The organism is Leptospira soteropolitanensis, assembly GCF_026151655.1.
Taxonomy (GTDB): domain Bacteria; phylum Spirochaetota; class Leptospiria; order Leptospirales; family Leptospiraceae; genus Leptospira_A; species Leptospira_A soteropolitanensis.
In genome coordinates, this window is sequence record NZ_JAMQPN010000006.1 from 1 (window position 1) to 57671 (window position 57671).

At 37.5% G+C, this 57671-nt stretch carries 54 protein-coding genes and 3 tRNA genes (1 of these 57 running past the window's edge); 33 read left to right on the top strand and 24 right to left on the bottom strand.

Features of this window, described 5'->3' with window-relative positions:
* A partial coding sequence (locus ND811_RS12985) for a transposase (RefSeq protein ID WP_265365532.1) occupies window positions 1-208 on the bottom strand: 208 nt, incomplete at its 3' end.
* A 135-nt stretch (window positions 209-343) separates the two neighbouring features.
* Between ND811_RS12985 and ND811_RS12990 the strand changes: the two genes are divergently transcribed.
* The 3 genes from ND811_RS12990 to ND811_RS13000 all read left to right on the top strand — a co-directional run bounded on the left by ND811_RS12990 (window position 344) and on the right by ND811_RS13000 (window position 2999).
* Window positions 344-670: a DMT family transporter gene (locus tag ND811_RS12990; protein WP_265352661.1), complete on the top strand. Its 327-nt coding sequence runs from the start codon at window positions 344-346 to the stop codon at window positions 668-670.
* A 9-nt stretch (window positions 671-679) separates the two neighbouring features.
* Entirely contained in the window at window positions 680-1210 is a 531-nt protein-coding gene (locus ND811_RS12995) for a MepB family protein (RefSeq protein ID WP_265352660.1), read from the top strand.
* Window positions 1211-2168: 958 nt separating this feature from the next.
* On the top strand, window positions 2169-2999 hold the full coding sequence (locus ND811_RS13000; protein ID WP_265352659.1) for an acyl-CoA thioesterase: 831 nt from the start codon (window positions 2169-2171) through the stop codon (window positions 2997-2999).
* Here ND811_RS13000 and ND811_RS13005 read toward each other — a convergent pair.
* Window positions 2989-3720 (bottom strand): pseudouridine synthase, encoded by a 732-nt coding sequence (locus ND811_RS13005; protein WP_265352658.1) that lies wholly within the window; start codon window positions 3718-3720, stop codon window positions 2989-2991. The genes ND811_RS13000 and ND811_RS13005 overlap by 11 nt on opposite strands.
* A 142-nt stretch (window positions 3721-3862) precedes the next feature.
* On the opposite strand from ND811_RS13005, the gene ND811_RS13010 reads away from it, so the two are divergent.
* The 9 genes from ND811_RS13010 to ND811_RS13050 all read left to right on the top strand — a co-directional run bounded on the left by ND811_RS13010 (window position 3863) and on the right by ND811_RS13050 (window position 13864).
* The gene (locus tag ND811_RS13010) at window positions 3863-5641 is read left to right on the top strand and encodes an ABC transporter ATP-binding protein (RefSeq protein ID WP_265352657.1); all 1779 of its coding nucleotides are present in this window, start codon (window positions 3863-3865) and stop codon (window positions 5639-5641) included.
* Between the two features lie 59 nt (window positions 5642-5700).
* A complete protein-coding gene (locus tag ND811_RS13015) occupies window positions 5701-6825 on the top strand; it encodes a methyl-accepting chemotaxis protein (RefSeq protein ID WP_322113477.1) in 1125 nt (374 codons plus the stop codon).
* Window positions 6826-6840: 15 nt separating this feature from the next.
* Complete coding sequence (locus ND811_RS13020) at window positions 6841-7086, top strand: hypothetical protein (protein WP_265352656.1); 246 nt, start codon at window positions 6841-6843, stop codon at window positions 7084-7086.
* Window positions 7087-7111: 25 nt separating this feature from the next.
* Complete coding sequence (locus ND811_RS13025) at window positions 7112-7789, top strand: hypothetical protein (RefSeq protein ID WP_265352655.1); 678 nt, start codon at window positions 7112-7114, stop codon at window positions 7787-7789.
* 106 nt (window positions 7790-7895) lie between these two features.
* On the top strand, window positions 7896-9416 hold the full coding sequence (locus ND811_RS13030; protein WP_265352654.1) for an SDR family oxidoreductase: 1521 nt from the start codon (window positions 7896-7898) through the stop codon (window positions 9414-9416).
* Window positions 9417-10747: 1331 nt separating this feature from the next.
* Window positions 10748-12355: an ArnT family glycosyltransferase gene (locus tag ND811_RS13035; protein WP_265352653.1), complete on the top strand. Its 1608-nt coding sequence runs from the start codon at window positions 10748-10750 to the stop codon at window positions 12353-12355.
* The gene (locus ND811_RS13040; RefSeq protein ID WP_265352652.1) at window positions 12352-12666 is read left to right on the top strand and encodes a hypothetical protein; all 315 of its coding nucleotides are present in this window, start codon (window positions 12352-12354) and stop codon (window positions 12664-12666) included. The genes ND811_RS13035 and ND811_RS13040 overlap by 4 nt, the downstream gene beginning before the upstream one ends.
* Window positions 12667-12692: 26 nt before the next feature.
* Window positions 12693-13451, top strand: coding sequence for a polyprenol monophosphomannose synthase (locus ND811_RS13045; protein ID WP_265352651.1), 759 nt, complete (start codon window positions 12693-12695; stop codon window positions 13449-13451).
* A gap of 119 nt (window positions 13452-13570) precedes the next feature.
* A complete protein-coding gene (locus tag ND811_RS13050) occupies window positions 13571-13864 on the top strand; it encodes an STAS domain-containing protein (RefSeq protein WP_265352650.1) in 294 nt (97 codons plus the stop codon).
* Here the strand turns inward: ND811_RS13050 and ND811_RS13055 are convergent.
* Window positions 13853-15484 (bottom strand): alpha-glucosidase, encoded by a 1632-nt coding sequence (locus ND811_RS13055; RefSeq protein WP_322113476.1) that lies wholly within the window; start codon window positions 15482-15484, stop codon window positions 13853-13855. The genes ND811_RS13050 and ND811_RS13055 overlap by 12 nt on opposite strands.
* An 81-nt stretch (window positions 15485-15565) precedes the next feature.
* Between ND811_RS13055 and speD the strand changes: the two genes are divergently transcribed.
* Window positions 15566-16327: an adenosylmethionine decarboxylase gene (gene speD / locus ND811_RS13060; RefSeq protein WP_100720442.1), complete on the top strand. Its 762-nt coding sequence runs from the start codon at window positions 15566-15568 to the stop codon at window positions 16325-16327.
* A 6-nt stretch (window positions 16328-16333) separates the two neighbouring features.
* Here the strand turns inward: speD and ND811_RS13065 are convergent, their stop codons facing one another.
* Both ND811_RS13065 and ND811_RS13070 read right to left on the bottom strand, forming a co-directional pair.
* Entirely contained in the window at window positions 16334-16819 is a 486-nt protein-coding gene (locus tag ND811_RS13065; RefSeq protein WP_265352648.1) for a hypothetical protein, read from the bottom strand.
* Window positions 16820-16883: 64 nt separating this feature from the next.
* Complete coding sequence (locus ND811_RS13070; RefSeq protein ID WP_265352647.1) at window positions 16884-18413, bottom strand: methyl-accepting chemotaxis protein; 1530 nt, start codon at window positions 18411-18413, stop codon at window positions 16884-16886.
* A 259-nt stretch (window positions 18414-18672) separates the two neighbouring features.
* Between ND811_RS13070 and ND811_RS13075 the strand changes: the two genes are divergently transcribed.
* The 3 genes from ND811_RS13075 to ileS are packed head-to-tail and all read left to right on the top strand — an operon-like array spanning window position 18673 to window position 24288.
* Entirely contained in the window at window positions 18673-20847 is a 2175-nt protein-coding gene (locus ND811_RS13075; RefSeq protein WP_265352646.1) for a hypothetical protein, read from the top strand.
* Between the two features lie 13 nt (window positions 20848-20860).
* Window positions 20861-21490: a leucine-rich repeat domain-containing protein gene (locus ND811_RS13080; RefSeq protein ID WP_265352645.1), complete on the top strand. Its 630-nt coding sequence runs from the start codon at window positions 20861-20863 to the stop codon at window positions 21488-21490.
* 56 nt (window positions 21491-21546) lie between these two features.
* Window positions 21547-24288: an isoleucine--tRNA ligase gene (gene ileS, locus ND811_RS13085; protein WP_265352644.1), complete on the top strand. Its 2742-nt coding sequence runs from the start codon at window positions 21547-21549 to the stop codon at window positions 24286-24288.
* Between the two features lie 164 nt (window positions 24289-24452).
* Here the strand turns inward: ileS and murJ are convergent, their stop codons facing one another.
* From murJ to lipB, 4 genes are read right to left on the bottom strand one after another with little or no spacing between them, the layout of a single operon-like run.
* Window positions 24453-26078, bottom strand: a complete 1626-nt coding sequence (gene murJ / locus ND811_RS13090) for a murein biosynthesis integral membrane protein MurJ (RefSeq protein WP_265352643.1) — start codon at window positions 26076-26078, stop codon at window positions 24453-24455.
* 11 nt (window positions 26079-26089) lie between these two features.
* Entirely contained in the window at window positions 26090-26953 is an 864-nt protein-coding gene (locus tag ND811_RS13095) for an STAS domain-containing protein (protein WP_265352642.1), read from the bottom strand.
* Window positions 26954-26956: 3 nt separating this feature from the next.
* On the bottom strand, window positions 26957-27952 hold the full coding sequence (locus ND811_RS13100; RefSeq protein ID WP_265352641.1) for an LIC_12071 family protein: 996 nt from the start codon (window positions 27950-27952) through the stop codon (window positions 26957-26959).
* Window positions 27953-28012: 60 nt separating this feature from the next.
* Window positions 28013-28672: a lipoyl(octanoyl) transferase LipB gene (lipB, locus tag ND811_RS13105; protein WP_265352640.1), complete on the bottom strand. Its 660-nt coding sequence runs from the start codon at window positions 28670-28672 to the stop codon at window positions 28013-28015.
* On the opposite strand from lipB, the gene ND811_RS13110 reads away from it, so the two are divergent.
* The 3 genes from ND811_RS13110 to ND811_RS13120 all read left to right on the top strand — a co-directional run bounded on the left by ND811_RS13110 (window position 28655) and on the right by ND811_RS13120 (window position 30458).
* A complete protein-coding gene (locus ND811_RS13110) occupies window positions 28655-29188 on the top strand; it encodes a type II toxin-antitoxin system antitoxin SocA domain-containing protein (protein ID WP_265352639.1) in 534 nt (177 codons plus the stop codon). The genes lipB and ND811_RS13110 overlap by 18 nt on opposite strands.
* The gene (panD, locus tag ND811_RS13115; protein WP_135574270.1) at window positions 29185-29541 is read left to right on the top strand and encodes an aspartate 1-decarboxylase; all 357 of its coding nucleotides are present in this window, start codon (window positions 29185-29187) and stop codon (window positions 29539-29541) included. Before ND811_RS13110 ends, panD begins: the two co-directional genes overlap by 4 nt.
* 65 nt (window positions 29542-29606) lie before the next feature.
* The gene (locus tag ND811_RS13120; RefSeq protein WP_265352638.1) at window positions 29607-30458 is read left to right on the top strand and encodes a hypothetical protein; all 852 of its coding nucleotides are present in this window, start codon (window positions 29607-29609) and stop codon (window positions 30456-30458) included.
* A 72-nt stretch (window positions 30459-30530) separates the two neighbouring features.
* On the opposite strand, the gene ND811_RS13125 is transcribed toward ND811_RS13120, so the two are convergent.
* On the bottom strand, window positions 30531-30743 hold the full coding sequence (locus tag ND811_RS13125) for a hypothetical protein (protein ID WP_135574274.1): 213 nt from the start codon (window positions 30741-30743) through the stop codon (window positions 30531-30533).
* A gap of 86 nt (window positions 30744-30829) precedes the next feature.
* Between ND811_RS13125 and ND811_RS13130 the strand changes: the two genes are divergently transcribed.
* From ND811_RS13130 to ND811_RS13145, 4 genes are all read left to right on the top strand, one after another.
* Window positions 30830-31639, top strand: a complete 810-nt coding sequence (locus ND811_RS13130; RefSeq protein ID WP_265352637.1) for a hypothetical protein — start codon at window positions 30830-30832, stop codon at window positions 31637-31639.
* A gap of 73 nt (window positions 31640-31712) precedes the next feature.
* Window positions 31713-32024, top strand: a complete 312-nt coding sequence (trxA, locus tag ND811_RS13135; protein WP_265352636.1) for a thioredoxin — start codon at window positions 31713-31715, stop codon at window positions 32022-32024.
* A gap of 18 nt (window positions 32025-32042) precedes the next feature.
* Entirely contained in the window at window positions 32043-34196 is a 2154-nt protein-coding gene (locus tag ND811_RS13140; protein ID WP_265352635.1) for a cAMP/cGMP-dependent 3',5'-cyclic-AMP/GMP phosphodiesterase, read from the top strand.
* Window positions 34197-34247: 51 nt separating this feature from the next.
* Window positions 34248-35378: an acyl-CoA dehydrogenase family protein gene (locus ND811_RS13145; RefSeq protein ID WP_004787102.1), complete on the top strand. Its 1131-nt coding sequence runs from the start codon at window positions 34248-34250 to the stop codon at window positions 35376-35378.
* A 235-nt stretch (window positions 35379-35613) separates the two neighbouring features.
* Here ND811_RS13145 and thiC read toward each other — a convergent pair whose 3' ends face one another.
* From thiC to ND811_RS13160, 3 genes are all read right to left on the bottom strand, one after another.
* Window positions 35614-37128 (bottom strand): phosphomethylpyrimidine synthase ThiC, encoded by a 1515-nt coding sequence (thiC, locus tag ND811_RS13150; protein ID WP_265352634.1) that lies wholly within the window; start codon window positions 37126-37128, stop codon window positions 35614-35616.
* 277 nt (window positions 37129-37405) lie between these two features.
* A complete protein-coding gene (locus tag ND811_RS13155; protein ID WP_265352633.1) occupies window positions 37406-38923 on the bottom strand; it encodes a hypothetical protein in 1518 nt (505 codons plus the stop codon).
* A 162-nt stretch (window positions 38924-39085) separates the two neighbouring features.
* Complete coding sequence (locus tag ND811_RS13160; protein WP_265352632.1) at window positions 39086-39457, bottom strand: PilZ domain-containing protein; 372 nt, start codon at window positions 39455-39457, stop codon at window positions 39086-39088.
* A gap of 109 nt (window positions 39458-39566) precedes the next feature.
* Here ND811_RS13160 and ND811_RS13165 point away from each other — a divergent pair, with 109 nt between their 5' ends.
* Together ND811_RS13165 and ND811_RS13170 are read left to right on the top strand one after the other, a co-directional pair.
* Window positions 39567-40724 (top strand): Lsa36 family surface (lipo)protein, encoded by a 1158-nt coding sequence (locus tag ND811_RS13165; RefSeq protein WP_265352631.1) that lies wholly within the window; start codon window positions 39567-39569, stop codon window positions 40722-40724.
* 125 nt (window positions 40725-40849) lie between these two features.
* Entirely contained in the window at window positions 40850-41473 is a 624-nt protein-coding gene (locus ND811_RS13170) for an ACT domain-containing protein (protein ID WP_135746154.1), read from the top strand.
* Here ND811_RS13170 and ND811_RS13175 read toward each other — a convergent pair.
* The 5 genes from ND811_RS13175 to ND811_RS13195 form a co-directional block, all read right to left on the bottom strand.
* Window positions 41470-42750 (bottom strand): MFS transporter, encoded by a 1281-nt coding sequence (locus ND811_RS13175; RefSeq protein ID WP_265352630.1) that lies wholly within the window; start codon window positions 42748-42750, stop codon window positions 41470-41472. The two genes, ND811_RS13170 and ND811_RS13175, sit on opposite strands and share 4 nt — an antisense overlap.
* Window positions 42751-42835: 85 nt before the next feature.
* The gene (locus tag ND811_RS13180; RefSeq protein WP_265352629.1) at window positions 42836-43201 is read right to left on the bottom strand and encodes a phasin-related domain-containing protein; all 366 of its coding nucleotides are present in this window, start codon (window positions 43199-43201) and stop codon (window positions 42836-42838) included.
* A 130-nt stretch (window positions 43202-43331) separates the two neighbouring features.
* Window positions 43332-43907: a bifunctional nuclease family protein gene (locus ND811_RS13185; protein ID WP_004786440.1), complete on the bottom strand. Its 576-nt coding sequence runs from the start codon at window positions 43905-43907 to the stop codon at window positions 43332-43334.
* A gap of 26 nt (window positions 43908-43933) precedes the next feature.
* Window positions 43934-44007 (bottom strand) — tRNA-Ile (locus ND811_RS13190).
* Between the two features lie 61 nt (window positions 44008-44068).
* Window positions 44069-44551, bottom strand: a complete 483-nt coding sequence (locus ND811_RS13195) for a hypothetical protein (protein WP_322113715.1) — start codon at window positions 44549-44551, stop codon at window positions 44069-44071.
* A 4-nt stretch (window positions 44552-44555) separates the two neighbouring features.
* Here ND811_RS13195 and hemW point away from each other — a divergent pair, with 4 nt between their 5' ends.
* The 4 genes from hemW (at window position 44556) to ND811_RS13215 (ending at window position 46470) form a co-directional block, all read left to right on the top strand.
* The gene (gene hemW, locus ND811_RS13200) at window positions 44556-45728 is read left to right on the top strand and encodes a radical SAM family heme chaperone HemW (protein WP_265368946.1); all 1173 of its coding nucleotides are present in this window, start codon (window positions 44556-44558) and stop codon (window positions 45726-45728) included.
* Window positions 45729-45808: 80 nt separating this feature from the next.
* Window positions 45809-45882: transfer RNA gene (locus ND811_RS13205), tRNA-Ile, on the top strand.
* A gap of 9 nt (window positions 45883-45891) precedes the next feature.
* Window positions 45892-45964: transfer RNA gene (locus tag ND811_RS13210), tRNA-Ala, on the top strand.
* A gap of 74 nt (window positions 45965-46038) precedes the next feature.
* A complete protein-coding gene (locus tag ND811_RS13215; RefSeq protein ID WP_004786810.1) occupies window positions 46039-46470 on the top strand; it encodes a CBS domain-containing protein in 432 nt (143 codons plus the stop codon).
* Here the strand turns inward: ND811_RS13215 and ND811_RS13220 are convergent.
* Both ND811_RS13220 and ND811_RS13225 read right to left on the bottom strand, forming a co-directional pair.
* A complete protein-coding gene (locus tag ND811_RS13220; RefSeq protein WP_265352626.1) occupies window positions 46467-47225 on the bottom strand; it encodes a ribonuclease H-like domain-containing protein in 759 nt (252 codons plus the stop codon). The two genes, ND811_RS13215 and ND811_RS13220, sit on opposite strands and share 4 nt — an antisense overlap.
* Window positions 47207-48295, bottom strand: a complete 1089-nt coding sequence (locus tag ND811_RS13225) for a pyridoxal phosphate-dependent aminotransferase (protein WP_265352625.1) — start codon at window positions 48293-48295, stop codon at window positions 47207-47209. Before ND811_RS13225 ends, ND811_RS13220 begins: the two co-directional genes overlap by 19 nt.
* Window positions 48296-48341: 46 nt before the next feature.
* Between ND811_RS13225 and ND811_RS13230 the strand changes: the two genes are divergently transcribed.
* From ND811_RS13230 to ND811_RS13245, 4 genes are read left to right on the top strand one after another with little or no spacing between them, the layout of a single operon-like run.
* The gene (locus ND811_RS13230) at window positions 48342-50096 is read left to right on the top strand and encodes a phospho-sugar mutase (protein ID WP_265352624.1); all 1755 of its coding nucleotides are present in this window, start codon (window positions 48342-48344) and stop codon (window positions 50094-50096) included.
* Window positions 50093-51310 carry an aspartate aminotransferase family protein gene (locus ND811_RS13235; RefSeq protein ID WP_265352623.1) on the top strand — a complete coding sequence of 406 codons (1218 nt, stop codon included), beginning with the start codon at window positions 50093-50095 and terminating at the stop codon, window positions 51308-51310. Before ND811_RS13230 ends, ND811_RS13235 begins: the two co-directional genes overlap by 4 nt.
* On the top strand, window positions 51307-52386 hold the full coding sequence (gene leuB, locus ND811_RS13240) for a 3-isopropylmalate dehydrogenase (RefSeq protein ID WP_265352622.1): 1080 nt from the start codon (window positions 51307-51309) through the stop codon (window positions 52384-52386). The genes ND811_RS13235 and leuB overlap by 4 nt, the downstream gene beginning before the upstream one ends.
* Before the next feature lie 17 nt (window positions 52387-52403).
* Window positions 52404-52814, top strand: coding sequence for a response regulator (locus tag ND811_RS13245; RefSeq protein ID WP_004785265.1), 411 nt, complete (start codon window positions 52404-52406; stop codon window positions 52812-52814).
* Here ND811_RS13245 and ND811_RS13250 read toward each other — a convergent pair.
* The 4 genes in view from ND811_RS13250 to ND811_RS13265 are tightly spaced (at most 9 nt apart) and all read right to left on the bottom strand, a layout consistent with a single transcriptional unit that may run on beyond the window.
* A complete protein-coding gene (locus tag ND811_RS13250; protein WP_265352621.1) occupies window positions 52795-53541 on the bottom strand; it encodes a purine nucleoside phosphorylase YfiH/LACC1 family protein in 747 nt (248 codons plus the stop codon). The two genes, ND811_RS13245 and ND811_RS13250, sit on opposite strands and share 20 nt — an antisense overlap.
* Window positions 53542-53549: 8 nt before the next feature.
* The gene (locus ND811_RS13255) at window positions 53550-55100 is read right to left on the bottom strand and encodes a hypothetical protein (protein ID WP_265352620.1); all 1551 of its coding nucleotides are present in this window, start codon (window positions 55098-55100) and stop codon (window positions 53550-53552) included.
* A gap of 3 nt (window positions 55101-55103) precedes the next feature.
* Complete coding sequence (locus ND811_RS13260) at window positions 55104-56186, bottom strand: hypothetical protein (protein ID WP_265352619.1); 1083 nt, start codon at window positions 56184-56186, stop codon at window positions 55104-55106.
* Window positions 56187-56195: 9 nt separating this feature from the next.
* Window positions 56196-57671, bottom strand: the 3' portion of a protein-coding gene (locus ND811_RS13265) for an extracellular solute-binding protein (protein WP_265352618.1). The gene runs 372 nt beyond the window's last position; 1476 of the gene's 1848 nt are visible here — the last part of the coding sequence; its start codon lies off the right edge, out of view; its stop codon occupies window positions 56196-56198.

Below are 57671 nucleotides of genomic sequence, written 5' to 3' on the forward strand. Positions count from 1 at the left end.
TTCGTAGCTCTTCACTTTCTTTAATTTGTTTGTCCGTTGGCGGACTCGTCTGATCTGTTTTTTTCATGAATTCAGCCTTCCATTGTCGTAAGACATGATAGCTGATTCCCAGTGATTCTGAAACTTCTTTTATTGTGAATGTTCCTGACAATGCTCGCTTTACCGCTTGCTCTTTAAACTCTGGAGAGTATTTTCCTCGTTTCCTCATCTTACACCTCTTGCTTTTTTCTTGCAAAAAAGTGTCCGAATTTATGTCAGCAGGCTAATTTTTTTACAAAACTGTCCGAATAATCAAATTTACAAGTCCCGCAGTAATCGAAAAATAACTACTAACGGAGATTGTATGAACTGGTTTTTACTTTTTGTTGCGGGATTATTTGAAGTTTCCTTTGCATTTTGTCTCGGAAAAGCAAAAGAAACTACAGGAAATGAAACCTATTTTTGGTATTTGGGATTTTTGATTTCACTCTCCATAAGCATGATTTTACTGATAAAAGTGACTCAAGCTTTGCCTATTGGCACTACTTATGCGATATGGACTGGAATCGGTGCTGCCGGAACAGTAATCATGGGAATCATCTTTTTCAAAGAACCAATAGAATTCTTGCGACTTTTTTTCTTATCCACATTAATTTTGTCTGTTGTCGGTCTCAAATTCGTATCACATTAAAACTCAGTAATGAAATCATCCTCCGCCGCGATCACCAAATTACCTAAATTTCTTAGCCGTCTGCAAATTTCACTATTTGATCCTTACCAATTATTCATTAAAGAAGTTCATCTAGAAACTGAGAGTAAAGATTATAATGCATGTTACTTTAAATTAAAAAACAAAAATGTTGTATTTAGAACTGCCAAGACCACTCCCAAAAAAATCGGACAATTCGTAACCTTGTGGAAACGCAATAAAAATGGGCCAATTGAACCATTCCGTTTCCAAGAATCTGCTGATCTTTATATTATAGAAACAATCAATCGAAATCAAATTGGTTATTTTCTTTTTGCAAAAGAAATACTAAATGAAAAGGGAATTCTTTTCGGTAAACATAAAGGTAAAAGAGGATTTAGAGTGTATCCTTCCTGGGACAAACCCAAAAATAAACAAGGCAATACTACCCAGATTTGGCAAATACCCTATTTTCACGAAATAATCGAAAATAGGCAAGAGCTGAATACACTAAAAAAACAATTAGAGATTTTTATAAAATAACTTACTGAATCGATTGTCCGCTAAATCAAATTTCTTAGGACTCTGACCTGTATACCTTTTAAATTCATTTTTAAAATGAAACTGATCATAATATAAATCTAACAATCCTTGTTTTTGAAATGGAGAACATATATTTTGGCCCATGTTTTATAAATATTCTGATTCAAATGCTGACTAATATTTGACTGAATTTGTTCTACAATATAATTAGTGATCCGGTTATCTCTATTCAATAAATTCTTTAACAAAATTAAAAACTTTTGAATCAACTCGGAGATTTAATATGGATCTTTATTGTAACAAATTGTTTCTTCTAAATTTTCTACTTCCTTACCAAAAATATGAGAAAAAAATATTGTCTTATTTGTAGCTTCATACATGGGAAAAGGAAAAATTTAATATCCACAAACCGTTGTTAACTGAAAAAAAATATATTACCCCGAAAATTAGAAGTGTGGATAGATACACGTCGATCCCAAATTCCTGAGACTAAAATCTTTGATTCTAAACACTCTTGGCTTAGAGTGAATTCTTCTGTTTTTAGCTGTTCCAAAACGGGAACAATTATTTTTTTGTTACCATTTGGTACAACAATTCAATTTTCTTGTAAATTAAAAGAAAACACAAATATTTCAATTCATAGGAAGTTAAAAAAATGAAACATAAATGGAGACTAGATTTGTTGAGCTTCCAAGCGAATTACCTAATCATACAATCGAAAAATTTTACCACTGTATGAGTTTCTCTTTGGATGACAATTATAGCTGCATTGAGTTTCCGTTACATTTTTCCTGTTCCCGCAGTTACTTGTTTACTTTCAGCTATACTTTTGACTGTAGAGTGGTATAAAGTTCACTTTCATTCTTAACCCCGGTTACTAATTAAATTAATCAATTGAATGGTAAATCCTGTTAGGAATTATTGTTTACCATTCAATTGATATCGAAAGAAAGGTGGAATGAGTCAAATTTTCCGTAAAACCCTAACTACTCGGCACTTTGATTTGGACTGGAACCGTCATGTAACAAGTAGAACATATGAACGGTTTGCTTATGATGCGCGCTGTGAAGTTTTAAGAGAATTTGGTTATCCCATAGAACTAATGTTAAACAACAATATTAGTTATATTCCTGGTTCAACCAATGTTCGTTTCCTAAGTCAACAATTTGTAAATTCAGACCTGACAGTGGAGACTCAGGTCTATCGTCTGGAAGATGGAATCCTTCTTTGGAAACAAACTATCTTTGGATCCGATGAAAAAAAAGCATGTGAAATAGAAACAAGATCTAGATTGGTTCAGGATGGAAAAAATATCCGAATCGCGAACATTTCAGAGATCAATATCAACACTTACCAGTTTACAATCCATCCAATGCCAACATTACAAAACACTGTCGAACATGATTATTATATACCTTTCAGTGATATGAATTGTTTTTGGAATCTACCTTCAGACTCTATTTGGAAAATTTTCGAAGAAGGTCGTTTCCTATTTTTTAAAGAAATCGTTGATCTCAATCTAATCAAAGAAACCGATTCCACCACTTTTTTTATGGGGGGTGAAATTTTAATCTATAAACAACCTGATCCCGGCTCACATGTGAAAATATTAAGTTGGATCGAAAGTTTTGAAAAAATACGATTCTATTTTAGACAAGACATTATTGATCTAAATGGAAATCTATTAGCAAGTATGAAGGACGAACAACTGTTTGTTTCCCTATCTAATTCTAGACCAAGAAGAGCACCTGCTGCATTTTTCGATAAAATAGAAAGATTTATTGAATGAGAGGTATTTTTTGTTTGAGAAGGGCTTCTTCTTCTGCGGTCAATTCTCGATAGCCTCCAAGAGCAAGGTTCGGATCCAACTCTAAATTCCCCATTTTCATTCGCTTTAGATAGATAACTTCTTTTCCTAAACTTTGGAACATTCGGCGAATTTGTCGGTATTTGCCTTCCTTTAACCAAACGGTAACTCGTTGTGGTTCGGAAGGATCTGGGACCGCTAACCTAGCAGGTAAAGTTTTATATCCATCATCTAAAACAATTCCACTTTCAAAAGCTTGAATATCTTCGAGAGTTACGGGTTCAGAAATTTCTGCATAATATTCTTTTTCGACAAAGTGTTTGGGAGATGTATAATAATGAGCAAGTGTTCCGTCTGTTGTAAACAGTAATAGACCTTCTGTTTCTTTATCCAGTCGACCCACTGGAAATAAATTCATATTCCTATGTCTTTCACTCAAATAATCCATTACCGTTTTTTCCCGAATATCTTCCGTTGCAGTGATACAATCAGGAGCTTTGTTCATCATAAAATAGTAGAATTCTTTTCGCACAAGAACTTCTTCATAGTAAACTATTTCATCAGAGAGAGAGACTTTGAAACCAGGATCTTTAATCACCGAACCATTTACTTTAACAAGACCCTGGTGGATTTCCTTTTTAACATCGGACCGAGAACCCAATCCATAATTTCCTAAAACCTTATCTAACCGTTCTTTTGTCATATTTTGTTTTCAACTTCTAAATCATAAATAGTTATGGCAACCAGGAATTCACCAAGATTGTTTGCAATCGCATTAAAAAAATGTATCAAAAACAAAAGGCAAAAACAATCTAACGAGTATGTCCTCAACCTTTTTCAGGATTTTGAAAACTTCTCGCATTGCCTTTGACTTAGCTTACAAAAGTTCTCCCGTATTAACCGCGCTCATTTGTATCTTGACTTTAGCCAATGGATTATTTCCTTCCACTTTGGTTTGGATTGGTAAACTAATTATTGATTCCATTTTACAAAACCAAAAAACATCAAGTAGTTGGATTGATTTACTACAATCAGAAGCAGTTTGGTTAGTTTATGCAGAAGGTTTATTTACAATCCTTTATTTTGGTACTCAGAAATTATATAACATTGCTTATACACTACTAAGAATTCGTTTAGGCCAAGAAGTAAATGAAAGAATACTATCAAAAGCGATTCGTTTGGAACTAACCCAATTCGAAGATTCCGAGACATACGATAAAATGACTCAAGCAAGAACCGAAGCTTCTTCCAAACCTCTTTCGATGGTCACAAGATTTTTTACCATTGCACAATCATCAATCACCATAATTAGTTTTTTTGGACTATTAATTAAACTGTCACCATTGGCTTCTTTGATTTTAGTGATTGCCGCGATTCCCTCTTTCATTGCTGAAACTAAATTTTCCAATCATAGTTTTCGACTATTTCGTTGGAAAGCAAAAGAAACAAGAGAACAAGTTTATCTAGAAACTCTTATGGCAAGAGAAGACAATGCAAAAGAAATTTTACTCTTCGACCTAGGAAAAGAATTTTTAAATCGATATAAAGAAAATTTTCAAAAAATCTATTCGGAAGACAAAAAGCTAACAATCCGCAAAGGTATGTTTAGTTTTCTTCTTGGACTACTCAGTCAATTCGCTTTTTACGGTTCATATGTTTGGATCGTATGCCTTGCCTTAGTGCATAAAATTTCATTAGGTGAGATGACAATGTATCTTGTCATATTCAGACAAGGACAAAATACATTTTCAAATGCACTGTCTGCTTTCGGTGGAATTTACGAAGATCATTTGTATATAGAAAACCTAATGGAGTTTCTTGATCTACCAATCTTAAATCGATATGGAAATAAAAAAGGAAATCATCATAAAACAGGAATAGTTTTTGATTCTGTTTCCTTTTTATATCCTGGAGCTAAAGAACCTTCACTTTCGAATGTTAGCTTTGAATTAAAAGCAGAGGAAAAACTTGCTATTGTTGGAGAAAATGGATCAGGAAAAACAACTCTTATCAAACTTTTAACTCGGTTATATTCACCTACATCGGGTAATATCTATTTAGATGGGATTAATTTAGAAGATTGGGATGAAGAAAGTTTACGCAGAAGATTCGGAGTCATTTTTCAAAACTTTGTTCAATACCAGTTCAAGGTCGGAGAAAATATTGGAATGGGAGATGTCCAAAAAATCCAATCAGAAACCGAATGGATTTCCGCTGCTAAACTAGGTATGGCTCATGATTTTGTGACCCGTTTAGAAAAAGGTTATTCTACGAGACTTGGCAAGTGGTTCCAAGATGGTCGTGAACTTTCAGGGGGTCAATGGCAAAAGGTGGCGCTTTCCCGAGCTTTCATGCGTACAAATGCAGACATTCTTATCTTAGATGAACCCACATCTGCAATCGATGCAGAAGCTGAAATGAAAGTTTTTGAACACTTTAGGGAACATACACAAGGTAAAACAGTAATACTCATCTCGCATCGATTTTCCACCGTTAGAATGGCAGATCAAATTTTAGTGCTTGAACAAGGCAAAAAAACCGAATGGGGAAGCCACGAAGAACTGCTCTTAAATAAAGGGAAATACGAAAAACTCTTTCGATTACAGCAAGCTGGATATCAATAGGACATTAGAAAAATCCGATATTATAATGAAAGTTCAAAACGAACCTTATAGGATAGAACATGGATGACAATTATTCTAATTTAGGAATGCGAAAACTTAAAGTTCTTATCGACTCTTTTGGAGAACGATCCAAAGAGATAGGTTTCGTTGCTGCTTCAATCCAACAAGTAGCCAAACAGACAAATTTACTGGCATTAAATGCATCTATAGAAGCAGCCAGAGCCGGCGAACATGGAAGAGGATTTGAAATTGTAGCAAATGAAGTAACAAAATTATCTTATCAAACCTCCGAAGCTACGAAAAAAATCTCCGAAATTTTATCTCGTATCAATTTAGAAAATTCTTCCGCAAATGCTGATGTTTTTGAAATGGAAAAACAATCAGTGGTAGACTTTGCAGAACTCTGGACAAACAATATTGCAAAAGAACTCGAATCAAAATTTTATATTATGGCCACTTCTTTATATGGTTTGAAATTTTTGATCCAAAGTTTAGTTCATGCTAACATAGGAATGAAGCGAGAACATTTACTTCTAATTTTACAAGAATACTTAATCCAGAATGAACAACAACTAGCCTATGCAATCTGTTGCGAACCAAATGTAATTGATTTACTGGATTCAGATTATGCAAACAAAGAGGGGCATGATTCAAACGGAAGGTTTGTTCCGTATTGCCATAGACATTCCGGGAGAATATCGATAGAACCTTTACAAGGTTATGATACTCCTGGGGAAAACGAATGGTATACATTACCTCGTGACTTAGGTGAGGACGTTATGATGGAACCTTATGATTATCCAATTGAAGGGAAAACGGTAAAAATGACAAGCTTCATGACTAATTTGTTTTTACATTCTAAATTTGCCGGTATCCTTGGGGCCGATTTTTCTTTGGAACAATTACTAGCAGAACTCTCTCCGAAAAAGATCTTCGGAATCGGCCAAACCTCTCTCCTTACTTACAATGGAAATTTTGCATCTCATCCGGAACGGGAAACCTTAGGGACATTTGCGGAGGTGCTCACGGAGGAGGCAAAAAAGGCAATCCAACGGGGTGAAAGTTATACTTTTATTGATCATTTGAACATGGCAAGAATCCTAAAGCCTGTCCGAATTGGACAAAGCAAACGACCTTGGAGCATTATGGTCGAATTTAATTTAATTTCTGCGCTTAAAAAATAACCAGTCTAATCTGCGATGGAAAGCAAAATCGCGGATAACTTAGAATCTCAAATTGTAGATCTTTACAAAGATAAGGAAGAACTAGAAACCCAATTAGGCACTTCTGATACGGACATGATTATTACGGAGTTTTATCAATTAGAATCTGAATTAAATCGTCTTTATCAATTCAAAGAGAAATACAAACGAATCGAAGTAAAACAGATTATCATCGAATCAGTTCAGTCTGCCTATATACAAAACCATCGACTTTCCATATAGAACTGGAAAATACGGATCTAAAAAAATGGAATTAAAAATCATCAAAGACAAATTACAGAATATATCCTTTGAAAGATCAGTAAAAGAGAATATTGAAGATTGGGGAAAGAACTTTGGAAGATCAAAAGACGATGAGAAAAAAAACCAATTATGGTTTGATACTCTTATTCGCAGTTTTTTAAAAATTCTTGAAGATATTGAAGATGAAGAAGAACTTAGAGTGATTTTATTTTCAAAGTATATTGAATTAAAATGTTTTTGGAAGCAACTCAATACACAAATACAATATCAAAACTTTAAAACAGGATCAGCTGATCCGCAATCAATGATTCAGGCATCATTGATTACCTACATTTTAATTGCGATCGAACCAATCATTCACGAAAAAGACTTAGAGGAAATTCAACAATTTTTAACAAAACCAATCCGTGAAATTTTAATTGAAGAACCTAACGAAATATCGACATCTAACGAATCCGAATTTATTACCGAACAACTAAATCTACAAATTTCTTCTTTATATTATGACAAAGAAAAATTGTTTCAGACATTAGGTACTTGCGAACCTAAGGAAATAATCTCAATGATTATTAACATGAGAGAACAGGTCACTGATCTAAAGTCAGAGATGCAAGATAGCTGTTTACTTGATGGATCGATTCAATTTACAGGAAAAAGAAAAGTAAGGGTAATTAAAGCTTAAAAATTAGTCAAGAAATACAAAGTCATTTGACTTTGCCAGAAATCCCCCCCTACTATACCTGACCAAAGATACTTGCTCATCTATATCCAGTCAAAATTCTGGTTTTATGGACATAGATTCTTTGTTACAAGATTTAAAAAATCTTTTGGACTCACCCAAGGAACTTGTAACCATCTCGGAAGAAAAACGTTTAGAACTTATGATCCTTTGTGGGAGGATATCTCGCCCCGATCGTAACGAAGTTAGAAAGAGAAACCGAACTGTTCGTGTTGAAAAAAAACAAACTATCAAAGTTCAGGAAAAACAAAAAACAGCACTAACAGGAATTAGGCGAGCAAGAGAAACAGCAGTTTTCCAAGCACCACTACAAATTTCAAATACAGCAGGATGGTCTTGGGACAAAGCAGAAGAATTATCAAACCCTAAACCTTGTTATATTTGTAAAACTCCATTTACCAAATTACATTTTTTTTATGATTCCATGTGTCCGAACTGTGCTGAGCTCAATTACTCCAAGAGGTTTCAAACAGCAGACCTTCGCGGAACAGTCGCAGTCATTACCGGATCCAGATTAAAAATTGGATACCAAGCAACCTTACTTTTGTTACGTTCTGGAGCAAGAGTCATTGCAACTACAAGGTTTCCAAATGATTCGGCCATTCGTTTTTCTAAAGAAACTGATTTTCATTTATGGAAAGACCGGTTACAAATTTTTGGGTTGGATTTAAGACATACTCCAAGTGTAGAAATTTTTTGTAAATTTTTAGAAAACCATTTAGAACGTTTAGATATCCTCATCAATAATGCAGCGCAAACGGTAAGACGACCTCCAGGTTTCTATGGCCACCTTCTTGAAACGGAAAAACTGAGTCTTTCTGAATTACCAACAGACGTGCAAAAATTACTAAGTTTTTACCAACATTGCAAACAAGAATTAGATTCTTACAGGTCAGATTCAGAAATGAAAGACACAGCCACAGCCCTCGCAGTGAGTTGGAATCATAAAACTCCAGGTGTTGGTATTCGTTCTTCTGCGGCGTTATCGCAAATTCCTTATTCACATGATAATTCCCACGAACTGGAAGCAGTATTTCCTGAAGGGGAATTGGATGCCGATTTACAACAAGTTGATCTTCGTAAAACAAATAGTTGGCGACTAAAGCTTGGTGAAATCAATACATCTGAAATGTTAGAAGTCCAATTGGTAAATGCGGTGGCACCGTTCGTTCTTTGTAACCGACTTGTAGGAATTATGCGCAGAGACAATACGGGAAAAAAACATATCATCAATGTTTCTGCAATGGAAGGAAAATTCCATAGGTTTAAAAAAGAAGACCGACACCCACATACAAATATGGCCAAAGCTGCTCTCAATATGATGACTCATACCTCTGCAGAAGATTTTGCAAAAGATGGAATTTTTATGAATGCGGTGGACACAGGTTGGGTAACAGATGAAGACCCTATCGAACTTGCAAAAAGAAAACAGGATCTTCATGATTTCCAACCACCTCTAGACATAGTGGATGGTGCCGCAAGAGTCGTTGATCCCCTGTTTGATGGTGTCAATACAGGAAAACATTGGATCGGAAAATTTCTAAAAGATTACTTCCCTATTGACTGGTAGGAACTTGTAACGTCAGGATTTGTTCCTTCGGTGCAAACCTCTTTAGAAACTGAGTAAACGATAACAAGTTCCCTTTTTCAAATCGAAACTTACTTCAAAAAACAAAAGTCCTCTGAATGAAACTAATCCATCTCGAACCATCATGCCAAGAGTTAAGTGGAAACAAGGTTTTGATTAGAATGAAAAAATACGAAATCTATCCAGTCCAATGAAAAATCGAACAATGAATTAAACAACATTCCCACAATGTGTATATTTCACTATACGTTAATCCAGAAAGTTACAAGCCAAATTACAACAAACGTAACATTTAGGTATCAATAATTTGGGCGAGTCCCAAACAGAACACACAAAAAAAGTATAACCCTTGTTCTATGATTATACTTTTTTAATTGTCGGGACTGGGCTACTCCGGGGTGCGCGTTCGCTCCCGTCTGCCTTTGGCAGACCAAGCCCTACATATCCCGCTCGCTAAGTATTGATTGTGTTGTTTATCTCTTTTTTGTGGAGTCTTCTCTACAGTTCTATTAACATTGCAATTTATAAAACAGAACTAAATCAAAACGAGAAAAGTATATTTAATATACTTCACAGGCATTCAATTCTCCGGAGTATAACTCATTCTCCCCAATTATTCGTTTCTTCAAATCACAAGACAAACTAATCTGATCCTTTACTTTAAATAATAAATCCGAAAAATCTGCTGCTACAATGTTAGTAACAACCAAGTTTGACATACAATTACGGAATATACTTTTATCGTAATAGATACTCCTTTTACATACGTTATTTGAATGTAAAGAAACTGGCGTATAACTTGCAAAATTCGGAAAATTTTCAAGTTGTTTTACAAAAAAACTATCGTAAAATCCGCATCAGCATCTTCCAACGAAAATAACCGATGATCGTTTGTTCCACTTGTTTGCGTACAATTGATAAAAATAAAACTAAATATAATGAAAAAGAAATTCGACAAACTAATTCGAAAAAAAATATAACATCACTCCCGTTTGGTGATTACTAAATTTCAAGAGATACCTAACTCTTACCTTAAATTTAAACTTAAGATATATAAATCGACAGCCTCGGAAAAACAAATCCCCCTAACCACCCATAAAAGAACACTGTTCTCTTATAAAGACCCGAACCAAATTCACTTTCTATCTCGAACTTTCTCTTATATTTCATTGAATAAGCGTCCGTTATACAAATAGCACGCCCAAAACCTAAGTAAAAACCTTTGTTCATTTTATCATTCCATTCGTTATTTAAAACTAAATTACGTTGACTGACTGGTCAGTATCTTCGTTTATGGATAAAAGGTTTCGAAAATGTACTTTGCATTTATCCTATTTATTTCTGCTTTATTTGCGATGACCCTAGGTATTCCAGATGCCCCTTTTCCACAAGGGGACGAAATTATGCATATTCGTTCCATTCGAGAAAGTTTAGAAGCAGGTAGTTATACCCTCCCTGTTTTATCAGGACTCCCTAATCCTTATAAACCCCCACTTCTTTTTTGGTTGGGTATGTTTTTTGATAAATTATTCGGGATAAGTTATTTTTCAGAAAGATTGGTGTCTTTTTTATTTGGGATAGGAACGCTTACGCTTTTTTACAAATTTTATTTAACTCTTAGTAAATCAGAAAAAGAAACGAAACTCGCAACCCTAACCTTTGCATTTTCCTATCTCTCCTTAAAATTTTTCGGGCTCCTAATGATGGAAGGAGCAATGGTATTTTTTACCTTATTATATGTTTACTTATTCTACAGGTCAAATACCGAAAATAATATAACTTATGTTGCATGGGGAAGTTTTTTGATTGGATTCGGATACTTACTGAAAGGCCCAATCTTACATATCTACATTCTGTTATTTTTAATTAGTTTCCTTTATCTAAAAATGGTCCGTGTAAGAAAAGGACATTTCCAAATTTTACTCAAACCACTTTCCAAAGAAAAACAAACATTACTTTTGTTTTCGCTTTCACTCTTCGTTCCATTCTTCTGGATATCTTATTTGTATTTGTTCACAAATTCTGGAAAAGAATTGTTACGATTCTTTTTTATCACAGAAAATATGGGAAAATTTTATGCCGCAAACCAATCAGGACTTAGAATTTGGGGAGGTTGGCTTCTTTATACAATCCCATTCACCATCCCATTATTGCATACCGTTTGGTATGCCATAAAAAAATCTGCAAATAGTAAAAACAGAGCTTTGACTATGGTTTTGTTGGTATTTTTACTAGCAGTGACTATCTTTCATTTAATGCCCAATAGAAAGGATCCATATTATGTAACTCCTTTTATCAGTTTTCTTTTTTTACTACCTGCTTTAACAAAAGAAACTTGGGAGAGAATCATTCTTTCCAAGTTCAACAAATACTCAATTCCTTTGATTTATTTTCTATTTGCCGCTATCGCAGTCGTTCTTCGACTTTCTTTGTTATTTGCAATTTCTCTAACAGGAATTGTTTTATCACTTAGCGCGATATGGGCCTTTCAAAACAAAAATACTAGATTTTATGGAATCTTTATCCCTCAACTTCTCTTAGTTCCCATTATGATGATCTTTTTGATTAGACCATTGGCTGATCCAGATATCGCAGAACAATTGATCAATGTAAAAGAAAAGGAGATCTGTGTTGTGGCCGAGAATCCTTGGACAGCAATGGATGTTCAAAATAAACTAATCAAAGCGAATGTAAAGTTTGCACTCCCACTGACTTATAGGGAAACCTGCCCTGATGCAGAAATCATTGTTACATTCACCGAAACAACTTTATCTGAGAATTGGAAAAAAGAGTCCTCTTGGTTTCAATGGAGACAACATTTAAACTTAGATACAAAAGAGACCCAAAAAGCCTTACTGAAAATGGACAAACGTTTTTTCCAATCGGAAGTCAGCGTTTGGAAAAAGGTAGAAACTCTATGAAAAAGTACGGATTTCTTTTTCTTTTATTAGCGATGGTTTCTCTTTGGGATATTTCCAAAGACAATGCTCCGAGATTTGGACAAAAAGCAAAACTAGACCAGTCTTCGGAATGCAAATCCCTTTGTCAAAAAGCAAGTCTTTGTTTAAAAGAAGACCAAAAACAATTACAAGATCCTAAAATGTATCAATTCGCCTGTGAAATTCTTTGCACTAAACAATTCCAGTTGTTTGGTGAGTGTTCCAAAGCCATCGCAGCATCTTGTGAAAGTGGTGAGTTATGTATTAAAAATCAAACAAAGGGGCTTTTTTAAAAACAAAAGAAGTTAAATGACCAGTCATGCAAAATAAAACAAGTATAATACTTCCAACTTATAACGAAGCCGGTAATATCAAAAACTGTGCTGAAACCATTTCTAAAATTTTAGAAAAAGAATCTTTAGAGTTTGAAATCGTCATTGTAGATGATAACTCCCCTGACGGAACTTTTGAAGTTGCAAAAGTCCTTGCGGAATACGATAAACGAATCAAACCTTTTGTTCGTACGACTGAAAGAGGGCTGAGTTCTGCCGTCACTTACGGATATGAAAAAGCCGAAGGTGACAATTTGGTGGTTGTAGATGCTGACTTTCAACACGACTACACCAAAATTCCCGATGTGATTCGCTTACTGAACGAAAACGATATTGTTGTGGCGTCGCGTCGCAGTGCCGATGGTGGTTATGGAAATTTTCCCATTCTTAGAAAGTTAGCAAGCCAGTTTGCAACAAAGATTTCTGAATGGTTGTTTCCAGTTCCAATTTCGGATCCTATGAGTGGATTCTTTGGAATTCGTAAATCCATTTATCTAGAAACCAAAGAAAAACTCCGCCCCAGAGGTTATAAAATTCTATTTGAAATTTTGGGTTCAGTTCGTACGGAAAAAATTGCCGAAGTCGGTTATACCTTTGGTCTCCGCACATGGGGGCAATCAAAACTGGATTCTGGAGTGATCTTTTATTTCCTTTGGGACCTAATTTCGATTAAATGGAATCAGTGGAGGTCTTCTCACTCTTTTCAATTCCGTTTCAAAAGAAGAAATTCACATATTCATCCTTAGTCAAACTTTAGGAAGAATTTGAAAAAATTTGAGATATAAAAAATATTTCGAATCGTTTTTCTTTTCAAAGCTCTCAGGTATTTTTTTCTTTTACCGTCCATTGTTGTGAGAGGGAAATCATGATCACAAAAACGGTAGAGGAAAGTTGTTATCGAATTGAGTCTAATCGACTGGACGTTTACTCGGCAGCAAGTTTAGAAGAAGATATGACAAATATCTTTGAAAAAGGGGTTACCTCTCTCTACTTAGATTTTTCTCAGGTAGAGGAGGTATCTTCAGCTGTGCTCGGACTTCTCCTATATAAAAAGATGATTTATAGTAAAAAAGGTGTACGGCTAATGCTTATCAATGTAAACCCGCAGGTTCAAAAGATTTTAAGAATTCTAAATCTTAAATCTCATTTACTTCTTTGATTTATGTTCGAATACTAAACCTGAATGACCAGGTAAATGATAAACATCCCCTACAATCATCGCACCACCGAACTGGTATAACAACTTAGTTCCTTTAATGATAGGTTCCTGTCCTTCTTTCTCTCCGAAGTTCAAATATACAGTAATGACTTTGTCTCCGAGAATCCTTTCAAAACACAGCCACTCGTCCTGACCAGTAGACTTAGTTTTCAGACTTCCCTCTTTTAAAACCGCGGATCCCTTTCTTAAATGAAAAAGGCTCTTGTAATGGTTCCAAAGAGAATCTTTATCCTTTTTTTGACCAACCACCGTATCTGTTAATTTGAATTTACCAACAGGTAACCAAGGTTTTCCTTTCGAAAATCCAGCATTTTCACTTATATCCCATAACATGGGCAGACGACAATTATCCCTATTGATATAAATTCCAAGAAAATTGGATAAAAATAAAGGAACGAACCGGTTCATTTTGGCAATAGGATCTTTTCCGAGGAAATTGGAAATCCGGCCTTCTTTCCTACCAATTTCATCTCCATAATACACAACGGGGATTCCTCTAGCCAAAAACTGAAAAGCAGAAAGTACCTTTGCCTTTCTGATATCACCACCTAACCGGTCGATAAAACGCCTTTGGTCATGGTTACCCAAAACATAGGTAGGAGTTAGTGGTGCCTGAAATTCTTTTTCGTTTTTTTCTAAAAGATCTTTAAAAAACTTTGCATGATAATCAAAATGAATTAATTCAAATTGAAAAACCAAATTGAGGCCATCAGCCTTTTCACCTAAAAAGGATTTTAAAACTTTATCCGACCCACTCACTTCTCCAATAAGAAATGGTTTTTGTTTGTACTTGGAAATATGTTTTCGAACTTCCTTTGCAAATTGAAAAGATTCTGGTAGATTGAGATTATAAGTTTTTTTCTGAAAAAACGCCTCATCATGGTTATCCGGTGTGGGGAAATACCGAAAGCTGAATGGATTGTCTTTAAAACTTTCGTCTTTATAAATGGAGTTAAAGATATCTAATCGAAAGCCATCCACACCTTTTTTTAACCAAAAATCCAAAACTCCAAACATGGCCTTTTTTACTTTGGGGTTTCTGTAATTAAGATCCGGCTGAAACGATAAAAAATTACTATAATAGTATTCGTCAGTGGTTTTGTCGTAGTTCCAACCTGACGTTCCTACCATTGAAATCCAATTGTTCGGCTTCTTTCGATTCCCTTTTTTCCAAATATAAAAATCCCTTTTCGGATTCTCTTTGGAAGATTTGGATTCTAAAAACCAAGGGTGTTTGTCAGAAGTATGGTTCATCACCATATCCAGAACAACTCGCATCTTCCGTTTATGGATTTCATTTATGAGTTTGTCGCAGTCCTCCATCGTCCCAAATCGAGGGTCAATGGCGGTATAGTCGGAAATATCGTATCCAAAATCTTCGCCTGGGCTTCTGTAAAAAGGCGAGAACCAAATGGTTTCGACACCCAAGTCACGAATTTGGTCCAAACGACCGAGAATCCCTTGTAAATCGCCGATCCCATCCCCATTCGAATCCTGAAAGGACCAAGGGTAAATTTGGTAAATTGAAGTTTGTTTCCACCATTCCATTTTGTTTTCCATGACTTTTCTAAAACTTTCTCGTTATTTCAGTTGCCTCTTACCTAAATACCGAATTTCTGTTCTTTATACAAGCAGGTAGCAATGGATAAAGAAAAAATCAAACTTTCCGGTTTCAACAATCTGACAAAAGTTTTGAGTTTTAACCTCTACGATTTTTGCATCACTTTGGATGACGAACAAAAAGGTAGATACGTAAGTTATATCCACGACAAATACAATGCTAGCAAAATTACAGAAATCTCAAAAGAGATTGTCAAACGAATTGATGCCAATATCCTTTCGGTCTCTGCACAAGACTACGATCCTGTAGGTGCTTCTGCTATGGTTCTGATGAGCGATGTTAAAGGTGGCGGTAATCCCATCCCAACGGCACAGGTCAGTATGCACTTAGACAAATCGCATATCACAGTGCACACCTATCCCGATGCTGCCGATCCTGATGGAATTTGTTCCTTTCGAGTAGACATTGATATTTCTACTTGTGGTGAGATCATTCCACTCGACTCCATCAATTTTTTATTTGAGGCCTTTGAATGTGATGTAGTTTATATTGATTACGTTGTCCGCGGATACACTCGTTTAGCGGACGGAAGAAAAATTTATAACGACAACCATTTCAATTCGATTTTGGATTTTGTGAAACCAGAAATCAAAAGAAACTATACCTTTCTCTCCGACATCAATATGCCGCAAGATAATACTTGGCAAACAAAAATGATGATTAGAGAACTTGGTCCCGAGAACTATTTACTCAATCCGGCAGATATTTCCCATCCAGATGTTCCAAACAAAATGAAACTTCTCAGAGAAGAAATGAAAGAAGTTTACCATATGATCCATTAATGTTTGTTATCTGGAATTTGATTCTATTTCTTTCCTGATATCTATCCATTCCTTCTCACCCAATTTCGGAATTAAAAACATAATTTTGCGGTTGGGTGGAACTAAAAAAAATTGAGTTCCGTGTTCGTCTCTTTTTTTTAAAGAAGGGTGAACCGGCATATAAGCACCTAACTTTCGATAAAATCCTATCTCAATATCTGTTTCTGGCCTTAGTGCTTGGATCTCTAAACTTTTTTGGTAATATGCTAAATAAGAGTGAATGGCCTCTTCCGACTCATTTGGATCGGTTACTAAAAAATAAAAGGATGAGGGGATTTCAGGAAATCTCTCTTTAAAACTACGAAGGGCTTCAAGAGCTAAAGGACATTTTTTCCCACAGCCCACAAGACCTGGGTAAATCCAAACCCAAGTATCATTCTGCTCTTTTGAAAATTTTTCTTTGCAGAAAGAACAATCTACAAATCGAAATTTTCCAACTAGATTTGTGATCAAATAACTCATTCCCAATAGTAATAAGATCGCAAAACCAAAAACTAGGAATCTTATGAGAATTGGATTAGGATTTTTCATCTTCGATAATGGCCGCCAAGGTTTCAACAGAATCCTTTAAACCATTGAAAATCACATTTCCTTTATCAATGAGACCAATCATATTTCCACAAGTTCCTAAATTGGTTTGTGTTTTTACATTTAAGTCAAGGATGGAATTCGATATTTCATCCATACTAGTCGATTGTTCCTTACTCGAAACTTGCATCTCTTGCGCAATCTGATCCAAAGTAAGTAAAGCTTGTTCTTGTTTTTCAAAAGCAGAAAGAGTTCCGGTAATTTTTACTGTAAGTTCTCGCATCCCTTCTTCAGAAGATAAGATGGACTTCACAAAACTTTGGACGGTTTGATTGATTTGATTGGATTGTTTGAAACTCACTTGAATGGCTGACTTGATTTTTCCTGAGATGGAAGAAATGTTTTTCGTAGCTTCTGCCGTTGAATCAGCAAGTTTAGAAATCTCGGAAGCAACGACTGCAAACCCTCGACCCGCATCACCCGCACGTGCCGCTTCAATCGATGCATTTAACGAAAGTAAGTTGACTTTTTCTGCGATATCTGAAATTAATTCCAAAATCTCTTCCATTTTTTCGGAATCGTCCACAGCAACTTCCATCGATTGGTAAAGACCAGTAAATTCGGTTTCAGTTTTTTTCACACTGTCCGCTGACTCTTGGATTTTGGAACGCATCACTTCGAGCGAGGTAACAAATCCTTCACTCAAACTAAATAAATTTCGATTCAACTCTTCTACAGTTTTCACTTCACCGATTTGGCGGTTGGATCCTTCTAAAATCAATTGACTCGAGGCAGCTGTTTCTTCTGTGGCAGCAGAAATGGCTTCAATCGATGAGGATTGGGTTTGAAACGAAGTTTGAAATTCCTCTACCTTTTTAGCGAGTAAATTGGAATTTTCTATAAATGTTTTTGTCCCAGAAGAAACTTCATCCAGAGCCGCCGTAACCCCGGCAATCACTGTTTCCAAATTGGTCTGAGCTTCAATTTGTTTTTTTAGCTCTAGAACCGACCGAATGGAAAAATTTATGAGAATTCCTGTTTCAAACACAACAAAAAGAGCATGGGTCAGAACGATTTCAAGTCCTGTTCCATAACTATAAACAATTACCTTTGTACCAAATATAACCGTTCCAAATTCCTGGACATAATTTCCAACTAAGTGGTGTACGGCGATCGTAAGAGCAGCAACAAGCAATACCCTCCAATCTTCGTAAACAAACAAAATGGCAAGAGCACTAAATACATGAAAGTGCATCTCGATTCGACCAAACTGAGCCTGAATCATCAATGCACTAAACATCATTAGCGTCGCACCGTTCCAGGCCCGGAGGAAAAAAGTACCACGAGCAATCTTATAAAAAAGAAAAGAGACAAATGAAATTACCACTGCCGAAAGAGTCACAACGGTAGTGGCACCATAACCTAAAGAGAGAAAAAAAACAAGAGGAGTGTGGGCCAAAATGGCCCAAAGAAAAAATGTATCTACTTTTTTTTGGCGTTCTGATAGAACCGCTGCCAATCTAATATCCATATGTTAATAGACGAAAAAAAGTGAAAGAAGTCTAATCAATAAATTATCTGATCATAAAATTCGATAATTTAATATTTTAGATATTCTGTTGATTAAAAAAATCCCATAAAGTTTTTACGTACAAACACAAATAGGGAATTTACTTCAACTCTATTGGAACCCTCTGCAAAATGGGAACCAAGAAATCCCTAATTCTCTCTTGCTTTGTCGAAAATAGATTTTGATACTTGCATAAGGAAGGTATATTTTGGAACCATTCTTAGATCCTATCAATTCGGAATCTCCACTGACGGGAGAAAAATCCGATCCTTCCTTTTTTATCCAATTACCTAAAAATATTGCTAGTTACTCTCTGACTTCCCAAACCATTTTGGAAGAACTTCGTGTGCGCCACAGACGACTCGAAATGCATGGTAGTGCTGAAATTACACCTTCGCTACTCTTGACCGTTGATTCCATTCCTGAATTACTTTCCAAACAAGTGCAACTTACCGAAAGCCATAAATCGCAATCCTCCATTGTGGAAGCTTTAAAGGAACTTGCAGGACTTACTGAACATAACAAAGAACCCGTCGTTTATTTTTATCCTTTTTTGTTACAAGTGGATCAAAAACTCACTATGAGAATTAGTATGATTGCACCACAAAATAAGGAAAAGACAGATATTATTCCTTATCGTCGAGCCTGTTTCAAATACAGTATTGACTTAGTTGATCTACTTTTCAAAAACAGAGCCGGTCGCGAATTTATTTTAGATGAAGTACAACCTGGTTCGACATTAGTTCGAACAGACCAAAAAGGAAATACCTATTTTTTTCCAACCAAACTCAGCTACGAAACAGAGCTCGAATTGATGATCCGGAAAACTATGGAATCTTTTGGATACATTCCCATGAAAGATTTTATTCAAGATGTCATCACAAGAGGAAAAGAAACTGCCAAACTTGTGGAGATCATTCCAGGTTACCATCTTATTTTACCGAATGGATCACATAACCCAGAATATGCGCGCCACCTGGCCGTCCAACTGGACGGGTTAAGAACCTTTTCTTTTCCTTACCTCAAACGATTCGCCAATGAAAATAAATATGTTGGTTATTTAGAAAAACTAAACGAATTGGAAATGGGTTTTCCGACTCAAACAGAAGAACTTCTTAAACAAGGGAGTAATCTTGTCCCTAAGCTTACCTCCCTATTGGAAGAATTTCCCTTTGATAAAATCGCATCCGAAGAGGGAAAACGTGTGGCAAGTAGTATCAGGGAGAGTCTTATCATTTTAGATAAACTTTCAAAACGCTTAAAAGAACAAAAAAAAGAAAATGCGGAAGAGTCCATTACTGCCCTCATCAAACTCCTTGGAACTAAAATCGAAGACAATACCATAAACACACTTACGCTTACAAAAATTGATTTAAATTCTGAAGTAAAAACATTAGGACTAAGAAATGAAACAGATGTGGCAGAGGCCATTTCAAAAATCGTTTCTTCCCTTTCAGAAACTTATGGATGTTTAGAAATGAAAGAAGAAACATTCCATATACTTTTTGCTTTGGACCAAAAAAAGTTATCAAAAGTAGAAGCCAATACCTTAATGCTTGCAAAAACAGATTCGCATTATAGAAACGAACTTCCAATCCTCGATCAAATTCGTGTGATTTTAAAAAATCGATCCGATGAAAACATAGACAAAGAAGAAAACCTTGAAAAAGATTATGAGGAAGAAAACGATTCCAACCAAATCAGTTCTAATACTCAGGCCTTTTCTTTTTCAACACTCCAAGAAAAGTTTCATGTCCCCATTGGTGTTTTTAGTTTTCTAACATTAGCTTCGTTAATCACTGTTATTTCTTTGTTTATTGGATCCTTGGAATACATTGTGAGTGGATTTCTTTTTAGTTTCCTTGTAGGACTATTATTTGGTTATCTCTATCGTAACGATGGGAAAAAGAAACACTTACAAGAAAAACAAATCCCCAATGTTTCCTTTAAGGAAAATAGATCTCAAGGTATCGCAAAAATAGCAGAGGGCTTTATTTATCCTAAAAAGTTTAATAGCATTGCGGAAAAAGTTTATGATTTCAAACGCTTACGAAATCATATTGAAGACTGTGTGGAAGATATCAAAATCCAACTTCCGGCAGTAGATCAAAAAAAAGATAACAATAAAATTGTCGCTGAGATTGAACATGCCATCATACAAATTTCTGTAGTGATGAAAATCCCGGAAGCCATCCAATTAAAAAACAGACCCAAAGAGCTTATTCTTTCCAAAGCTGACTTTCGCACCATTTTATTTCGAACCCAACTTGCGGAATACTACCGAAAAGAAGCAAGTATTTATAAATCGGACCGTGACCAAATGGATTACATCCAGTTTATCATTCGAGAATTAGAATTTGGCTATAACAAATATCTGAAATGATAAATCTGGTTTTATGAAGTCTTTTGTTTTCACCGCTGTATCTTTTCTTTTTGTTTTTTCCTTAACTGTTCAATGCAACAAAGAAGTTGTGAATGCAGAGGAATGGTTAGAAAACCACAAAGAAGACCGAGTCATAAACCTCTCCAACAAAGAAGTGGGAGTCCTTCCTAAATCCATAGGGAATTTGACAAAAGTTGAAGAACTCACTCTCCAATACGATTCACTAAAAAAACTTCCCAAAGAAATAGGAAACCTCAAACAACTAAAGATTCTCAATCTATTTGGAAATCCTCTCCAAACATTACCGGACGAAATCGGAAATTTGGAACACCTCGAAGTACTCCTTCTCGGAAGAACGGAACTTCGTGAAATTCCGCCAGTCGTTGGCCGTTTACAAAAATTAAAAACTCTGGCACTCGATGAAACCAAAGTGCAACTAACAGAAGCTGATGTAGAAGTAATCGCGGCACTTCCCCATTTGGAAATCCTTGACCTTAGCCTCATGCGTGAATACAAAACTCTCCCAAAAAACCTTGCAAAACTTAACCACCTAAAACAACTCGTTTTACAAAAAACCCTTCTCGAAAAAATCGATGTGATTAGGTTAAGGGACGAACTCCCCAAGGTCCGAGTCAAACTCTAGATCCAGATTTTTTTTCCGTTTTCTCTTTGGCCTAGACCACAAACATTGGTCTTACTATGGCCAAACCAGAAACGGAAAATCCTTATTCTAAAACGGTTCTTCTCCCTGAGACCTCCTTTCCTATGAAAGCCGACCTGGCAAATCGTGAACCAGGTCAAATTAAAATTTGGAAGGAGAAAAAAGTCTTCCAAAAGATGAAGGAAATTCGTAAATCTAAACCTTCTTTTGTATTACACGATGGACCTCCTTACGCCAATGGAAATTTCCATGTTGGTCACTCTCTCAATAAAATTCTAAAAGATATCATCGTTAAATCTAAAACACTTTCCGGTTTCCAAACCGATATGATCCCTGGTTGGGACTGTCACGGTCTTCCTATCGAAGTACAGGTATTAAAGAATCTTGGTAAGGAAGCAAGAAATACAAGTCCAAGTGAACTGAGAAAAAAATGTCGTGAGTATGCAGCTGAATTTGTTGGCAAACAAGGGGAAGACTTAAGTCGTTTTTTATGTTTTTGGGAAGAAGAGAACAAATACCTAACGATGGCTCCTGAATTTGAGGCAAGGATCGTAGAAGTATTTGGATCCTTATTTGAAAAAGGATATATCTATAAAGGGAAAAAACCTGTCTATTGGTGTATTGATTTGGCAACAGCTCATGCAGAAGCAGAGATCGAATACCAAAACCATGTCTCACCTTCCATCTATGTAAAGTTTGCCGTAAAGGGCGAAAAAGATACTTATTGCCTAATCTGGACTACTACTCCTTGGACACTTCCTGCAAACCTTGCTATCTGTTTTAATGACGAATTGGACTACTCTCTATTCCAATCCGATTCTCACGGAAGACTGATCTTGGCCGATGGATTAAAGGAAGCAGTCGAACAAAAAACTGGAATCACTCTCACAAAGATCAAATCTTTGTCCAGTGCCGACCTAAAACAAATGACCTTCTTACATCCGTTTATTGATCGTGAATCCATCCCACTCTTTGGAAATCATGTCACCTTGGATGCAGGAACAGGTTGTGTTCACACTGCCCCTGGCCACGGAACTGATGACTACCGTGTAGGAACGGCAGCAGGCCTTCCCCCTCTTTCTCCTGTAGATGATTACGGCCGTTATACGGACGAATTCGAAATGATGAAGGGAATTAAAATTTGGGATGCAAATCCTAAGATTGTAGATCTCCTAAAAGAAAAAAATGCACTCGTCCATTATTCAGAATTTACTCACTCTTATCCTCATAGCTGGAGGAGTAAAAAACCTTTGATCTTTCGTGCGACCCCACAATGGTTTTTTTCCATCGACCATGCAGGTCTCAGGGAAGATTCGCTAAAGGCAATCGACAAGGTAAAATGGATTCCTGATTGGGGAATCACTCGCATCCGCTCTATGGTAGAATCAAGACCTGACTGGTGTTTGTCGAGACAAAGGAACTGGGGAGTTCCGATTCCTTCCTTTACATGTAAATCTTGTGGTTTCACTCACCTAGATGACAAAACGATAAAACACTTCATTCAAATTGTCAAAAAAGAAGGGATTGAAGTTTGGTATGAAAGAGAAGCAAAAGACCTTTTACCAGAAGGAACCAAATGTACAAAATGCGGCTCAGATGACCTAAAACAAGATAAAGATATTTTGGATGTTTGGTTTGATTCCGGAGTATCCAGCTTCGCTGTGTTTGGTGACTCTTTAGAAAAAGAACCAGCGGATTTATATTTGGAAGGTTCCGACCAACATAGAGGATGGTTCCAATCTTCTCTTTGGCCATCAATGGCCATTCGTAAAAGGCCTCCTTATAAGTCCGTACTCACTCATGGTTATGTGTTAGATGAAAAAGGTCATGCCATGTCTAAATCTCTAGGAAATGTGATCAATCCAACTACAGACATCATCAACCAATACGGTGCCGATATCCTTAGACTTTGGGTTTCTACCCAAGATTTCCGAGACGATGTCAAAATAGGAAAGGATTCCATCAAAACGGTAGCAGAAGCTTATCGTAAAATCAGAAATACCTTCCGTTATCTATTAGGAAATACTAAAGCAGAAGTTCTTGGCTGGAATCTAAAAAAAGAAGATATAGAACCAATTGATAGATACTACCTGCATAAATTAGCCAAACTAAATGAAGATGTCAAAAAATTGTATGAGAATTACCAGTTCCATCAGGTTTATCATCGGGTTTTAGTTTTCTGTACAGTGGATTTATCTCAAGACTACTTTGAAGTCATTCGGGACAGAATGTACTGTGATGGCAAAGACTCAAAAACAAGGAAGTCTTCTGAATTTGTTTTGGCAGTCATTTTAGAAACGTTAACAAAAATTCTTGCTCCCATCCTTTCTTTTACAACAGAAGAAGTTTGGACTGAATTTGGTCTAAAAGAATCTGTATTTTATTCTGATTTTTCAGACTTATCTTCATGGATCGATTCAGATTTAGAATCCCAATTTACTCCTGTGTTTGAAACCAAAGAAGTGGTGCAAAAAGCCTTAGAAGAAGCAAGGAAATTAGGAAAACTTGGAAAGTCACTGGAGGCGGAAGTTTTAGTCTCTAGTGATTCCCTAAAAGATACAAAGTTTTCCAAAGACGACCTAAGCCTATTTTTTGTGGTATCAGAAGTTTCCTTCGATAAAAAGGAAATTGGTGAAGTGTTCTCGGAATGGAAGGGTGAAAAAGCATCGATTCAAATCCGTAAACCACACCACCACGAGTGCCCAAGATGTTGGAGACATGTTTCTGAAACAGAAGGAAAACTTTGTAAACGTTGTGAAGACGTGGTTTCAAAACTTTAAAAGTAAAATGCAGTCAAAATAACTGCTGAAAACAAAACTCTACATTAAAAACCGATGGGTGTTTATTTAAAAAATCAAACAGCCATCGGTTTTTTTAATTTTTACGATTTCTACTCTAAACAAATGAAATCGATTCAACAAACCAAAGTTTTGTGATAAAATCACTAAGAAGTTTTTTTTCGAATCTTCTTAAAAAACCTTCCTACGATGATTTCTGCCTCAGGCAATTTAGTAATTCCTGCCACAACAAAATAGATGATCACCGCTGGGAGAATGGAAACCACAAGGCAAAGCCGACTTACATTGGCAAAACCGAGTCCTAAGCCATTGGAAAGATAGGTAACTAAGATGGGTTTTATCACCCACTCAGAAACCACCAACCAAAGGAAAAGTCCAAAGAGGGCCGGCACCATTTTCAAAATGCGAATCCAAACAACAAGGAAAGGAATTTTTACCTGATGGGATTTCAGATAATACAATAATAACGAAGAGGTCACAGAAGCACTGAGGGCCGAAGCCAAAGCAATAGCAGAATGTTTCAAAAAGAACATAAGCCCAATACTTACGAGGACACTTAAGAAAAAAGAAACCAATTGGATTCTTAAAGGAGTTTTTGTATCAGAAAAAGCATAATAGGAAGAAACCAAAACCTTATTGATGCTATAAAAGGGAATGGCTAAGGAATAAAATACCAAAGGATAAAAAGCAGTCATTGTTGCTAAATGATCCCACCGTCCCCCGAAATAAATAGAATCCAAAACTGTTTCCCCAAGGACTGCCAAACCAATGCTTGCCGGTAGTGTCAAAAAAAATGCAAAAGATAATACATCGGATATTTCTTTTGGAACATTTTCTTCTCTTCCTTCGCGTAGGTCTTTCAAAAGGGAAGGTAATATGGTCGTTGCAAGGGCTACACCAATGATACCTGTAGGAAGTTGGACAAGTCTTTGCGAATAATCCAAACTAACCACAGCCCCAAGACCTGGGTTTTGGTTTTGAATATAGTTAGCTAAAAATATATCCACAAGAAGTCCAATTTGGTAAAAACTTCCCCCAAGGGCTGCTGGTAACATGAGTTTAAAGATTTTACGAATTGCAGGATGATTCAAATTCAAACGGAAGATGGGACCGTAACCATTTTTGTAAACATACCAAGCTTGAACCAGAAGTTGTAAAACACCTCCCGTTACAATTCCATAAGCAAGAACAAACACTTTGTCTCGAATCTCATGATAAAATGGAAAAACAAAAATAAAAACAATCAAATAACTAAAGTTAAGAATAATAGGAGATAAGGAAGGAACAAAATAATTATGATGAGAGTTCGAAATTGACATAAAAATCGAAGACAAACTAGCAGTCATGATGAGAAAAAATAAAACTAATGAAAGTTCAACGACAAGTGCCCCGTATTCAGGAGACCCACCCACAAGTGCGGGCAAAAATCCAGCCGCAAAAAACCAAAACAAAGCCACAAATAAAGACAAACAAAGGAAAAGGAAACTAAGGACAGTTCCTGCCATCACCCTCGCTTCCAAAATACCGATCTTTTCATATTCAGAGAATATCGGCATAAAGGATTGGCTAAGTGTTCCTTCTGCCAAAAGATTACGAAACATATTAGGTAGGCGGTAGGCCACACTGAATGCAGAAGCAACCATTCCCGTACCAAAACTAACAGCCATAAAGTGGTCGCGGACAAGACCCAAAATTCGAGATAAAAATGTATAAAAAGAAAGGGCAAGTGAACGCCTGGCACTTGACTCACTTCCCTTGGCTTGTTTTGTCATACGACCAGATTTTAGATAGGATTCAATTTTTCAAGAAAACGCACAGAACCGCTTGTACTCATTTCGAACTGGGTAGAGCATCCCGGACATTCATGTTTTCCAAATTTATGGAGTCTTAACCTCGTCCCACAAACTTCGCATTGAATGATTCTTTCGATTGTTTCTAGTTGTTTTGTTTTAGATTGAATGTAACTTGGAATCGTAATTCTTTTTTCTTCCGTTCCAGAAGGGGTTTTATAAACCGCAAATCTTCTCTCTAATTCATGGTTTAAAGTTTCTTTGATTTCCCGCTTTAGGCTGTTCAGTTTTTCTTCCAAAACTAATTCCATCGGAGAAGAGCTAGGATTAGGCGGAGTTACCGGTTCTTGTATTTCTGCTTCAGGGATAGATTCCAACCGAGAAACAGGTTCTATCCCATGAGTAGATGCATCATTCTCTTTGGATTTTCCAGTAAAATAAAAGCGAATCCGATTTTCTCCTCCCACAGGTGTTTGTGGTGCAGACTCCGTAGTAGATTTTGTTTCGGGAGGATTGGTACGTTTTGGTTCCATCTTTAAAAGAAAGGATTCTGCCTGATTGTGGTCTCGAAAAATCGGAAGTTTATCGAAAAGACCAACTAAAGTCAGTACATCTTCCACTTCTTGTTTCACTCCATAAATGGCATAAACTGCACCAATCTTTGTAATCTGTTTATGGATTTTGACAATCACACTAATTCCATTAGAGGTGATAAAATCTAAAGCTCCGAACTGGAACAAAAATTTTCTATAACCTTTACCCACTTGAGATTCAAAGTATCGGTAAAAATCATCGGCGCTAGTCCCGTCTAAACCACCTTTTAATTGGATTGAAAATACTTTATCTTTTGGTTCCATAATCTATCCTAAAAAGATCGCATCGCGAACGGGTGTTTCTTTAGAATCGGGTGTAACATTTGAAACAAGTGGTCCTCCAGGTAAAATCTCCACTTCACTTTCAGATCCACCTACTACATTTATTCCTTCGTTTGACTCTTCAGTTAAATCGACAATTGGTTCCACATGACTCTCTGGTGTAACAATCGTTTCTACAGTTTTTTTCTCAAATAAAGGAAGATTCTCTGATTCTTTTGGTGTTACTAAAGAATCTCTTGCAACTAACATAGTATACATAACAAAAGCACCTGTCAAAACCAAACTTACGATAAATGCAAATAGAATATAATTCAATACCATCCATTCCACAAGTTTCCATTGGTTTTCGAAAAGTAATCCCAAGTTCCCTCTTTCATAAACCAAAATCACAAGTCCAATCACATCCAAGGTTCCTGGTTTGTATAAAGGAGAAGTAAGCCTTACCGTGTTGGACTTAGCAAGTGGCAAATAGGAAAGAACCCATTCAAACCCAGACCTGACTTTCGGATCTCGTTTTGAATTTAAGATAGGATTTTCTCCATTTTCCGGTTCTGACCATTGCCATTTTTTCATCCTAATTCCTTTTTTAAAAAATGTGGAATGTAGGAGTGCCTCATCGGGTTTTCTATTTTTTAATTCTTCTGGTGAGTAAATGGTATCCGTGGAAACAAGTAAAACGGCATCTGCAGAATATAAACTGATCTTCTGGATGTAAAACTCTTCGGGGTCATTTTTAGATTGTTCTACATAACGATGAAACATTTTATCCAGTTCCACATAACCTTCGTTCTGTAGCCTTTGTTCCGAACTTTTTGCCAATGCCAAAGTCAAATCGCGAGCTCTATGGTCAGAAACAAACTGTTCTTGGGTGAGAGCATTTTGCAAAGATTCATAAAAAGTCCAAACCACTGCACTGAGAGCCAAGGCTTCACAGAGGAAAAAGAAAAGTATAAAGGACAGAAAAAAACGCGAATATTTCATAGATCCCCCTTATACCTTTCGGCCAATTCAGGGAATTTACGGAGGAAAATACGTTAGAATTTAAGGGAGTAGATCAATGAATGTTCCTGTAAAAATCTCTACAAATTCCCTTCGTTTCTTCGGGAAATCCATATCTTTTCCCAACCTTAGAAGTGATGTCATATCCTCAGACCTTGCCCCACAAGGATTGATGAGAGAAAAGGTAGACAGGTTGTTCACACCATTCAGAGCAAATCCAAAACTAGTAAAATAAGATTTTGCATAAATCCCTTCTGAGACCAGTTTCCGTTTAGGTTCTTCCACCGTATAGAGCCCCGGTGCTTTGGGATTTTCTTCTACTGTGAACCCCCAAGTCTTTTGAATCGAGACCACCAAACTTTGGTTTAAGGCACGTAAAAAATCTCCCAAACTGAGGTTTCTTTTTTTCAAATCAATATGCAAATAACCAACGATCTGACCTGGTTCATGGGCCGTAAAATCCCCTCCCCTTTGTAAGGTAACCAACTCTACCCCAAGGGAAGTAAGGATTGCTGGCGAAACCAAAAGATTTTCCGCTTTCGCACCTATGCCCCCTGTCAAACATGGACTGTGTTCTAAAAAGAGCATGGATTCCCTTCGATTTTTCCTGGAATTTTCCTGGAAATTGACGTATCTTTTGTACGAAACGATCGAAGGAATCAGGTAAGAAGGAAGTCCTTTTTGATGGAGAAACTTTGTCATGCGATCCTTTGGATCCTCGAAAAATCACCCAATGGGAGAGCCCGCCTAGATTTGGCAAAACTGCTCTACTATTCGGATGGTGTTCATTTCCAAAAACATGCGGAGATGATCACAAGAGGAGACTATATCCACTTAGAAGACTCCCCTTACCCCGTCAAACTGAACGAAGCACTTTTATTTTTGAAAGAAAAGGGCCATATTGATGCCATTCCCAAAATCGAGGGAAATGGAATCCAAGGATTTACTTTACGATTCTTAAAACCGATGGAAGGACTCGTCCTTTCCCGGGAAGACAAACGGGTGATGATGAAGTTACTCGAAGCCTTTCGTGGCCGTGTAGTGGATGAAAATCGTCATTACCCCAATCTCTACGAAAATTATGTGGTCACACCGCTTTTCGATGCCATCCCATTTACTGTCGATCGGATCAATACGAAAATCCATGTTCTCGTCCAAAAAAGCCTTTTGAATCTATCGGGCAAAATGTTTAGAGTTTTATTTGAGAGGTCAGAATGATCATCACTGTTTGCAAAGGCAAAATCCATAGAGCCATCGTTACCGAAGCGGAGCTACACTACGAAGGTAGTCTTACTGTTGACCAAGACCTTATGGATTTGGCCGGGATGAAACCTTATGAACAAGTCAGCGTAGTAAACGTCAATAATGGAGCCAGGTTCGAAACCTACCTCATCGTAGGGGAACGCGGTTCTGGAACCATTTGTTTGAATGGGGCAGCGGCAAGACTGGGAATGAAAGGGGACAAAGTCATTATCATTACCTACGGCCAAGTGGATGAAAAGGACCTTTCCGCAGATTACAAACCCAAAGTGGTCTTCGTGGATGAGAACAATCGCCCGAAAAAAGCCTAATTTCCCTAATTTTTCTAGGGCATTTCTTCGATACTAACTGTATAAACCAAATTGGTAGTCGGAACATGAACAAAACAATATTCGCCATTTCATTCACCCTACTCACTTGTGCTCTATTGGCACAGGAAACAGGGAATACACAGGGAACTGCGGGAGCTGTTGCCTCTAAAGACAACCGCGACTTGTATCCACTTTCTATCTATGATTCAAGAATTCGTTTAAAAGGTGTAAACTTTGTTAGACGACATGCTGATACAGGTAAAGGCGAATTTTTGGATGTCCAAGTGGAATTAGAATCTCGAGTTCCAGATAACCAAGAATATGCAATCTATGTCCTTGCTGGATACGAGGGAGACAGAACCAATTCGGATGAAAGAAAACTCATCCCTTATCCTGCTTGGAGAAAGGCAGATCCTGAAAAAGACGAAAGAACTTTATACTTTTCCAATGTAATGCCAACTCCCGTGACTGCCAAAGAAATCTGGGGTGAAGAAACTTATGCAAAGAAAAAAGCAGAAGTAGAAAAACGTCATTTTGCTGGGTTTGAAGCAGAAATGCCAGAACCAACTTTTACCGAAGTAGTGGACTATCTTTGCAAAAACAATGCGAAAGCACTCCCCTTCACTCTGTTTGGTGAAACAGGTCCAACCAAAGAAAAACAAGTTATTTATAACTATGTAGCGCAGACTGAGGATGAGAAAAAACGCCAAGTGCACGAAACTCTTCCCAAACATACGTATACAATTTATAACAACAAGTATCGTGCGACGATCACAAGTCACCACTACACACAATACCGACCGAACTTTCTTACTTTTAACAAGGTAGCTGTTCTTATTTTTGATACAAAGAAACCGAACAATAACCTTCTTTTTAGAAAGTTCATCGATATCTCTGACTTAAAAATTACTTACTAATTTGATTTACCAAGGCCTGAAGTTTTGGCCTTGGAGTTCCGACAAGCTGGCCTTAAGAGTCTTTTCCGATTTTTAGTGGTCAGTGCCTTCTGGGCGGATGGGGGGAGATTGTTCCGAAGCCCTTACCCTCCACTCTTCCTCTGGATGGTTTAAATGCAACCAACCGTTGGCAAAATCCCACCGACCATCCAAATCTAAAAAATCCCAGAATATAGCCTGGTTCATGTATTTGTAGGTATCGAGGAGATCGAGGAGATCCCGTTGTTTCCTGGGAGAATTTTCCATTCTATTCCAGTTTCGCCATAAGGGTCCGGGGGTCGACGTTTTTTATGGACAAATCTAATCGATTCTGCCGAAAATGATACCAGACTATGGCAATCACGAAGGAAAAAAAGGCAGACTTTAACGACAAACTGGTAGATTTCAAAAACTTCCTGGAAGAGTTAAAAAAAGAAGCCAATATCTACAAAGTCCAAGCCAAAAAAAGTAAGGATATGGAACCTTATTTTAATCTCTCCTTAGCCATCAATTCGATCAAAACCATTAACACCTGTATTGTGATCAATGAGTTATCCAATGCCATTTTAGAAATCAATAATAACAACTACTTAGAAACAGCAAGAAAGGAAATTTATAACTGTATTTCTTATATTGAAAAAACTGTGGGAAACAATGTGGATGGATCCCTCTCAGAAAATAAAGAACAACTTGCAAAAATTGAAAGATTCACTCCCACACAAAGGCTAAACCTTATCAAAGGCTTACTGCAAGCCATAAAAAAAACAACGACTGCTTTTGGAACCAACTCTAAGTGGAAGTGGTCCTGGCCGGACATTCATTTCCGAGTGGCAGCCTGTACCAAAAATTTATTCGATTTTATCGCTTATGAAAAAGAACAGGATTTGGAAAATCCGTATTACTATATTCGTAAAGAACACTTCAATCTTGTCATAGAACTTGCTAACCAAGCCGCCCAGGATTATAGGACAAAATTCGAAATGTCTACACAAGATTCCACAGATTTGAAACATTCTGTAGAAATGTTAGAGATGAACCGCAAAATTTTTCAAATTACGGGCGAAACCGAGGACTTAGAAAAAACAAAAACGCTCATTGAGTCCTTCCAACAAAAAATTGCAGACCTCGAATCCGACGATAAAAAGAAAAAAAAGAAACAATAATCGACTATTTTCCCTAGAATCCTCAGTCTAGTTTATAGAAAGGACAATACTTTTCAAAAGGAGATTTCGAAATATGGCACTAACAGAAGTCACAGACGCCAATTTCAAAGCAGAAACTGCTAAAGGCGTAGTACTCGTGGATTGTTGGGCGGAATGGTGTGGGCCATGTCGCATGGTGGCTCCTGTTCTTGATGAATTGTCGCAAGAAATGGCTGATGTTAAAATTACTAAGCTAAACGTTGATTTCAATCAGAAGACGGCTCAGGAATTGGGAATCCAGTCCATCCCTACCCTTCTTCTCTATAAAGACGGAGTTTTAGTAGATAAAGCAATTGGTGCTTTACCAAAACCTCAAATTAAAAAATTTATAGAAAATCACAAGTAGGAAATAAATTATCCCCTAATGGTCAGTTCTGAACCGAATGGTTTTACCGCTCTCCCTAGAGGGGGATATTTAGTCGATACATCCGAAGGGTACATCCAAATTGGATCCCCTCCGGAAACAATTAAAGACACCATGGGGCTCGAAAAGAAAACCCCTCTGGTGTTTGTCCTTCCCAATAAGTTCTTTCATGTAGAAAAAGGGATCTCCATTGCGGAGTTAGAATTCCCCATTTACTTCAACTTCTTCTTTCGCGGCGGTAAAAAAACGTTTATCGTTTGCTCCGCAGAACAAAAAGAGCAGCTAACGATTGTTCTCGGGGAATCTCTTATGGGACCGCAAGAGTTAAACCTTGCATCTGAGTTTATTGATGGAACGGAAAGTTTTGGTTTTCCCGATATCAAAGCTGAGATGGCACATTTCCGTAGTTACAAAACGATGGAAGAAGTAGTTGAGTTTGTTTTATTCGACGAAAACCACAAAGCCCAGTTTGGAAAGATCACCATTGAACAACTCCCATCTAATGAATTTCTCATTGTGGATGGAGATAAAAAAATCAAAACGCCCGGTGAAGTTGACTTCCATGTAAAATATGATATTGGAAAAAGATTAGAAGAACCTTTCCAACCCCCAATCATTGGAATCACTTGCCTCGGCCCCTCTCACGGGTTTGATCCGACTGACAACACTTCTGGCTTTATCATTTGGTTGAATGGCCAAGGGATAATGGTAGATCCACCGGTGAATTCCACCGAGTGGTTACGAGAATCCAATGTAAATCCTAAATTCATCAACTCCATCATTCTAACGCACTGCCATGCTGACCATGACGCTGGAACATTTCAAAAAATTTTGGAAGAATCTAAAATTACGATCTATGCAACAGCCACTGTGATGGAATCTTTCTTAAAAAAATATTGCAGTTTAACAAAGATTCCGCGGCGAGAAATCACAGACCTGTTTGATTTTATTCCTGTAGTCATTGGAAGACCAACCATTATCAACGGAGGGGAGTTCTATTTTCACTATGCCCTTCATTCCATTCCTTCTGTAGGCTTCGAATTCTTTTTCCAAGACCAATCGTTTTATTATACCTCTGATCATTTAAATGATCCGGAAGCATTGGAAGAAATGTACAAAAAAGGTGTATTTCCTGAAACTAGATACCAGTTTTTAAAAGATTTTCCTTGGGATCGTAAAATCATTTATCACGAGGCAGGTGTTCCTCCTCTACATACAAAAATTAGTTACCTTGCTTCCCTTCCAGAAGAAGTGCAAAAAAGAATTACAGTATATCATATTGCAGCCAAAGATATGCCGGAAGGAACTCACTTAACACTTGCTAAATTTGGTATTGAAAATACCTTATATCCGGAAATCACTCCCCCAAAACACCAAGAAGCATTTCAACTTTTAGAAATTCTTTCGCAAATCGATATCTTCTCTGGATTCCCGATTGAAAAGGCGAAGGAGTTTTTGCAGATCGTAAAGGAAGAAAAGTTTCGCCGCGGGGAACAAATCATCAAAAAAGGAACCCACGGAGATCGCTTTTTTATCATTGCCTCTGGGAATGTTCGTTTCGAAGGACTTTCCGGAGACCAAGCAGCCGTTAAACGATATGGAACCTATGAATACTTTGGGGAAGCTTCCCTAATTTTAGATACAGCCCGCCAAGCGGATGTTTATGCTGAAACGGATGTAGTAGCGCTTACCATTGAAAAAACCAGATTCTTCCAGTTCATCCGCGGATCCAAACTCCATGAAAACCTTACCAAACTGAATAGCATCCGAGAAACCAATACTTGGAAAACCCTCACGGAATCCCAAACCTTCCGCGGACTCACGAGCTACCAAGTCACCCAACTCGAACTCATCCTCAAACTCGAAACAGTAAAAAAGGAAGTGGCGCTGATCGAAGAAGGCCAAACCTTTCATAATGCCTTTATTGTTCGGTCGGGAACCGTTGTGGTCATGCAAAACCACAAAACCATCCGGGAGTTGGGCCCTGGAGACTTTGTTGGGGAAATTTATTCCCTCACCAAAAACCTTCCATCCAATTTTAGTTTCGTGGCCTGGCCGGGGACAGAACTCTATGTTCTTTCCGAGGAAGATGCCATCCAGTACATTAAGAAAAATCCCGGTGTCTACATGAAGCTGAACACTGTTTATAATTGACCTCAATTCGCCATTTTTGTAACATTTCCATATCAAGGAGTCACAAATCATATGGAGCGTATCCTCCCCTTTACTGAAGAACACCATCAATTCCGCGAGATGGCTCGGAAATTTTTTGAAACAGAAGTAAAACCACACCACGAAGAATGGGAAAAAAACCATATCGTACCTAAAGAAGTTTGGAGAAAGGCAGGTGAAAACGGCCTACTCTGTCCCGATGTCCCTACAGAATACGGCGGCTCAGGTGCTGACTTTTTGTATAATATCATCATCATCGAAGAATCGTCTCGTGTGGGTAACAGTGGATTTTTTATCTCCCTCCATAATGACGTGATCGCTCCGTACATCTCTACTTACGCCAGTGATGAACAAAAAAAACGTTGGCTTCCGAAATGTGCCTCAGGGGAATCCATCCTTGCGGTTGCGATGACAGAACCCGGAGCTGGATCTGATTTAAAATCGCTTCGCACCAGTGCCATAGATAAAGGTGACCACTTTGTAGTGAATGGACAAAAAACATTTATCTCCAACGGACAATTAGCAGATCTTATCATCACAGCAGTAAAACATGATAATGGAACCATTTCCCTTGTGATGATTGAAGAAGGAATGAAAGGTTTTGAAAGAGGACGTAACTTAGATAAAATCGGACTCAAAGCCCAAGATACTTCTGAATTGTACTTTAATGATGTGATTGTTCCGAAAACAAACCTCATCGGCAAACAAGGACAAGGATTTCGTTACCTCATGCAAAAACTAGCACAAGAACGTTTGGTACTTTCAGTGGCTGCTGTGGAAGCAACAAGGCTTGTACAATCCTTAACCCTTCAATACATAAAAGAAAGAAAAGCATTCGGACAAAAAATCGGCTCTTTCCAAAATACAAAATTTAAAATGGCGGAAATGGCAACAGAACTAGAAATGGCTCAAGTTTTTTGTGACAAAGTGGTCATGGAACATATGAAAGGTGAAAACACAACTGCCGAAGCCTCTATGTGTAAATGGTATACAACAGAAATGCAAAAACGCCATACCGATGAGTGTTTACAATTCTTTGGTGGATACGGTTATATGATGGAATATCCAATTGCTAGGGCTTATCTCGATGCAAGGATCCAAACCATCTATGCAGGAACAACGGAGATTATGAAAGAAATCATTGGTCGTAGTTTGGGATTATAGTCTCACACAAATCAAAGATTTTCCATTTTCAAAACATAGATTCGAAAACTCTTTTGAAAAACCCGGCATTTTTGGCCGGGTTTTTTCGTTTATGCTGACTCTTTGGCTATACAAAAAGATCTCTCTTCGTCATTATATAAACCTAAAATCAGTATAAATCAGAATCTTCTCTGCGAATCGAAATACTCATTGGACAATCTACAAACATGATTTAACAAATGAATATAGACATACCCTACTGAGTTTTAGAGCCGTCTACCGCCCCCGCTTCTATCGTTTCTTTTCTTAAATCTGTTGTGAGACGCATGGAACAAAAATGTGGTCCACACATAGAACAGAAATGTGCTTTTTTCATTCCATCTTGCGGCAATGATTCATCATGGTACGAACGAGCCAGTTCTGGATCAAGGGAAAGTGCAAATTGGTCTTCCCAACGAAATTCAAACCGAGCCTTACTTAACAAATCATCCCTTTCTTTGGCACCAGGATGGCCTTTGGCAAGGTCAGCTGCATGGGCTGCAATTTTATAGGCAATCACCCCATCCTTTACATCTTGTTTATTGGGAAGTCCCAAATGTTCTTTGGGAGTCACATAACAAAGCATAGCCGTTCCATACCAAGCAATCATGGCAGCACCAATCGCAGAAGTAATATGGTCATATCCTGGAGCAATGTCTGTGACAAGGGGCCCTAGTGTATAAAACGGAGCTTCCATACAAATCTCTTCTTGGAGCCGAACATTTTCCTGGATGAGATGCATGGGAACATGTCCTGGTCCTTCCACCATCACTTGGACATCATCGGCCCAAGCACGTTTGGTAAGCTCCCCCAAGGTCTTTAGTTCCGCAAACTGAGCTTCATCATTGGCATCATTGATACAACCAGGCCTAAGCCCGTCGCCCAATGAATAGGAAACTCCATATTTTTGCATGACTTTAGTGATTAAATCAAAATGTTCATAGAGAAAATTTTCTTTTTTATGATGGTTACACCACTTAGCAAGGATGGACCCTCCCCTGGAGACAATCCCTGTGATTCGTTTGTCTGTTAGGTGGATATAATCCCGAAGAACACCAGCATGGATCGTAAAATAATCCACACCTTGTTCGGCTTGTTCTTCTAAGGTTTCTATAAATACATTGATGTTTAAATCTTCTACTTTACCTTTTACCTTTTCCAAAGTTTGGTACAAAGGAACGGTTCCAATCGGAACTGGAGAATTCCGAATGATCCATTCTCTGGTTTCATGGATGTTTTTTCCTGTGGAGAGATCCATCACAGTGTCTGCTCCCCAATGCAAAGCCCAACGAAGTTTTTCTACTTCATCTTCAATGGAAGAAAGAATGGCTGAATTTCCAATATTAGCATTAATTTTCACTAAAAATTTTTTACCAATGATCATCGGCTCAAGTTCCAAATGACGTTTGTTTGATGGTATAATTGCGCGACCAATTTTTACCTCATTCAAAACAAATTCAGGAGTCATCCCTTCTCTTTTGGCCACATACATCATTTCTTCTGTGATGATATCTCTTTTGGCATAATAGAGTTGGGAAAAATTCCGATCACCTCTGGACTCTCTGGTTTGGATCCAAGACTCTCGTAGTTTTGGAATTCCATTTTTATAATCGTATTCATTTTCATGGATACAAAACATACCTTCCGTTCGGTAAGATTGAAACTTGGTATGGTTCGAAAGTGTGATGGTTGTTTCTGGGATGGTGATGGGATGTGTGGAGTTCTTTTCCATAATGAGTTTTCCTTAACCGGAAACAGACCCAATGGACCAAACGAAAGAGAGAAAAACTCTACCCTAAAAACTAAGGAAAAAACCTTAATTGGATTTCTTCATTTTTCACGTTTCCCTTCGCAAGCATTACCAGGATCAGGTTCAAAAAGGGTATTTCTCAGCCAAACCTCTGCCCTGATGCCCATAAGAGCAAAGGAAATAGCACCCCTAACGGTTATCTCTTAGGTAAAGACAAAAGAAAATTCTGGCAAGCCAATATTCAAAATTTTCGAAGGATTCAAGTAGGCTTTGTTTTATTCATTCTGGGAAGATACTTGGCCTTCATTTGAGTGTATTTTATTTTTGATAAAATATTTTTTTCCCATTCAATAGGAAACACATCACCAACAAAAAACCGAAATAACCTTTGGATAAGAGAAACTTGTTTCCAATATACCTTATTCTTGGCGGCTTTATACAAAGTTTTAAACTTTTGATTCGTTAAAAAACTCTTTTTCACCTCCGGATATTTTTCCATCAATAATTCAAATATATAAAGTGTATGATCTCCTTCATAATATTGTTCAATGATTTTATCCAAAACAATGATTGCTGAAGCAATATCTTTCGAAAGAAATACCCAGTAGAATGTTGAATTAAAATAATACTCACAGTGCATTACATCATCAGTACTTTTTAATGCCTCAATGACGCGGTCTCTTCCCGAATATAATGTCTGGCCAATTAACAAAAAGCGACTGATAAAATTATCACCCATTTTCATCATCGTATATAGAATATCAAAATGTTGTTTTGCTTCCCTTTCTGCTTTTTCCTCAGAGATTTTCTCGGCTTTCAAACAAAGCAAATGATAGATTTTAACAAACTCCAAAATCGGCGCAGACTCATTAAAAAGTATCGATTCAATGGTTTCTGCAAATTCAATTTGAGGTAAATAAGTTTTACTTCGAAGTTCATCAAACTTAGTTTCAGAAAGTTTGGTTTTCATTAATTCATAAGATTCTTTTAAACTAGGCTCTAGCTCGAAAAGTTTAGGAACGATCTTTTTTTCAAAAAAAGGAGAATATTCACTTTCCTTTTGAATTGGATCAGTTGTATCAAAATAAATCCAACCAACATAAGGAAGAAAAAAATAAATTTCAGAATCAAGAAACCCTTGTTCCAAATAATCAATTAACTCTTCTTTGAATTCCAAATCAATAGCAAATGGGGTTTCAAATTCCTCTAATAATTGACGAATGATAGAATATGGTTTCAAATTTAAGAATTCTTCAGAAATCTGAAAAAAATCAAAAGGTTCCCACTTATAATTATCTACTAAAAAGTTCTGAAGATTCACAAAAGATCTTGCTGCAATTGCATTAAAGGCTAATGCATACTTTTCTTCGAACCGATCACCAGAATAAGAAACAATAGCTAGTTCCACTTGGATCGGACCTATCATTGAGGAAATGTATGGACCTAGATTTGCCGTTTCAACTTCCTCAACTCTTGTTAAATAAAAAATTGGCATCGCTAAATGATTGTCTAATAAATTCTGTATCAGCGTAATCATTGGCTTTCCATACACTTTCAATTCATTTTCTTTTATGGAATCAACGTTTAATTGGAAGGCAAAGTAACTTTGGTTTAAATCGGGTACACAGAGTTTTCTAAGTGTGGAAAGTATTTTAGAAGCTTGGTCTGTGATCATCAATTCTCGTTTATGAGAATCTTCTAAGTTTTGTATAAAAATTGGTGAGTATATTTTAAGTTGGTCTAACCTAGAAACACCTGATAGTCGAAACATTGCCATAGAACAACCCCCGAACATTCATATATACTAACATAAGGAATTAAGTGTAAACCACAATACTTAGAATAATTCTAGTATAAGATAAGGAAATAAATAATAGAGAAAAGCAAAACTCTAGTTTGCCAATTTCACAACCAATTCAATGGAGAGCACAACTAGAAGTTATTTGAGTTCTCGACCTTGCCGGATCATACGATTTACATAAACCTGTAAATCCTGTTTCCCTTTAGGACCAATTTCCGTAAATTGGACTCCATACACTCCTGATTCCTTTGATTTTTTACCAATTTGTCTAATCACACCTCGAGCTAAAAAATCTTCTAAATCTCCAGGAAGAGCCACAAGGATTTCCACGGTTTCATTCATATCCCATTCATCGAAATGATTTGGAGCGATGATTCCAATTCCGCCCATACTTATGTCACTCGCGATTAGAACATCCAAAAGAGAAGCCCCCATTAAATGGATTGCAACTGGTTCATTTTGCAGTGGCTGTACGCGGACGTATTTCCGTTTTTCTTGGATCGGTGCCATTGTTTTCATTTTCTACAGAAATTCTGCCTTGTAAACTAGGAAATAGATCGTCCTTCGTTTGTTAAGAAAGCATAGACCAATCTCCGATATTTGGTATACTAGGGGCGACATGAAATTACGCATAGGTATCCTTTTCCTCACATTTAGTTTGGTATTTGTCCCAAATGGATTTGTCCATGCTAAGGTGACATGTACGGGAGATGCCTGTGGAATTCTGCCAACAACCATTCAAAGTCAGCTCAATAGCGTGGACCAAGCCCTACAATTCCAATACACAGACAAAGTTCTAGCGACGATGTCAGAAGCTGCTGTTGTATCCAATATTAACTCGTCGCTAATGGGTCCAGGAATTGTGAATCGTTTCCAGGTGGGAGCCGGATTGTCTATCGCTGGTCAAAAAAAAGAAGATATCAACGTAGCCTACCAAAGCCTCAGTTTCCAAAAACTTCCAAATGTGGGAGCAGCACTTGCACCTAACTTTATTGTGGCGATCAATCTCGGTTGGTTAATGGGGGGAGGACCTTCCGATACGGAACCCGAATTAAAAACTTTTTTACATCGTTTCAATTTATATCTACATGGATTCAAATTTAATTTTGCGCAAGGTGACGTGCAAAAAGCTCTGGAATCACAAAACAAAAACGTGGAGCTCGGTGGTGACATTACCTCTGGTGGTTTTACTTTACGTTTTCATATCATTGAAAATTATTCCGATGGAATTGGACTATTCGAGTTTTCAGGAATTTCGATGGGCCTTGGACTCCACTACCAAAGACAAGTGATCGACTTAACGTATAACGATAATAAAACACAAACATTAACTCTTGGTCCTGCCATTGGAACATGGGGAGGGGCCACAAAATTCAACTATTCGAGCACAGTCACAAGTGTTCCTCTAGACATTCGAACGGGCTTTCGTATGTTTTATTTCTTCACATTATTTGCAGGTGTCGGAACTTCCATGAACTTTGGAAGCTCAAACTTAAATTTATCACGAACAGGCCCGATCAATTTAGCCCTTGATTCCAATGCCGTTTCTGCTTCCCTTTCTCCAGAGATTGCCGCCCAAATTCCCGCATCAGCACTGGGCCAAACGAAATCGGGGACACTCACTATGGATTTAAGTGGGAAGGCACAAGCACCGAACACAACTAACTTTCTCATTGCGGGAATTGAAATTAATGCCCTGATCACCAAACTCACCTTGGAGGCAATCGTTGCCCAAAACGTTCAATCCGTAATGTTTGGAGCAAAATTTACCTTCTAGTAGTTAGCAGTTGGCACCATTTTTGCAAATTCTTTAGTATACAGCTATTTTAGAAACAGTGCGGGGTTTTCCAAACACTGATTGTTCATTTTCTAAGCAAAACGCTGAACCAAAGGGAGAATTCTATGGCTACAACTATGCAAGAAATCAAAAAACCCATCCTACATGTTTCTTGTGTCCCAAGAAAAGATACAACCCTGCTAAAAATTTCTCTTTCCCAAGATGATTTAGGAATCCTCTACCGAGTCACCTCTGTCTTGTACAATCACGGTTGGGATATTTTAGAGGCGGTGGCAGAAACCGCAAGTGACGGACATGTCCAAGATTTATTTGTGATTCGGAGTTGGGATGGGGGCGAAATGACAGAAGAACTTTTGTCAAAAATCAGAACTGATCTCTACTCTTTGTTTTACGAAGGGAAAACTGTCGCAATGTACTTACGGGAGAATGCAAAAGAAGAAGTTTTGGTGCGTAAGATTGGAGATTCCGAAGCTAGTCTCAAACTTTATAACCCTATCTCATCTGATTTCACCGTTATGGATTTACGTATGAAAGACATTCCTGGGATTTTATTTCAAATTACGGAATCACTTTTTCATTTAGGCATTGATATCATTAGTTTTACAGCTAATAGTTTTGACGGAAAAATTCGCGATAGTTTTTTACTTCGCACTTCCCTTACAGGAGAGAAGTTGGATGAGAAACTGATGTTTCCCATGCTTCGTGCGAAGTTAGAATCTTTTCTTTAGGCCGTTTTTTCTTTTTGCGTAAACAGTAAAAATCCAAATCCAACAAGAAGGACAAAGGATACAAAAAAAGCGAAACTAGGTCCTTTTTGAAAGTATAACAAAGAAAAGACGACTGGTGACACGGCTCTTCCGAGGGATCCAAAACTTCGAAAGAGTCCGAGTGATCTTCCTAAATCACCCTTTCCACTCTCAAGCGATGCAAAAGAAGATAAACCTGGATTGACGAGTGCACTTCCAAATGCTAAAAAGAATAAGGAAACAAATAATCCTGTAAAATGGGTTCCAATGGAAACAAGAAGTCCCATTCCCATCACAACAAGAAAAGCTCCATAAAGAGAAATTCTTTTTTCAGAAATTTTTCCAGACAAACGACGCACCACACCACCTTGCACAAAGATGATGATCATTCCGATATATAAAAAAGTAAATCCTATCTCTTTTGGGGAAAACTGAAAGGTATCAGAGAGGAAAAAATTCACAACAAATTCAAATCCAGAAAAACTAAGAACAAAGAGTAAATTGAGTAAGGAGATTCGAACCAAATTCCTGGATTCGATTTTCCTTAACGATAAAAATGGATGGATCTCTTTTTCTGGGACAAGTTCTGGTTTGGTTTTTGGTAAAAAAGCAAACACTAAAATAACAGTAAGAAGCGAGACAAGAATCGCAAATAAGGCTGAGGCAGGAAACACGACCACACTTCCTTCTTGATAAAAGGAATCCAAAAAATTCCACTGTGAACTTATCCCTCCCAGGAGTGGACCCATCACAAACCCAAGACCGATCCCGGCCCCAAGAAACCCCATCCCAGCGGCCCTTGATTTTTCATCTGTTTGGTCTGCCATCGCCGCCGATGCAACGGACAAATTTCCCCCCATCATTCCCGTAATCACACGGCTGAGAACAAACATCCAAAACTCAGAAGAAAACAACCAGAGTAAATATCCAACAGTATTACCAAGAGTCGTAAAAAGTAAAATGGCCCGCCGTCCCGAATGGTCAGAAAGTCTTCCCCAAACCGGGGCAGCGATAAACTGTAAAAAGCTGTAAATACTTCCCAAAATTCCACCAAACAATACGAAGGTGTATTTTGTATCTCCGCCAAAAGACAAATGGTTTGCGGCAGAATAGAACATTCTGAACAAACTGTCATCACCTTTGGATAAGAAAAATTCTAAGGTTTTAGGGAATAAGGGAAACAGTAGGGAAAAACCCATCATGTCTGTAAAAACGATTAGGAAAAGTATGAATTTGATTCGTTTTGGGGACGTACTCATCTAGACTAATCTCCAAGCACAAATAAAAAAAGCCACAGAAAACTCTGTGGCTATTTCTTAAATTTTACGAACTAAAATTAAAAAACTATCTTGATTTTGCTTTATCAATTAAGACTTTTAATTCATCTAACGTTTGTTTCAATTTTTCTTTTACTTGAGGAGGGATTGCTGTATCAATTTGTTGGTAAATGGATTGATAATTAGCCTGAAGTTTCGCAAGAACTTCATCGTAACTTGCATTTGTTTTCCCAATGGCACCTTGCGCATCAGCAATCGTTTTGCTTAAAAGATCACGAATTTTTTGAGACTCTGCAGATTTGTCCAATTCCCCTTTTGATTTTAGATCATTATAAACTTTCTCTAAATCGACTACAGCAGTTTTTAACTTTTCTTCACCGGAACGAAAGAGAGCAATTCCAGCATTCACAACATCCATAACTAATTTTTCCATACAACTTCCCTATAAAGGGGATAGACCCCTATTTTTGGATTCTAAGTTTAGGAAAATTGATATGGGATTACAATTAAAAAATTCGAATGTACGGATTTTCTATGTGACATAGTTAAGAGAATGACTCGCTTTAACTATTTTCGATGAGTTTCTTGATTTGATCCCGGATTTTTGCGGCAGTTTCGTAATCTTCTGTTTTTAAAGCGTTTTCCAAGGTTTCTTCTAGAATTTGAAGATTTGATTTTGGCAGAGCTTGGATTTTTTTCTCAGAAGAAATACTCTCTCCTTGGATCTCATCTTCTTTCATGATAATTCCAGTTTCATCTAACACAGATTTAGCGATATAGATAGGAGCGTTGGCTCTTAAGGCAAGGGCAATCGAATCAGAAGGCCTTGCATCCAAAGTGATGATTTCTTCATCTTTACGAAGTTGGATTTTAGCATAAAAAGTGCTATCGATGATTTCTTCTATGGTGATTTTAAGAACTGTGGCTCCAAGAGAAGTCAGCATATACAACATTAGATCATGTGTCATAGGTCTTGGGGGTTTCGTTCCATCGATTACAGTGGTGATGGAATGGGTCTCGAGAGGACCGATAAAGATGGGAACCACACGTTTGTCTTCCGAATCTTTTGGTCGTAGGAATACAGCAAAACCCACATTGGTCAGGCTGATATCAGAGATTTTTACTTCATAAAACTCCATAGAATATCGCTACCTTTCCTATTTTGTGGGCCCAGAAGGGCTCGAACCTTCGACCCGCAGATTATGAGTCTGCTGCTCTAACCAACTGAGCTATAGGCCCCACTGACTTCCAATCTTTCGGGGAAATAAGTAGAGACAAGCATAAAACAAAAGAATAGACGTTAAAGCGAAAGAAACAGGTTGGATTCAAAGAATTCAGTGAGATCTTTGCGATCTTTCTTCCACTGAAGCCAGATCCACAATGCAGGTTTCGTTTCCAAACCTATCCAAACTTGGTTGTGAAGGGCGTTTTGGTTACGAATTTGGTCGGCCTGAAAAACTTGGAAGCTTAGATTCCCTACTGTCTTTTGGGTCTCTTTTGGTTCGATTCCCCTCGTAAATACAGATTCTTTCCAAAGAACCTTTTCCACCATTGGTTCATTCCAAGGAAGAGTTCGCACTACCATAAAAAAACCATCTCGTTTCGCTGGATAAACGGTAAGTTTTTTACTAGCTGTAGATTCAATTTTTACCACCACAGGTTCTGGAAAGACAAAAGAAAATGTCTCCCAAACAAACTTTTGATTTGGTTCTACGAGCGTCTGTGAAAGGATCGGAATGGTAGCGAATCCCCAAATCATTAGAGCGGATACCATTCTTTTCATACTCATGGAAATATTAGAGAAACAAACCATCTGGCAAGTCCGAAATTCTTATTTGGGAGTCTATGTCCACTTCCCCTATTGTTTAAAAAAATGCGATTATTGTGATTTTTATTCAGAAGGGATTGGGGCAGCACCAGCTAACGATGAAAAGTCGCTATTTAAGTCCTACCAAAAAGAAATCACAGATAGGATCCTACATTTTCCTGAAATTAAAAAACGCACCATCGATACTGTTTTTTTTGGAGGAGGAACTCCTTCCAAAGCATCTCCCGAACATTGGAAAAAACTTTTAGATTTTTTACGTTCTGAGTTTTCCTTCTCAGACAAACCTGAGATATCCATTGAAGTAAATCCTGAGGACTTAAGTTCAGAACTTCTTTCCGAATACCATTCCATCGGTATCAACCGAGTGAATGTGGGAGTCCAAACTTTAGAAAAAAAAGGACTCGAATTCTTAGGTCGCCATTATGACGAAGATCGTTACCACTCTCTTGTGGAGATCCTCTCCCATTCTCCCATCCAAAGAGTGGGAATCGATTTGATGTATGGAATTCCTGGTGTTTCGAAAGAATCTTTTTTTTCAGACCTCTCTCTCTTTTTAAAGGTAGGACTCCCTCATTTGAGTTTGTATTCCTTAACTTTAGAAAAAGGAACCCAGTATTCTCGTGATGTTTCGAATCAAAAAAAGCAGGAACCAGAAGAAAACCTCCAATCCGAAATCCTTACCCAGTTACCAAATTTACTAAAAGAAAATGGATACCTTTGGTATGAAGTCTCCAATTATGCCAAACCAGGATTTGAGTCCTTACACAATTTGAAGTATTGGACTTATGAACCCTATTTAGGCATTGGTCCCGGTGCTCATGGAATGATTGATGGACATAGGTATGGCAATCCGAGAAATGCGGGACTCTACCAAAAAAAAGAAACATCGGCTAAATATGAAAAGATCGATCCTTCTACAGAGCTTAGCCTAACACTATTTCGGCTCTTTTCTCCTTTTCGGTATTTGGATTTTATTGAAACCTATTTGGATACAAAATCAAAATCTAAGTATTTAAAAACCATTGAAGGTTGGGAAAAAAAAGGTCTATGTACACTTGAGAACGAAATCTTTCAATGGAATCCACAGGCATTACTCTTGTTAGATGATCTTATTTTAGAAATTTCACTCTAAATTTTCTAGATTTCTTTCTTAAAATAATCTCAAAAAAAGATTGCCCATAGACCCCTCTCGAAAAATACTGTTCGTATCCCGGGCCTGTAGCTCAGTTGGTTAGAGCACTCGCTTGATAAGCGAGGGGTCACAAGTTCAAGTCTTGTCAGGCCCATAAAGAAACGGGGCGTTAGCTCAGCTGGGAGAGCATCTGATTTGCATTCAGAAGGTCATCGGTTCGATCCCGATACGCTCCAAAAACCCGTTTCACTTCCCCTACCATTTTAAAAATTTCTTGCTATCTAGTTAGAATTCCTATAAACCTTGAGGCATGTCCGTAAAAGATATTCTAAAAGACAAAGCGTCCTCTGTTCTTTCCATCGAAGAAGATAGAAATGTATTGGAAGCCACTCAAATGATGGTGGGTGCGAAAGTAGGATCTCTAATTGTTACCTTCCAAGGAAAACTGGTAGGAATCTTTACGGAACGAGATTTGATGCGAGTGGTTGCCAAAGACCATGCCAACCTAGACAAAATCAAATTAAAAGATGTAATGACCACACAACTCACCGTGGCAGGACCTGATGAAGATGTGGATGATATTTTAAATAATATGATCACCAAACGGTTTCGTCATATGCCTGTGCTTGATGGTGATAAAATCATTGGTCTTATCTCCATTGGAGATGCTGTCAAAACAAAACTAACAAGGACCCAAGCAGAGATGAGTATACTTAGAGAGTATATGTACGGGCCACACTAAAACAATCGATTTTCTGTTAGGCGAGTAATTGTTTTTTCTAAGACAATTTCTAAGTTTTTAGTATCTTCTCTATTATAAGCGATTAGTTTCTCCAAAGCTTCTTTGTTATTCGTTCTTTGGTACTCAAACCATAATAGAGGAGCCTCTCTTCCATCCATTCCAGCAATTTCTTCCGGTCGAACAAGACCCAGTAACACTTCGGATTTTTTTAATCCTCCTTTGATTCCGATCGAATGCAGAAGATTCATCAAATCAAGTTGGGGATTTTTCACTCGGAAATGGAATTCTTTTTCCAAAAAAGGGATATCAAATCTTTTTCCATTGTAGGTCACAAGGATGTCTTCGGGTGAGATGGAATCAAAAAGGAATTCTAAATCTTTTCCTCTTTCAAAGGTGGACATTTTTTTGTCTTGGTAAAGACTCACAACCGTAGTCACTGAAGAAACAGAGATCCCTGTTGTTTCAATGTCTAAAAAACAAAATCTTTCCGGGAAGTTTTGCCAAAGCCTCCAATATTCAATACTTGGAAGTTCATTTGTAAAAAATGAAAAATTGGCTTCAGACAATTGATGTTCCAATTCACTGAAACGTTCCCATAAAATAGAAACAGAAGGAAGAAGAGGATCATTTTTTTGTTTTTGGTAATGGATGAGAGATTCCCAATCATATACTCCAACACCAAACAGTTGTTTCTCTTTTTTTTCTCCAATGCCTGGAAACAATTGGAGGCTAGACTTTAAATGAGATCCGAACATTCTCTCCATCGCTTTAGGCCTTCTGCCATCCGCTCTTCTGTTTCCCCAAAACCAATCCGAAGGAAACCTTCTTCTTCAAAATTAGATCCAGGCAAAACAAAAACACCTGTTTTTTCAAAAAGTCGATCTGCATATTCTTCTGAAGAAATCCCAGATTCTAATCCAAGCCAACCCACAAGTCCCCCCTCCGGTGCGGTAAATGATTTGGTCTTAGGAAGTTCCCTCCAAAGAGAGGTAAACCTAACGATATTGTTTCTCACACGCGACTGGATAGCAGGTAAAAAGGATTCTTTATTTTTCAAAAGCCCTAGTGCAATTCGTTCGGATAAGGGGGATACCGTATGAGTTAAGTAGTCTTTAAAAGAACGTGCCCTTTGTAAAAAAGATTCTTCTGCCACAAGCCATCCTACCCTAAGCCCTGTGACTCCAAAACATTTGGTAAAGGAACCCGTCCCGTAAAAAAAATGATTTGGATCCACACCCGTCCTTCCAAGCAATCCCTCCCCCGGTAAAAACCGGTAGTGTTCATCGAAAAGGACTTTTTTGTTTTTTTCCCGAAACCAAGTGAGAAGTGTATTCCATTCCCTTTCCGAAAATGTTTTTCCTGTGGGATTGTGGGGATGATTGAGAATATATAAATCTGCATCAATATCTTTCCAAGTGGATGCGTGGAATCCAGATTCATGAGGAACTTGGATGATTTCGGCTCCTAGCATTTTTGGAATTTCATAGAGAGCTTGGAAGGCGGGCCAAATCAGAGCCACCTTGGTTTTGGGTTGTAGCATGATATGAAATGCTAAGTACAAGGCCTCACCAGTACCTGTCGTGACGAGGACCTGGTCTGGCGTTACTCCAGGATAAAGATTGGCAATGGCAGAGCGCAGCTCCAGGGAACCTTGGTTCGGTGCATCGTTCATAGGAAGGTCTTGAAGGTCGGAAAAGGCAATGCCCGCCATCCTTAGCACTTCTTCTAAACGAAAAAACCCAAGCCCACTCTCTCCTAAATTGCAAAATGCTTTTAGGCGAAAACGTTCCAACCTGTCTTCTATGAAAAATTCTCTAGGTTCCAAAATTGATTTCCAGACTACTTAGCTTCAAAAGACTAGTATGTAAGCTATGTTGAAACCAGAAGACAATATCCTATCTTGGACGAAATCACCTTTTTCATCGGAAATCCAGAATGAAGCCAAAAAGGCTTACGAAGATTGGAAGCTTGGGATGAGCTCCGAACTCGTTGATTCCTATGCTGTCCCACTTACATTTGGAACTGGGGGAATTCGCGGGAAAATCGGAAATGGAATCGGCAAGATGAACCTATATACTGTAGGTCGAGCTGCCCTTGGTTTTATCAGTTATTTAAGAGATACTCAAAAAGATCCATCCATAGTCATTGCTTATGATTCAAGAAGGCTTTCCAAAGAATTTGCAGAACTATCTGCAGGCATTGGTGCTAAACTGGGAGTAAAAGTTTATATTTTTCCTAAAGTGACTCCTACACCTCTTCTCTCTTATGCCATCCGTTATTACAAAGCAAGTGGTGGGATTGTTATCACTGCTTCCCATAACCCACCTGAATACAATGGATTCAAAGCCTATCTTGCGGATGGAGGACAACTAGTTCCCCCCGATGATTCTCTCATCATAGGAAGGATCAGTGGAATTCATGATTGGTCCACCATCCCTCTTGTCAAAAAAACAGATAAAGAATATAAAAAGTTCGTAAAACCTGTAGGACCAATTGTTTTCAAAACATATTTAAAGGAATTAAAACAAGCAGGCATTCTTTCTTCAGTCAAACCCAAAACAAGAAATGGTCTTGGAATCGTCTATTCACCGTTACATGGAACTGGTGGAGATTATATGAAAGAGATGTTAAATTTCTTTGGATACAAATCCGTATTTTTGGTTCCTGAACAAAAAAAACCAGATGGTGAATTTCCAACGGTAAAATATCCAAATCCAGAGGAAAAAGAAGCTCTCGCCTTATGTGAGTTTCATGCCAAAAAGAAAAAAGCTGCCATCTTTATTGCCACTGATCCCGATGCTGATCGGCTCGGTGTGGGAGTTCGTCGTCCGGACGGAGAATATGAATACCTAAATGGAAACCAAATTGGTTCCATTATGGCAGCTTATCTTTCAGAAAGGAAAAAATCTAAAACCAAAACCTACCATTTGGTAAAAACCATTGTGACTACGGACTTACAAGAAGCGATTGCGAAAAAAAACGGAATCAAAATCAAAAACGTACTCACTGGTTTTAAATACATTGCAGAAGAGATGAAACAAATCGAAAACAAGAAGAACAATATTTTCTTGTTTGGTGGTGAAGAATCTTATGGATATTTACCCGTACCATTTGTTCGGGACAAAGACTCGCTTTCGAGTGCCCTACTTTTTGTAGAGATCCTTGCAGAAAAAGGTGACCTCCTTTCCTACTTGGATACTATTTATTTAAAATACGGATTGTATCGTGAAAGTTTGTATTCACTAACCTTAGAAGGAAGTTCTGGCCAAGACAAAATTAAAAAATCCATCGAGACATTGCGATCGGAAAACTTAATTGGAAAAACCATTGGAGGACGAAAAGTTGTCGGAGTTCTCGATTACGAAACTCAAAAAGCCGATGGGAAAGCAAAAGCTTCTGTCTTCAAAGGAATGCCAAAATCCAATGTCATCCAAGTGGAATTAGAAGGAAATGCCAAACTAACCATTCGCCCTTCAGGAACAGAACCAAAGGTAAAAGTGTATTCTTCCTTTGCTTCTTTAAAAAAACCGAAAAAACAATCAGAAATTTCCGGACTTTGGGATTCTCTCGGAAAAGAAATCTCTAGGGCAGAAATAGAATTTTTACAACTAACAGGTCTTAAATGAGCAACAATACCAAAACCAAATTTGAAGAAATCAAAAAACTTTCGGACAAGTATCTCCTAAACACATACAACCGTTATCCGGTTGCCTTTGAATATGGTGTGGGAGAGATGATTTTCGACCAAGACAACAAAGGATATATTGACTTTTTAGCAGGAATTGCTGTATCAAACTTGGGTCACGGAGAGGCGGATTTAATTGAAGCCATGCGAAACCAAATGGATAAAATCCTCCATTCGTCGAACCTCTATTATTCGGAAGAACAGGCAAAACTTGCTGAAGTCATTATTGAAAATAGTATCCCTGGAAAAGTTTTTTTATGTAACTCAGGAACAGAAGCAAACGAAGCTGCCTTCAAACTCATGCGTCGACATGGTGTGAAAAAAAATATAGATAAACCCGTGATCCTTGCACTTCACTCCAGTTTTCACGGTAGAACTCTTTCGGCTATGACCATGACAGGAAACGAATCCGTTCGTTCTGGATTTGGCGAACTTGCCTCTGATGTTTACTTTGTAGAAGCCAATAACGAAGACTCTCTTATCCAGGCCTTCGAACAATACGGAGATTCCATTGCCGGAATCATTATGGAACTCATCATTGGGGAAGGTGGAGTCATTCCCCTTAGCCAATCGTTTGTAAACTTAGCTCGCAAACTCACAGAAGAAACGGGTTCCCTTCTCGTCTTCGATGAAATCCAAACAGGAATGGGTAGAACAGGAAAGATGTTTTGTTTTGAACATTACGGAATGTATCCAGATGCTTTTACTCTTGCCAAAGCACTTGGATCAGGATTTCCGATTGGTGCCCTTGTGGTTGCCAAAGAATACGAAACGGTTTTAGAGCGTGGGATGCATGGATCGACTTTTGGTGGAAACCATTTGGCCTGTGTGGCAGCATACGAAACATTCAAAATCATTTTATCACGTAACCTACTTGACCATGTTTCTACCATCTCGGAACAAATGTTCGCAAGGTTAAAAACCATAATGGAATCAACCGGAAAAATCAAACAAGTGCGAGGACGTGGTTTACACATTGGTGTGGAATTGTATTCCGAATCGAGACCAGTTGTGGAAGAATGTTTGAAACGTGGACTTGTTGTGAATAGTACAGCAGGGAATGTCATTAGAATTATACCTCCACTCATCTTAAGCATTGAAAAGGCAACAGAAGGATTGGATATTTTAGAATCAGTATTAAAGGATATGAAATGAAAAAAGTAGCAGTACTTGCCGGCGACGGAATTGGACCAGAAGTAATGGAAGTGGCCCTATCAGTGGTCAAAAAAGCATTAGGAAACAAATCTTCCGAATTTACCTTTGAACTCGCATTAGTTGGTGGTGCAGCCATTGATGCCACTGGATTTCCTCTTCCCGATGAAACCCTAAAACTTTGTGAATCATCCAGTGCTATCTTTTTTGGATCTGTGGGTGGACCTAAGTGGGAAACACTTCCTCCAGACAGACAACCAGAACGCGGAGCACTCCTCCCACTCCGAAAACATTTTGATTTATTTGCAAACCTTAGACCCGCAATCATCTATCCCGAACTTAAAAAAGCAAGTCCCATCCGTGGCGACATCATCGGCGATGGATTAGACATCTTAATTCTCAGAGAATTAACTTCTGGGATCTACTTTGGAAAACCAAAAGGCAGAGAAGGCAGTGGGCCAGAAGAATTTGCCTATGATACCATGAGGTATTCTCGTCGTGAGATCGAACGCATCGCTCGTACTGCCTTTGATGCAGCAAGAAAACGAAATAAAAAAGTAACGAGCATTGATAAAGCAAACGTTTTAACGACATCAGTCCTTTGGAGAGAAGTTGTAGTTGCCCTTCATAAGGCCGAATACTCCGATTGTGTTTTGGAACACCTTTATGTTGATAATGCTGCGATGCAGCTCATCGTAAAACCAAAACAATTTGATGTGATGCTCTGCGAAAATATGTTCGGAGACATTCTCTCTGATGAAGCATCCATCATCACAGGATCCATTGGGATGTTACCTTCTGCTTCCCTTTCTGAATCTGGTTTTGGACTTTATGAACCATCCGGTGGCTCCGCTCCTGACATTGCAGGCAAAGGAATCGCAAACCCCATTGCACAAATCCTTTCTGGAGCCCTCATGTTACGATACTCTTTTGGATTGGAAACCGAAGCAGTGGCCATCGAAAACGCCATTCGAACGGTTCTAAAGAAGGGTTTTCGCACAAGAGATATTGCCGAAGAAGGGACATCCGTCCTCGGTACAAAAGAAATTGGTGTTGAAATCGAAAAGGCACTTGGCTAAACTACGGAAGAACTATTATGCAAACTGGCATCGGACCGACAGGCAGACCTTACCAAATTCTCATTGCTGAGAATTCCAAATTCCAATCCAAACAGCTCCAACAAATTTTGGAATCGGAAGGTTTCAAAATCATTGGAGTTGCCGAAACGGGTAAAGAACTTTTGCAAATGTACAAAGACAATCGCCAACAGATTGATCTTGTCACCATTGAGATTTTTTTACCTGAGGTAGATGGATACGCTGCTTTTTGGGATATGAAAGAAATGGGAGTTCTTCCAAGAATTCTTTTTATCTCCGAAGAAAACACACCTTCCGTAATCAAAGCACTTCTTGAAAATGGGGCGATGGATTATATTGTCAAACCGATCAAACGAGAAAAGATCTTAGAAAAAATCAAAGAAACCTTACTTAAGATTCCCAAAGTATAAAGTTTAAATTGCGGCCTTCTTCTTTGGCTCTATGGCTAAAGTAAAGAGGGCTACCATAAACATTCGTATGGGAATTTTCCACTCCGCCTAACCTTTGGAATTTTTCTTTTACTCTTTTCTCAATCGCAAGTCCCACATCTAATAAAAACTTATCCTTTCCTTTAGGAAAACATACCTCTTCCCCTAAATGAGAAAAAAAATTGGCTACATCGGATCCAACTTCATAATCAGAACCTTGGATATAAGGGCCAATTTCCATATGAAGTTCCTCCTGTGAAAAACCCATTTCAATTACCTTTTCAATCATTCGTTCTGTGATACTAAGACTAGCTCCCTTCCAACCAGAATGGATTATCGCAACCAACGGACGTTTACTAGAATACAAAAAAACAGGAACACAGTCCGCCGTGCGCACAACTAGCAATCGATTGGGTAATTCAGTATATAATCCGTCACCTTCCCAAATGAGATTAGAACTAGCAGCATCACCACTTGTTTCTAACATTACTTGATGGATGGAATCACCATGCACTTGGTTTAGGATTACAAAATTATCTAAATTACTAATTCGCTCTCTTTTAATCCATTTCTCTGTATATACTTTCCAAACATCCGCTGTTTTCGGGAAGGAGGAAAAATCATTTTGTAAACAAACAAGTGATTGTTTGCCAGCAGTTCCATACTTAATATTTCCATAAACTGTCGAGATTTCTTGAATCAATTCCATTTTAATTTTTAAAAAACTCTCACTTTGTTTATATCCCAATGATTCAAACTGAATTGTTGATAGAGGTAATCGCAATTCCAATCGTCACGAACACATAGGGTTTGAAATTTTTTTGGATCAAAAACCCTAACATAAAAACGGATAGGAATGTTTCTCCAAGTGTATTGAATATATGGCAATGTCTTTCCTGGAAGTCGATTATCTAATAAAATTTCTATATTACGAGCTTCTAGATCACTTTGGTTTAACTCACCTTCATGACCAATTCTACCTCTTATGGAAACTTTTTTCTTCGCAAACTCTCTATCAGTTAAACCTGATTCCGCTTCAAATGCAAAAGAAGGTCTTAAATAATAAATAAAATGTGCCTGCGCACCAAAGAAGGCAACACGGAAATCCGAAAGTACACCTGTATCATAACCACCTGTCCGAATCAAATGATCCTCATAAAACATTCGTTCTTCGACAATTCCATGCCAATCAGGTATCCGTGTTCCTTGTATTTTTAAAGGATCTGCATGCACTGCCGCAGATAAAATAAATAAAAAAGCCACAATAATTTGGTTCTTTGTATATAATCGCAAAAATAACGAATTCTTTTGAGATTCAATTTGAGAATTCATGTCCCATTGGTGAATTTGGCGAAACGCCAAGTAAGATAGATACGGTAAAATAGGAATCCAGAATCGAATTCCCATAAAATCACCACCCACATACAAAACATAAAAAATGTATAAAACAAGTGAAGAAAGTAGGTATCGACATTCTTTTCGTTTCAAAAAGGTTTTATAAATTTGAATCCCAGCTAATACCAATACCAAAAAATAAAGTGGATACGACTTTAAGAAATAAAGAAGATAATAAAACCCTTGAGAAAAATAAGCGCCCTTATTTCCTTTTGCATAAAAAGTATTCGGAAGGAAATCATCATAATAAAGAAAACGAAAACACAAAAATCCAAAAAACAAAAAACCAAATAAAACTGGTTTCCAACTCCTCTTTCGAAAGAGCCAATCAAGGGAAGCTATGGATAAAAAAAGTGTTCCTTCGGGGCGAACGAGAGCCGAAAAGAAAAAAACTAAAAAAAGAAAGTCATTTTCCTTTTCCCATAATAAAAACCCGGAACAGACTAAAAATGTAAAAAGAGAAGTCTCTAACCCGGAAGTTGCAAAGATATAAAAATGAAAGAATAAAGATAAATGTACAAGAAGGAGCGGATAGATTTTTCCAAAAGAAATTTTATTTTCTTCATAAAAGAAAATAAGAAGTGTCATCAAATAAAAGAAAATCCCTAAAAATAGAGAAAGGAATTGTGGTTCTAGTTTTAAGAAAAAACCTATGGAAAGCATAAGAGTCCAAAGGAAATTTGTATAACCCTCTACTCTTTCTCCTAAATTAAAAACAAACCCTGACCCCTCATACAAATTTCTCGCATAAACAAAACTAATATAAGCGTCATCACAGATCCATTTCCATTTATAACTTTGGTAAAATGCAAAAAAAATAAAAAGTAAGGAAAGTAAATAAAAAGGAAAAAAATTCCGTTTAAACATTAACATGGATTAATCCAACTCAAATGATTTAATAAATTCTTCAATGATTTGAATGTGATCCATCTCTGGGGTTGGATTCTCCTCCGACGGTTCATATAAATAATCATCAAAAACGTGAAAATCAAAAATTTTTAACTCAAAGTCTGGCAATGTAATGATGATATTTTCCGCATGTATATCAAAAATTAATTTTTCTTCTTCAGCCAAATATTTGGTAACCTCAATCACTCGATTGAAGTCCACAGCAATTTTTTTAAGTTTTGATTTTGAAATTACACCAAACCTGTGAGAGTCAAAGTTTAATTTCCACTTGGGAAAAAGTTTTCCCATAATCGGATTTTGATCTAACTTTTCATTTCGAATAGTGAATTCTTTAAGATGTTTACCAGCAAGTAACGGCTGTTGGTCGCAAGGTGTTAGAGTGACGTTGGGGATTCCAAATGGGTTATTTCTGATCCGCATCCCCATAAAAAAACGGGTAGGTACTACTAAATCGGGGATAAGAGACTTTAATTTCCAATAGTGTAATCTTTCTAATCCCAAACGTTTGAATTTAAAATCGATTTCATCTTTTTTGGAATCACGCGAGGTTTGTTTTTTTAAAAAGTTTTGTAACTCCACCTCCTCGGGCTTCAAAAACCTAGAGAGGTCTTTACCAACTTCTTTAAACAGGGATCCAAAGATCGCATCAGAAGGTAACTTTGATTTTCCTATTTTTACAACTTGATTCCAAGGGAGTTTATAAACAAATTTATAAGAACCACGACCAATGTAACCGTCCTGAGACAAAGGCATAAAGTTATCTAAAAATTCACGATCATAACGATAGGTGATTCGGAAAACATGTGATACCGGAAAAAGTTTTTCATAAAAATTACGAAAGAAACCAGACTTTCGTAAAACTTCATCAACGGGAAGGTCCTCAATGGGAATAGGGATTTCTTTTTTATCTGGATCGACAAACAATTCTTTGTCGAGACCTTTCTCCAAAAGTTCCAAAAACTGGGGGATTTTACCCCAGTTTGGATATTGGTTCCACAGTTGGGATATCCGATCACGTATTCCTTTGATCGGGCCCTTTTTTTCAGACATACTTAATTTCTACTTCCAGCGAACAATGGATTCGTAATCAGTAAATTTTTCCTTTCGGGAAACTGCATTTGATAAACTTTTATCTTTTTCTTCATCATACCACCAATAGTCTGAAGAAAAACTTTCATCACCATACTTACCCAAAGGTAAATTAGGAACTCCATATTTTTGCCAATAAAGAAGCCTAGTACTTGGTAAATGCCATAACAAAACATAAGGGTATTCTTTATAAACTATGCGATCGATTTGTTTTAAAATTTCATTTCGTTTGGAAACCGAAAATTCGGTTTTCTGTTTTTCAATGAGTTTATCAACTTCCGAAATTTTTAATCCAGGTAAGTTTGGTTGTCCCTCTTCATCTGCATATTTTGAAAGCCACTGTGATTCAGGATCTTTAAATACACCAGATCCCCATGCAGCCCAAGTCATATCAAAGTCGTATTTATCTACTCGTTCACTCCAAGCGGCCAAATCCAAAGTATCAATGGATGCCCTGATTCCGACTTCCTTTGCTTTCTCTAAAAATACTGTGAAATATTTTTCTGTTTTTTTATCTCGATCTAAAATTGAAAATTGGAATGGTCTCCCATCTTTTTCCAAAATCCCTTCGGCGTTTGGCTTCCAACCAGCTTCGGTTAAAAGTTTCCTAGCTTTTTCAATATTAAATTCTGTAGGTTGGTTCGGATTTTTTTCGCCACCTAAGTAAAAATCAGGATAATAGCTATTAGTTGGATCATACTCACCATACGCAAGTTTATCGATCATGAGTTTACGATCCACAAGTAGATTCATCGCTTCTCTCACTCGTTTATCAGAAAAGATGGCCCGCCTGGAGTTCATGGCCCAACCCTGGAATCCGATTGGTTTTAAATTAAAAACCCTTTGTTTGGCGATCCAATTTTTATCAAATGGTTCTCCTTTGGCTTCCTCAACCCAAACATATGCTGAATAAACTGGATAAATGTCGATATCGCCTTTTTTGAATGCTTGGAGTGCAACAGCCTCCTCGTTATAAACTTTATAAACAATTTGATCAAAGTTATTACGACCTTCGTTAAAAGGATAAGCCCTTTGCCACCAGTCCCCTCTTCTTTCTAGTTTAATATAACGATTCTTTTTAACCTCAGTGATCTTATAAGGCCCCGATACAATTGGGAATTCCATATTCTCTTTATTAAAATCTTTTCCTTCAAAATGATGTTTCGGTAAGATAAAAATAGAAGAGGCAACATCATTAAAATTATTCCAATGAACTTCCTTTGCTTCAAAGACAACTGTTAAGTCATCTAACTTTACTGGTTTTAAGAATCGTGATAAGGAAACACGAAACACTGCTGTTCCATTTTTTGGATTCATAATTGTATCGTAAGTAAAAATCACATCATCGGCAGTTACAGGTTTTCCATCCGACCAACGTGCATTCGGATCTAAATAGAACGTAAATTTCTTTTTATCGGGAGAAATTTTCCAATCTCTTGCTAGATG

Coding starts and splice junctions, on each gene's coding strand:
- ND811_RS12990 (WP_265352661.1), top strand. CDS start 344: ATGAACTGGTTTTTACTTTTTGTTGCGGGATTATTTGAAGTTTCCTTT.
- ND811_RS12995 (WP_265352660.1), top strand. CDS start 680: ATGAAATCATCCTCCGCCGCGATCACCAAATTACCTAAATTTCTTAGC.
- ND811_RS13000 (WP_265352659.1), top strand. CDS start 2,169: ATGAGTCAAATTTTCCGTAAAACCCTAACTACTCGGCACTTTGATTTG.
- ND811_RS13005 (WP_265352658.1), bottom strand. CDS start 3,720: ATGACAAAAGAACGGTTAGATAAGGTTTTAGGAAATTATGGATTGGGT.
- ND811_RS13015 (WP_322113477.1), top strand. CDS start 5,701: ATGGATGACAATTATTCTAATTTAGGAATGCGAAAACTTAAAGTTCTT.
- ND811_RS13020 (WP_265352656.1), top strand. CDS start 6,841: ATGGAAAGCAAAATCGCGGATAACTTAGAATCTCAAATTGTAGATCTT.
- ND811_RS13025 (WP_265352655.1), top strand. CDS start 7,112: ATGGAATTAAAAATCATCAAAGACAAATTACAGAATATATCCTTTGAA.
- ND811_RS13030 (WP_265352654.1), top strand. CDS start 7,896: ATGGACATAGATTCTTTGTTACAAGATTTAAAAAATCTTTTGGACTCA.
- ND811_RS13035 (WP_265352653.1), top strand. CDS start 10,748: ATGTACTTTGCATTTATCCTATTTATTTCTGCTTTATTTGCGATGACC.
- ND811_RS13040 (WP_265352652.1), top strand. CDS start 12,352: ATGAAAAAGTACGGATTTCTTTTTCTTTTATTAGCGATGGTTTCTCTT.
- ND811_RS13045 (WP_265352651.1), top strand. CDS start 12,693: ATGCAAAATAAAACAAGTATAATACTTCCAACTTATAACGAAGCCGGT.
- ND811_RS13050 (WP_265352650.1), top strand. CDS start 13,571: ATGATCACAAAAACGGTAGAGGAAAGTTGTTATCGAATTGAGTCTAAT.
- ND811_RS13055 (WP_322113476.1), bottom strand. CDS start 15,484: ATGGAAAACAAAATGGAATGGTGGAAACAAACTTCAATTTACCAAATT.
- speD (WP_100720442.1), top strand. CDS start 15,566: ATGGATAAAGAAAAAATCAAACTTTCCGGTTTCAACAATCTGACAAAA.
- ND811_RS13080 (WP_265352645.1), top strand. CDS start 20,861: ATGAAGTCTTTTGTTTTCACCGCTGTATCTTTTCTTTTTGTTTTTTCC.
- ileS (WP_265352644.1), top strand. CDS start 21,547: ATGGCCAAACCAGAAACGGAAAATCCTTATTCTAAAACGGTTCTTCTC.
- murJ (WP_265352643.1), bottom strand. CDS start 26,078: ATGACAAAACAAGCCAAGGGAAGTGAGTCAAGTGCCAGGCGTTCACTT.
- ND811_RS13095 (WP_265352642.1), bottom strand. CDS start 26,953: ATGGAACCAAAAGATAAAGTATTTTCAATCCAATTAAAAGGTGGTTTA.
- ND811_RS13100 (WP_265352641.1), bottom strand. CDS start 27,952: ATGAAATATTCGCGTTTTTTTCTGTCCTTTATACTTTTCTTTTTCCTC.
- ND811_RS13110 (WP_265352639.1), top strand. CDS start 28,655: ATGGAGAAACTTTGTCATGCGATCCTTTGGATCCTCGAAAAATCACCC.
- lipB (WP_265352640.1), bottom strand. CDS start 28,672: ATGACAAAGTTTCTCCATCAAAAAGGACTTCCTTCTTACCTGATTCCT.
- panD (WP_135574270.1), top strand. CDS start 29,185: ATGATCATCACTGTTTGCAAAGGCAAAATCCATAGAGCCATCGTTACC.
- ND811_RS13120 (WP_265352638.1), top strand. CDS start 29,607: ATGAACAAAACAATATTCGCCATTTCATTCACCCTACTCACTTGTGCT.
- ND811_RS13125 (WP_135574274.1), bottom strand. CDS start 30,743: ATGGAAAATTCTCCCAGGAAACAACGGGATCTCCTCGATCTCCTCGAT.
- ND811_RS13130 (WP_265352637.1), top strand. CDS start 30,830: ATGGCAATCACGAAGGAAAAAAAGGCAGACTTTAACGACAAACTGGTA.
- trxA (WP_265352636.1), top strand. CDS start 31,713: ATGGCACTAACAGAAGTCACAGACGCCAATTTCAAAGCAGAAACTGCT.
- ND811_RS13140 (WP_265352635.1), top strand. CDS start 32,043: ATGGTCAGTTCTGAACCGAATGGTTTTACCGCTCTCCCTAGAGGGGGA.
- ND811_RS13145 (WP_004787102.1), top strand. CDS start 34,248: ATGGAGCGTATCCTCCCCTTTACTGAAGAACACCATCAATTCCGCGAG.
- thiC (WP_265352634.1), bottom strand. CDS start 37,128: ATGGAAAAGAACTCCACACATCCCATCACCATCCCAGAAACAACCATC.
- ND811_RS13155 (WP_265352633.1), bottom strand. CDS start 38,923: ATGGCAATGTTTCGACTATCAGGTGTTTCTAGGTTAGACCAACTTAAA.
- ND811_RS13160 (WP_265352632.1), bottom strand. CDS start 39,457: ATGGCACCGATCCAAGAAAAACGGAAATACGTCCGCGTACAGCCACTG.
- ND811_RS13165 (WP_265352631.1), top strand. CDS start 39,567: ATGAAATTACGCATAGGTATCCTTTTCCTCACATTTAGTTTGGTATTT.
- ND811_RS13170 (WP_135746154.1), top strand. CDS start 40,850: ATGGCTACAACTATGCAAGAAATCAAAAAACCCATCCTACATGTTTCT.
- ND811_RS13175 (WP_265352630.1), bottom strand. CDS start 42,750: ATGAGTACGTCCCCAAAACGAATCAAATTCATACTTTTCCTAATCGTT.
- ND811_RS13180 (WP_265352629.1), bottom strand. CDS start 43,201: ATGGAAAAATTAGTTATGGATGTTGTGAATGCTGGAATTGCTCTCTTT.
- ND811_RS13185 (WP_004786440.1), bottom strand. CDS start 43,907: ATGGAGTTTTATGAAGTAAAAATCTCTGATATCAGCCTGACCAATGTG.
- ND811_RS13195 (WP_322113715.1), bottom strand. CDS start 44,551: ATGAAAAGAATGGTATCCGCTCTAATGATTTGGGGATTCGCTACCATT.
- hemW (WP_265368946.1), top strand. CDS start 44,556: ATGGAAATATTAGAGAAACAAACCATCTGGCAAGTCCGAAATTCTTAT.
- ND811_RS13215 (WP_004786810.1), top strand. CDS start 46,039: ATGTCCGTAAAAGATATTCTAAAAGACAAAGCGTCCTCTGTTCTTTCC.
- ND811_RS13220 (WP_265352626.1), bottom strand. CDS start 47,225: ATGTTCGGATCTCATTTAAAGTCTAGCCTCCAATTGTTTCCAGGCATT.
- ND811_RS13230 (WP_265352624.1), top strand. CDS start 48,342: ATGTTGAAACCAGAAGACAATATCCTATCTTGGACGAAATCACCTTTT.
- ND811_RS13235 (WP_265352623.1), top strand. CDS start 50,093: ATGAGCAACAATACCAAAACCAAATTTGAAGAAATCAAAAAACTTTCG.
- leuB (WP_265352622.1), top strand. CDS start 51,307: ATGAAAAAAGTAGCAGTACTTGCCGGCGACGGAATTGGACCAGAAGTA.
- ND811_RS13245 (WP_004785265.1), top strand. CDS start 52,404: ATGCAAACTGGCATCGGACCGACAGGCAGACCTTACCAAATTCTCATT.
- ND811_RS13250 (WP_265352621.1), bottom strand. CDS start 53,541: ATGGAATTGATTCAAGAAATCTCGACAGTTTATGGAAATATTAAGTAT.
- ND811_RS13255 (WP_265352620.1), bottom strand. CDS start 55,100: ATGTTAATGTTTAAACGGAATTTTTTTCCTTTTTATTTACTTTCCTTA.
- ND811_RS13260 (WP_265352619.1), bottom strand. CDS start 56,186: ATGTCTGAAAAAAAGGGCCCGATCAAAGGAATACGTGATCGGATATCC.